The following is a 57671-nucleotide window of genomic DNA, read 5'->3' as shown; positions in this document are numbered from 1 at the left end:
TACGCCCAGGTAGTTCGCCAGCTCCTCTTCAAGTTGCTGGTGAAAAGCGCCACCGTTAGTCAGGATGCGATTTTGCCAAATCTTCTCCATGTAGGGCATGAACTCCTCAAGAGGAGGCAAAAGCGGACTCGTGACAAAGATGTTATCGCCCATATGCAGACCTGCACGTTAATCAATGAGTCATTGCATGATAACGAGGGGACGGATTTGCTTATCGGTAAAACAGACGGCATTTCAGGTGCCAATTGCGCCCACGACGACGCTATCCTCTAAAAAGAGGGGGAAAACACTGGATATTTGACGGCTGGAACGCACTGAAATTATGTCAAATTCTTATCACAATTCGGTGATGGCTTCCCGGAAAGGGAAATTCAATTGGAAAAACAATGAACCAACATGATCTGGTGAGTATCATCATCCCGGCTTATAAGCCCGATTTCTTTGAAACCGCCCTGAGCAGTGCACTCAATCAAAGCTGGCCGAATTGCGAAGTGATCATCTGCGATGACAGCCGGGATGATACGATTCGCTTGATCTGCGAACGTTACGCCCACAACACCTCTACGCCAGTAAAATACGTCAAAAATGAAAAACAGCTGGGTGAAGAGAACAACTGCCTGCGTTGCGTGCGTGAGGCGCAAGGCAAATACGTTAAATTCCTCTACGACGACGATATTCTGTTCGAACACTGTATCACCCGTCTTGTCGCTGCGCTGACCTCAGCCCCCAATAACCGACTCGCCACTTCACGCCGTCTGCGTGTGGACGAATATGACCAACCGCTGGCAGATATTGTCGCCACCGCCGCCCCGTTTGCCGACGATGTGATCATTAATGGCCGCGATGTCATCGCCTACTTTGCCGACAACCTGGTCAATTTTATCGGCGAACCCAGCGTGATGCTGTGCTACCGCGAGGATTTGGTGGCCTTTGCCGAGGGGTTATTTCTCCTGCAAGGCGAGGCGATGCCGTTCCTCGCCGATATGACCATTTCATTGAAGCTGCTGGCCCAGGGCGACCTGGCATTTGTCGCTGAAACCCTTTCCGCTTTCCGTATTTCCGGTAACCAGCAAAGCCAGTTAAACCAGACACGCCAGGCGCAGGTCACCCGCACCTACACCCGCATGCCTATCGTTATCCGTGAACTGGGTTGGTACAAAGGCACACCGGAGCAAAACCAGTGGGTGCGTGTGGCACCCATGGACACGCCAGAGCAGTTTCAACAAGTCAATATTCACCATGCGATGCTGACCTCCGCTCAGCAGTCGCTCACGCACTTTCGCAGTGGAAAGATCCGTGACTGGCTGGCGGCACGGACCCTACCCTCGCAATATCGCCCCCTGGTCGATGCCTTTCAGCAGGCCCGGGCCATTGCGCAGACACTCACGGTGTTCGTTTTCCAGCAAGGAGACAACACTACCGCCTGCGAGCACACCCTGCGCAGTATCGCGGCGTACCAGGGTTTCGGCCTGACCCTCAACCCGGTAGTGATTTGCGATGATCAGCAATCAGCGCCAGCAGGCGCGCCTGCGTTGGTCTGCCCACAGACTATGCGGGCCACGGCGGTCAATCAGTATCTCACTGCCCGCCCCGGAGACTGGATGCTCTGTCTGGAAGCTGGCGAAACCTTACAGAGCGGCGGGATGTTGATGTTCGACCTGGCGCTGGACGGTGCAGCGGGTTGCGATGCGGTATACGGCGATGAGTTTTATCAGTCTGCCGATGGTGAGCTGATTGGCTCCGCTTTTCGCCCCGACTTTAACCTCGATCTGCTGCTCAGCTACCCATCCGAGATGGCACGCCACTGGATATTTCGCAGCAGCACGGTGCTGGCGCTGGGCGGTTTCAATACCGGTTATCAGCAGGCGTGGCAATTTGATTACATCGTGCGCTTGATTGAACAAAAAGGCATTCAGTTCGCCGGTCATTTGCCGGAGATTTTTGTTATTGGTCATGATCCGATTCAGGTCACGCAGCCGGAAGAACTGGCGATCCTGACCCAGCATTTGCATCACCGGGGATACCCGCAAGGCCACGTCGAAGCCCCAAAACCGGGGTTGTATGCCCTGCGCTATCACCACACACAGCAGCCGCTGGTGTCGATCATTATCCCGACCAAAGATCAGCTCTCAATGTTGATCCCCTGCGTAACCAGCCTGCTGGAAAAGACTACCTACCGTAACTATGAACTGCTGATTGTTGATAACAACAGCGAAACGCCGGAAGCCTTACAGTGGCTGGAAGGCATCGCCACTATCGATCCGGAACGCATTCGTGTGCTGCGTTATCCTTACCCGTTTAACTACTCTGCCATCAACAACATGGCGGCGCGGGAAGCCCGTGGCGAGTACCTGGTGTTGCTCAATAACGATACCGCCATCATCAGCGGGGGCTGGCTGGACAGTTTACTGAACCACGGCCTGCGCCCGGAAGTGGGTATTACCGGCGCAAAACTGCTCTACCCGACCGGGAAAATCCAGCACGCGGGGGTGGTTCTGGGTCTGCGCGGCCCGGCGGATCACCCGTTTATCGGTAGCGATCTGGAACGTTCAGGGTATATGAACCGCTTACAGGTCGACCAAAACTACAACGTGGTGACCGCCGCCTGTTTACTGATCCGCAAATCGGTCTACGACCAGGTTGGTGGGTTGGATGAAGAGAAATTTAAAGTCTCCTATAACGATGTGGATTTGTGCCTGAAAGTTCGCGAAGCCGGTTATCTCACGGTCTGGACACCACACGCCATGGTGATGCACGAAGGCAGCGTCAGCCAGAACAAAGTGGATAAAACCGCGCAGGAGAAGAAACGCATTCGCTTTATGGGTGAACAGGATGCGATGTATGAAAAATGGATGCCGCTGATTGCCAATGACCCGGCGTATAACCCCAATTTGACGCTGGATGGCGAAGGCTTCCAGTTCACCTTGGGCGAGCACGATACCTGGCAACCGCTGCACTGGAAACCGTTGCCGCGTTTTATCACTTACCCGCTGAGCGAACACCCCACCACCCAATCGCGTCTGGTCTTACCGTTGGACCGACTGAAAGACGCTGCGCTGGCGGACGGGCAAAACGCGTATCGCGCCACCCCCTATGCCGAGATTGTGCGTTACGCACCGGATGCGCTGATATTGTCACGTCAGTGCTCACCGTTCCTGCAAGAGTGGCTGCAACGCCTGCGCAAAATTGCCCCGGTGTTTACCGTCTTCGATATCGATGAGTACCTCCCGGCGTTACCGGCCCAGTCACCGCTTCGGGAGAAGTTTCCGGCCGATCTTCAGCACGCGTTGCGTGCAACCGCAGCCAGCGTAGATCGCCTCGTGGTGGCCAGTGAAGTCCTGGCTGAAACCTGCGCGGGCTGGAATGCCGATATTCGTGTGGCGGAAACCCGTCTTGATCCGGTGGTGTGGGCCGGACTAAGCAGCCTGCGCGGCGTGGGACAAAAACCACGAGTCGGTTGGATCGGTAGCGCAGAACGCAGCGCCGACCTGGATGTCATTTACCCGTTGATAAGCCAGCTCGCCGATCGCGTTGACTGGATCTTTTTTGGCTATTGCCCGCCAGCGCTTCGCCCGCACGTGAAGGAGTATCACGCTGCCTGGGCCAGCGAAGTGTATGCGCACAAACTGGCTTCACTGAATCTCGACCTGGCACTGGCACCGCTGGCAGATAGTCTGTTTAACCGCAACCTCAGCACGGTTCGCCTGTTGGAGTATGGTGCCTGCGGTATCCCGGTGATTTGTAGCGACAACATTTGCTATCGCAATACGCTGCCGGTGACCCGCGTGGCTAACTCGCCGAAGAAATGGCGTGATGCCATCGAAATGCATCTGCACGATTTACCGGCGACGTGGAAACAGGGCGACGCACTGCAAGCCTGGGTACAGGAACATGGCATGTTGCGGGGAGAGAATTTGCTTCATCACGCACGCTGCTGGCTGCCTGGTAACTGACCACCAGGCGGTTTGAGCCGCGATACTTTCTGAAATAATGGCTACGTAAACAGGGTCTTTATGGATAAGCATGCATGCCTCATTTGTGGCACGGAAATGGCGTTGTATTTTGTGAAGGAGGAATATATTGCCCCTTCAACACGCAACTTCACACAACAATTGGTTCCCGTGCAGTTTTATGAATGTCCGGCGTGCCATTTTCTCAGTTCACGAACGCACCAGTCGTTACCGGCAAAGGCGTGGGAAAAACTGAATCACGACTTTCATCATTATGCTGAAACCGAAGGCCGCGAGACGCACGATTTTAACCAACCGCCTTACGCCGCTCAGGCAATGATGATTGAACTGTTGGCGCGCAATCATATTATCGATGACAGTGCGATTCTCGATTACGCCGCCGGTTACGGTTCGCTGAGTCATATCCAGCGTAAATACTTTGACCGCGAGATCACCTGCTACGATAAATACGTCAGAAACCCGCACCAGCGCTACATCGACAACCCGCCTGAAAAGGCATGGTCGCTGGTGATCAACTCCGCCATGTTTGAACATGTGCTGACGCGGGGCGACCTTGATGCGGTTAACGATCTGGTCTCCGATACCGGAGCGCTGATGATTCACACCGTGGTCGTGGAGCGCGTACCGAAGGATCCGAACTGGTTCTACATTGATACGCCAGTGCATACTGCCGTACATACCAACCAGAGCATGGAACGGTTAATGGCGCAATGGGGGTACAAATCCTCAATTTACAGCCCAATCAGTAAAGCCTGGGTACTGCTCCGCAAGCCCTACAGTGACGTGCAGGCGCAAGTGGAGAATATCAACGCGGAACTGCAAACAGCATGGTTGTTCGGTAAAGACGGTTTTGTTGATTACTGGAAAACCCGCTAACCCGGCGGATCAAAAAAGGCGCTTTGCAGCGCCTTTTCTTTTATGCACCTGCCGGGAGCCAGCCCTGACGCCAGTCGTCCAGCCCGGCATCGCGCAGATACCAGTGGTTCTGCACCGCCTCCCGTAAGGCCTCCCCATCGCGCTGACGCAGCAGCGGATCGTTGATGTAAGCCTGAACGGCGTTCATCCAGTCTTTGAAACGGTTCTCCACCAGCGTCACCGGCAGACCGCAGCGATAGGGCTCAATGTCAGTGGCGATAATTGGCACGCCGCACGTGCCAATTTCCAGCAGACGCAGGTTGCTCTTACACTCGTTGAACTGGTTAATTTGCAACGGCACCAGCGCCAGATCGAGATTCAGACTCGCCAGTTTTTCCGGGTACATCTCAAACGGTACACCTGGGTGAAACTCACACTGCACATTGCGCGGTTTCATGCCCATAAACACCCACTCAACCTGCCCTTCCAGCTCTTTGATCAACGGCAGCAGGATCTCAAGATCGCCAGCGTGCGAACTGCCGCCCGCCCAGCCGACGCGCACCTTTTTCCCGGTGTTGCGCTCGCTCAGCAAATGCCCCCACTGATGCGGCGCAAGACGGTTTTGCGCAATACGGATGTCCGAATGGAAACGACTGTAAGCCTCCGCCAGCGGCGCGGTGGAGACCACAACCCAATCCGCGCTCTCCATCACTTTACGGAAGCTTTTGATCATATGCTGCGGGAAGTGTTGACGGTTGCCATTTTTAATCGGCACATTCAGCAAATAGTCATCGTACTCCAGCACGATTTTCGCATCGCAGACTTCACGTAGCTGTTTAAAGATATCCGGGAAACGACTGCCGGTGATCAACTCCAGCAGGATGACATCCGGTTGCAGTTGCGCCACCTCCATCACACCCGGGATGGTGTTAATCAGACCGCCTTCAAGCATCAGGTGACGCTCCATGGCTTTAAACGGCTGCATCACCCGGTGATGACCGCCGCCAACCCAGTTAATATGATGTGCCAGCACCACCGGCAAAGGACGGCCCGGCAACGGCTGAAACAGCCGTGCACTGCTGTCACTCAGGGTGAAAGCTTTGCCCATTTTCTGCATTAAAGGATGGTAAGAAGGCTCTGCCAGTAACGCCTGCTTCCACTCCTGACGCAGAGAGGCATAATCATGCAGCAGCGGGCGCTCCTGAACCTGGAACTTGTCGCCCAGCAGACGTGTTGCACCCCCCATATGTCTGACACGAGAGTATGGCGTCCAGACGTTAAGGTAACCCAGCTTCTGCGCACGCAAACCGAGGTCCACATCGGCAAAATAGAGCGGATACCGCTCCTGCGTGAAACCATTCAGAGAGAAAAAGACCTCTTTACGCACCATCATGCAAGAGGCGCTCACCGCTGCCAGGTTGCGCGGTGTTTTCAGATAGTGCTGGAAGCCATTGCTCTGGCCATCCGCCCCTTCAAACGCCACGTCCACACCATGCTGAACACCCAGCAGGTAACCGCCATGCTGGATACGACCATCATGGTATTCCAGACGCGCGCCTACCAGCCCCACTTCCGGTCGCAGCGCCTGTTCCAGCAGGGCATCAAGCCACTCGCCATCAATAATTTCACAGTCATTGTTGAGGAAGACCAGCACATCGCCGCGCGCTTGTTGCGCCGCCGCGTTGTTGATTTCCGCAAAATTAAACGGCGCGTCATAACGCAGGATTCGCACCTGCTCAAGCCCCAACGCTGCTAAATCGTTCAGGAAGCGGCACGCATCGTCCTCCACGGACTGGTTATCCACAATCAGTAGTTCATAGTGCTGATAACGGGTCTTCTCCATCAGGCTTTCGATACAGCGCTTCAGTAACGCAAAACGATCGCGGGTAGGAATAATGATCGACACCAGCGGCGTGGCATCCCAGTGATAACGCACGCGCTTAATCGTGGGTATCAGCCCCGCTTCCAGTGTCGCGTTGATGCCAAGGCGTTGCAGATGCGCCAGCAGGATCTGTTGGCATTCACGGATAACGTCCGGTGTATCGCTCCACTGCCCCGCCGGGTGCGGGCTCTCTACCAGCACTTCCGCCACATGCCCGAGGGCTGCTGCACCCTGTCCTTCGACAAAGCGCCATAGCAGATCGATCATGGCTGCCTGCGGATAGTGACTGTTCAGGCCGCCCAGTTGCAGGGCAACATCACGGGAGAAGAGCAGCACGCGCCCAACATAAGGCACGCCGCGCAGCAGATCGATATTCACATCCGGGCGCAAAGTCAGCACCGGTTCGCCGTTCTCCGCCCGCGTCATTTCATCCGCGTAAAGCAGCCAGGCGTTTTGTTGTTGCAGGCGCTGTTCAACAAAGCGCAACAATGCATCGTCACGCAACGTGTAACCGGCTGGGATCAGCAACAGGGCGTCAGCGCTGCGCGTGTTCAGCAGCGCGTTAACCGCCGTAGGCCACGTGGCATCGCTGGCAATCACATCAATCGATACAGCCGCCAGCGACTGGCTCTCTACCGAAGCCCGGGTCTGCGCGCTGGCATCATCATCACCGAGAATGATAACGCCAATGCTGGCTTTCTCCGGGTAGGCGCCGGCAAACGTGCGTAATGCTTCGCGACGCGCATCGCTTATCTGGCGATCATCAAGCCAGCGGTTAAAGGAATAAGCCGTCGTTTGCTGCTGTGCCAACACCGCTTTGCTGTGGAAGTTAAGGGTGTAGCGGGATCGTGCATCCAGCGTGCGTGTTTTTTCCACCAGAGGTTGGGCGAAAAGCGCCGCCAGTGCACTGTCCAGATTCCATTTAGTGGCAAAATAGGCGCGTTGCGCCTGCGACCAGGCGCGTGCATTGGCGTAGCCATTTTTTAGCAGATCTACCCACTCGTCAGCATCCGGGCAGTTCCGCAGCGTTAACGCACAGAAGTGTTCCGCCTCGTGGCGCGCCATATTCTCGTCGGTCAGATACCCTTCGACATACCCTTCGTTGGCAAGGAACAGCGGGATCCCCAGCGACAGTGCTTTCGGCACGCTCTCTTCATTACCAATTACCACGTCATATTGCTCAAGCCACGCCGGTTCAATACGTTGCACCTGCTGACTGAGATCAAACCAGTCAATCTGAATCCCGGCCTCTCGCGCTTTCTGCTGCACTTCATACATTTCGGCAGACATTTTGGGCGCGATATAGAGCACGCGAGACAACGTCTGTGCATCGCGTGTGCGAACAAACTGACCAAAACGGGCCGGAACGGACCAGGGCAAGGTTTTAAGCTGGGCGCTATCCACACCGGTTTGCAGCAACAGCGCGGAGGTGCGTGGCGAGAGGTCGAGCGTGATCGCGGCAAATTGATTTTCCAGCGCCACGCCCCAGGGGATATAGAGATCGTTGTAATCGCTGTAATGGCGGAACACCATCGCGCCCGCCAGGCGGTTTTCGCTGACGGCGTTAAGCAGTTTTTCGCTGAAGAATCCCCGGTAGATCCAGATAATGTCGTAATGGGCATCCGGCTCACCGATTTTATCGGTGATCACCGCAAAGCGGCCTGTCGCCATCAGGCGTTCTATTTCGCCCGTCAGCGTCTGCCCTGCCGCGCAGCTAATAACATCCACGCGCCAGCCTGTTGCCAGCAAGGCGTCGGCGATATCAAGAAGTTCGGCACTATGGGGGGTATAGGCGTCAAATTTATCAACGCTGATTAATATGCTTCGCATCTGTCATCCTCACATCACCGGGCGTACAGCCGGGGCGATTTCAAAAGGCGTTCCTGTCGTTATGCAATATTGTGGGCGACGGAGGAAAGATCGAGAGGAAAAACAGCTTGCAGAAAAGGGGTTATATCCGGCGATTGACCAGGTAAAAGCCTCCCTTCTGAGAAAGTGACTTTTGAGAGTGATATCTGTAAGGGGGATATTGTTATCCTTCCGCTTACTATTCTAATAATTCCACCTGCTGTGCATGTGTTTGTTCGGTTTTCTCCTGATGACGCACATATCTTCTGATAATTTCTTCGTTCACACCGACCGTATCTACAAAGTAGCCCCGCAACCAAAAATGATTTCACCATACCTTCTTACTTGTACGTGAGGAACGGTTTTCGAGCTTGATTGCACTGCGACTTTCTGGACGACTCTTCAGAGTTGATATGGAAATGTTGGGCGGGATGATAACGACAAGATGCCCCTGATCTGACTGGATATTTAGTTCCAGAACCTCACAATCTTTTATTCCGCATAGAATGTAGATTGTCCTGTAACGTTCCTTGCCCAGATTATCTCTCAAAGATCCTGAAACGGTACTTTGTCGTCCACACTATGTGGTATTTGCCACGCCAGGATACAGATGATGAACGCCTGTAAAGCCTCATGTCGGTTTGTCTCCTTTTACTTGTGGTGAGTAAGCAGAGCTATTCCGGCATGGGCATTTCTTCAGGCTAGAGCCTTACAGGATCACTCACCACCGCCCAAGGAGGTGGTTTAGGGGTGACAATAAAAAAGGCATCCGAAGATGCCTTTTTAAAGCGTGCCGGATTAACGCAGCAGGGACAGCATGGTCTGCGGAACCTGGTTGGCCTGCGCCAGAACAGAGGAACCGGCCTGTTGCAGGATCTGCGCGCGCGACATGTTTGACACTTCCGTCGCGTAGTCGGAGTCCTGGATACGGCTGCGGGCGGCCGACAGGTTGTTCACGGTGTTGTTCAGGTTGGTGATGGTGGACTCGAAACGGTTCTGGGACGCACCCAGCAGGCTGCGCTGGTCGTCAACCGCTTTGATTGCCGCATCGATGTCTGCCAGCGGGCTGCCGTTGACTGTACCACCAGTGCTGACAGTACCGCTCAGTACGTCAAAGCCTTCAGCTGCGGTGCTACGTGCCGTACCGTTGATGGTCTGGCCAGTGGTCTGGAAGGTGTTGCCCGTTGCGCTGTACAGGTTGTACGAGTCAGATTTGCTCAGGCTGATGGAGATGGTTTCGCTGTCTTTTGCGCCAACCTGGAAGTTATAGCTGCTGGAGCCGGTACCGGTGTTCAGCACTTTGATGCCGTTGAAGTCGGTCTGGGTGGTCACACGGTTGATCTCTTCCATACGCTGGTTAACTTCAGCCTGGATGGAGTCGATGTCGGAAGCAGAGTTGGAGCTGTTCTGCGCCTGAACGGTCAGGTCACGGATACGCTGCAGGTTGTTGTTGACTTCGCTCAGCGCGCCTTCAGCGGTCTGCGCCAGAGAGATACCGTCGTTCGCGTTACGCGCAGCAACGGTCAGACCGTTGATGTTGGACGTAAAGCGGTTGGCAATTGCCTGACCTGCTGCGTCATCTTTCGCGCTGTTGATACGCAGACCGGAAGACAGACGCTCAATCGCGGTGCCCAGAGAAGACTGAGATTTAGTCAGGTTATTCTGGGTCATCAGCGACAGGGTGTTAGTATTAATAACAGCCATGATAGTTATCCTTTATTAATAAATGTAGGTTCCGGTATGCGCCAGCGGCTTCATCACCGTCATAATAGTTATCGACGTGATGATCAAACCCTTTAGCTTTTTTTATATTTTTTGAGCAAAAATTGTCGAAAAATCACCCTAATGCAAATATAAAAAAAGCGCCGACATGCGGCGCTTTTGGCATTAGATAAACTGCGATTATTAACGCAGCAGGGACAGCATGGTCTGCGGAACCTGGTTGGCCTGCGCCAGAACAGAGGAACCGGCCTGTTGCAGGATCTGCGCGCGCGACATGTTCGACACTTCCGTCGCGTAGTCGGAGTCCTGGATACGGCTGCGGGCGGCCGACAGGTTGTTCACGGTGTTGTTCAGGTTGGTGATGGTGGACTCGAAACGGTTCTGGGATGCACCCAGCAGGCTGCGCTGGTCGTCAACCGCTTTGATCGCCGCATCGATGTCTGCCAGCGGTGCACCGTCAGTACCGCCGGTGGAGTCAACGGTCCCTTTCAGAACGTCGAAGCCTTCAGCAGAGGTGGAACGTGCTGTACCGTTGATGGTCTGACCGGTCGTGGAAGCGGTAGCACCGGTCGCATTGTACAGGTTGTAAGAGTTAGATTTGCTCAGGCTGATGGAGATGGTTTCGCTGTCTTTTGCGCCAACCTGGAAGTTATAGCTGCTGGTGCCGGTACCGGTGTTCAGCACTTTCATACCGTTGAAGTCGGTCTGGGTGGTCACACGGTTGATCTCTTCCATACGCTGGTTAACTTCAGCCTGGATGGAGTCGATGTCGGAAGCAGAGTTGGAGCTGTTCTGCGCCTGAACGGTCAGGTCACGGATACGCTGCAGGTTGTTGTTGACTTCGCTCAGCGCGCCTTCAGCGGTCTGCGCCAGAGAAATACCGTCGTTCGCGTTACGCGCAGCAACGGTCAGACCGTTGATGTTGGACGTAAAGCGGTTGGCAATTGCCTGACCTGCTGCGTCATCTTTCGCACTGTTGATACGCAGACCGGAAGACAGGCGCTCAATCGCAGTGCCCAGGGAAGACTGAGATTTAGTCAGGTTATTCTGGGTCATCAGCGACAGGGTGTTAGTATTAATAACAGCCATAGTATTTATCCTTCAGTAATAAATGTAGGTTCCGGTATGCGCCAGCGGCTTCATCACCGTCATAATATTTATCGACGTGGGCAGGAAACTCTTTAGTTGTTTTTATATTTTTTGAACAATTTTTGCCGAAAATATAAGCATTACAAATACGCAGCAGAAAATAAAAAAGCGCCGACATGCGGCGCTTTTGGCATTAGATAAACTGCGATTATTAACGCAGCAGGGACAGCATGGTCTGCGGAACCTGGTTGGCCTGCGCCAGAACAGAGGAACCGGCCTGTTGCAGGATCTGCGCTCGCGACATGTTCGACACTTCCGTCGCGTAGTCGGAGTCCTGAATACGGCTGCGGGCGGCCGACAGGTTGTTCACCGTGTTGTTCAGGTTGGTGATGGTGGACTCGAAACGGTTCTGGGATGCACCCAGCAGGCTGCGCTGGTCGTCAACAGATTTGATTGCCGCATCGATGTCTGCCAGCGGAGTACCGTTGGTGCCACCTGTGGAGTCAACGGTCCCTTTCAGAACGTCGAAGCCTTCAGCAGAGGTGGAACGTGCCGTACCGTTGATGGTCTGGCCGGTCGTGGAAGCGGTAGCACCGGTCGCATTGTACAGGTTGTAAGAGTTAGATTTGCTCAGGCTGATGGAGATGCTTTCGCTGTCTTTTGCACCAACCTGGAAGCTGTAGCTGCTGGAGCCGGTACCGGTGTTCAGCACTTTGATGCCGTTGAAGTCGGTCTGGGTGGTCACACGGTTGATCTCTTCCATACGCTGGTTAACTTCAGCCTGGATGGAGTCGATATCGGAAGCAGAGTTGGAGCTGTTCTGCGCCTGAACGGTCAGGTCACGGATACGCTGCAGGTTGTTGTTGACTTCGCTCAGCGCGCCTTCAGCGGTCTGCGCCAGAGAAATACCGTCGTTCGCGTTACGCGCAGCAACGGTCAGGCCGTTGATGTTGGACGTAAAGCGGTTGGCAATTGCCTGACCCGCTGCGTCGTCTTTAGCGCTGTTGATACGCAGACCGGAAGAAAGACGCTCGATCGCAGTGCCCAGGGAAGACTGAGATTTAGTCAGGTTGTTCTGAGTCATCAGCGACAGGGTGTTAGTATTAATAACAGCCATGATATTTATCCTTTATAAATAATATGTAATTTCCGGTAAGCGCCAGCGGCTTCATCACCGTCATAATTGTTATCGACGCAGGTGAAAAACTCTTTAGCTGTTTTTTTTATTTTTCGAGGTTATTTATTTTTCGGAGAAATAAAAAAAGCGCCGACACGCGGCGCTTTTTCGCAGATGATGCTACGTAATCTATAATTAACGCAGCAGGGACAGCATGGTCTGCGGAACCTGGTTGGCCTGCGCCAGAACAGAGGAACCGGCCTGTTGCAGGATCTGCGCGCGCGACATGTTCGACACTTCCGTCGCGTAGTCGGAGTCCTGAATACGGCTGCGGGCGGCCGACAGGTTGTTCACGGTGTTGCTCAGGTTGGTGATGGTGGACTCGAAACGGTTCTGGGACGCACCCAGCAGGCTGCGCTGGTCGTCAACCGCTTTGATTGCCGCATCGATGTCTGCCAGCGGGTTGCCGTTGACCGTACCACCGGTGCTGACAGTACCGCTCAGTACGTCAAAGCCTTCAGCCGCAGTGCTACGTGCAGTACCGTTGATGGTCTGGCCAGTGGTCTGGAAGGTATTGCCCGTTGCGCTGTACAGGTTGTAAGAGTCAGATTTGCTCAGGCTGATGGAGATGGTTTCGCTGTCTTTTGCGCCAACCTGGAAGCTGTAGCTGCTGGAGCCGGTACCGGTGTTCAGCACTTTGATGCCGTTGAAGTCGGTCTGGGTGGTCACACGGTTGATCTCTTCCATACGCTGGTTAACTTCAGCCTGAATGGAGTCGATGTCGGAAGCAGAGTTGGAGCTGTTCTGCGCCTGAACGGTCAGGTCACGGATACGCTGCAGGTTGTTGTTGACTTCGCTCAGCGCGCCTTCGGCGGTCTGCGCCAGAGAAATACCGTCGTTCGCGTTACGCGCAGCAACGGTCAGACCGTTGATGTTAGAAGTAAAGCGGTTAGCGATCGCCTGACCCGCTGCGTCATCTTTAGCGCTGTTGATACGCAGACCAGAAGACAGGCGCTCAATCGCCGTTCCCAGAGAAGACTGAGATTTGGTCAGGTTGTTCTGAGTCATCAGCGACAGGGTGTTAGTATTAATAACAGCCATGATGTAATTCCTTCAAAAAAAGTTATCAGATTCAGGCATCTGCCTACGGTTTTCTCACCGTCACCCAGATTATCGACAGCTTGCTGGTAACCTTTAGGAAAAAACATCACTTTTTTAAAGCGGAAAAGAGCCCGCTATTATCTGGCTTTATTCCGCCATTGTTTTTTAAAAAACCCTCTAATCTTTTCGCAGTCGCTGCCGATAATCCCCTCAGTGATTGTCCAAAACTGGAAGGATGAAGATATGTCAAGTATTAGTTCGCTCGGCGCAGGCACCAGCCTGGATCTCAATACGCTGTACGCTAACTTGCAAACAGCGGAAGAGACCAAGCTTAAACCAATTACTACTCAACAGACTTCGTATAAAGCAAAGCTGACAGCATGGGGCGTGGTGCAAACGTCGCTGACGAAGCTGCAGACTGCTGCTAACGCGTTGAAAAATACGTCGAATATCGCAGCAACTAAGGTATCAAGTACCAACACAGCGTTTACCGCCACGCTGGCGAATACCGCCGCAGCGGGTACCTATTCTATCGACGTAACGTCACTGGCTGCGTCACAGTCTTTGCTGAGCCCGAAAGTCACCAGCAAAGATACTGATTTAGGTGACAGCAGCATGAGCTCGCGCACTATCACCATTACGCAGCCGGGTCAAACCAACCCGATGACGGTGACGCTGACGAGTGATAAAACCAGTCTTGCTGATATTCGCGATGCGATTAACAAACAGCAAGGCAGCGTCACCGCAAGCGTCATTAAAGCGGATGACAGCAGCTACTACCTGGCGCTGACATCGCGTGATAGCGGCACCAAAAACCAGATGACCATCACTACTGATGATGCGCAACTGGCGCAGTACATTAGCTACGATTCTACAAACCCCAGCAGCACCAGCAACAAGATGACCCAACAGGTCGCCGCTGCGGATGCGAAAGTGAAGATTAACGGGATTGAAATCACCCGTAGCAGCAACACGATCACCGATGCGCCAGAAGGCGTAACGTTGACGTTGAACAAACTGACAACCGCCGGCTCCCCGGAAACGCTGTCGGTAACAAAAGACAATGCGCCGATGGCCGCAGCCATTCAGGCTTATGTGGATGCGTATAACTCGCTGCAAACGACTATCGCTAACCAGACCAAATATACAGCGGTGGATAAAGGTAGCGACGCCCAGAGCACGTCAAACGGCGACTTATTAGGCGATGGTACACTGCGTAATATTCAGACGCGCCTGCGTTCAGTATTGTCCGCAAGTCAGAGCGCAACCGGCAGCAGTGTTTCTATACTGTCGCAACTGGGAATTACGCAGGATACTTCCGGCAAACTGACCGTAGATAGCACCAAGCTTGACAAGGCGCTGAATGAAAAATCGGCGGATGTGATCAGTTTCCTGTCCGGGGACGGTAAAACCACCGGTTTTGCAACCCAGGCCAGTAACCTGTTGGCAGACTTTTTAGGTACTTCCGGCTCTGTGCAGAACGCGACTGATGGCATCAACAAGACGCTGAAGCGTCTGTCCGATCAGTACGATCGCACAAATGAGCAGATTACAGCGACGATGGCGCGTTATAAAACGCAGTTCACCAGCTTAAGTACTTTGGTCTCGTCCCTGACATCCACCGGGAACTATTTGACTCAGCAATTTAACGCAATGAACGCATAAACCAGTTAGTTGAGGTTTGACATGTATACGAAATCGGGAACTCAGGCTTATGCACAGGTCGGCGTGGAAAGCGCCGTTCTGAGCGCCAGCCCACATCAACTCGTGGTATTACTTTTTGATGGTGCGTTAAGCGCCATGAAAAAGGCCGCGATCCTGATTGAGCAGGGAGATATTCCCGGTAAAGGACAGGCGCTTTCAAAGGCTATTAATATCATTACCAACGGCTTGCGGGCCGGGCTTGACCACGAAGTTGGTGGCGAGCTTTCCGCAAACCTGGATAGTCTTTATGACTATATGACAAGACGTCTTTTACAGGCAAACCTCCACAATGACATCTCAGCCATTGATGAAGTTTCAACGTTGCTGAACAACATCGCTGATGCCTGGAAAGAGATTGGCCCCAATAATCAATCCGCGCGGGACACTTACTAATGGAAGCAAATTTCGGGTTGCTCCACCACTATCAGCAGCTGTTGGTCGTCAGCCGTACCATGCTTAGCCTCGCGAAGGAAGGGCGTTGGGATGAACTCATTGAGCACGAGATAGGCTATGTCAAAGCTGTAGAACAATTGACTCAATTCCAGGATGCCAGTGAAATTGCGCCTCAGATGCAGGCGCAAATTCGCCCCCTGCTCCAGCAAATTCTGGATAATGAAGTCGTGCTGAAACTCCTGTTGAACCAACGGATGGACGAATTACGGACATTAGTTGGACAGACATCCCGACAACATAACCTGCATTCGACATATGGACGTCTCTCTGGAAACATACTCTTCCCTAATGAGATTTAATTCTCATCCCGGCGGGTGATACGTTTGTCGTCAATCACCCGCCTGGTTTGTTTTGTTCACTCCTCCCCCTCTTTTTTGACACGTAATACCACCTGGCTTTGCCTGCGCATCCTTCTTCCCCGGTTTTGCAAAAATGCGCTTTCTCATTCTGTTTTTAAAATCTCATCCATACTTCCAGAGTCTTACTCTGGAGCACCGAATATGAAAAACCCCACCCTGTTACAGACCTTTCATTGGTATTACCCCGATGGCGGCAAACTCTGGCCGGAACTGCGCGAACGCGCTGCGGGCTTTAACGATATTGGCATTAACATGGTCTGGCTTCCCCCGGCGTATAAAGGTGCATCCGGCGGCTACTCGGTGGGTTACGACAGTTATGACCTGTTTGACTTAGGCGAGTTTGACCAAAAAGGGTCTGTAGCCACCAAATACGGTGATAAAACACAGCTACTGGCCGCCATCAATGCATTGAAAGAGAACAATATCGCTGTGCTGTTGGATGTGGTGGTCAACCACAAAATGGGGGCTGACGAAAAAGAAGCCATTCGTGTTCAGCGGGTTAATGCGCAGGATCGCACACAGATTGATGATGAAATCATCGAATGTGAGGCCTGGACACGCTATACCTTTCCGACTCGCGCCGGGCAATACTCGCAATTTATCTGGGATTTCAAATGTTTCAGCGGTATCGACCATATTGAAAATCCGGATGAAGACGGGGTGTTCAAAATCGTCAACGATTACACCGGTGAGGGCTGGAACGATCAAGTGGACGACGAAATGGGCAACTTCGACTATCTGATGGGTGAAAATATTGATTTTCGCAACCATGCCGTAACCGAAGAGATCAAGTACTGGGCGCGGTGGGTAATGGATCAAACCGGATGCGATGGCTTTCGCCTGGACGCGGTAAAACATATTCCCGCCTGGTTCTACAAAGAGTGGATCGAACATGTGCAGGAAGTTGCGCCAAAGCCGTTGTTCATCGTTGCGGAATACTGGTCACACGAGGTAGGAAAGCTACAGCAATATATCGATCAGGTCGACGGTAAAACCATGCTGTTTGATGCCCCACTGCATATGAAATTTCATGAAGCGTCGAAACTGGGGCGCGATTATGACATGAGCCAGATTTTTATCGGCACCCTGGTTGAAGCTGACCCCTTTCATGCGGTGACGCTGGTCGCCAACCATGACACACAGCCGTTGCAGGCGCTGGAAGCACCGGTGGAAGCCTGGTTTAAACCCCTGGCCTATGCCCTGATCCTGCTGCGGGAAAATGGCGTGCCCTCGATCTTCTACCCTGACCTGTATGGTGCCCATTATGAGGATACCGGCGGTGATGGAGAAACGTACGCTGTGGATATGCCGGTTATCGACCAACTCGATCAGTTGATTCTCGCCCGCCAGCGCTTTGCACATGGGGTACAAACGCTGTGGTTTGATCACCCCAACTGTATTGCTTTCAGCCGCAGCGGCACCGACGACGATCCCGGCTGCGTGGTGGTACTATCCAACGGTGATGATGGCGAAAAGCACATGACGCTGGGCGAGAATTATGGCCATAAAACCTGGCGTGACTTTCTGGGCAACCGCGACGAATGGGTGACGACCGATGAGAGCGGCGCCGGGGTGTTTACCTGCAATGGCGGCAGCGTCAGCGTGTGGATAATCGAGGATGTGCTCTGACGCTGTGCCGGGTGAGCGTGTCACCCGGCCAGTAAACTTAGTGGGCGAGACTTAGCCCGGCATCAGCACGCGCCTTCTCACACTCCACGGTGAGTTTATCCACTTTCTTCAGCGTCATGCCATCGACCTCCAACAACGCACCATCGTGTTCAAGACGGTAGATGTCACGATTCTGCGTCACGTTGTACAGTTTGTCGTCATTGCGCATCAATTTACCCGGGACGGCAATCACTCGCTGCCACTGGCGGCAATCCAGTGTATCGCCACCGGGCGTAATAATCAGACTGGCCATCGCCTCCGGGCTAACCAGTTTGCTTTGCGGCCCCACCGACTGCCAGTAGCCCGCCAATCCAGCAGGCGCGGGTTGTTTGACCACCGCCTGATAATTTTCCACCTGCATGCAGCCGCTTAGCAGCATTACCGCACCGAGGATCACTCGCTTTTTCATCTTTTGCCCTGCTCGCGAAGAAAAAAATATTGTGGCATTAAAGCGTTATCGTCGCCACCCTTTCCCCACGGGTAACAAGTTTGATCTGCACCAGGTTTTCACATTATTTCGCATCAGATTTTGCGCAGCCCGTGTATCATCCGACTCTTTTCGCAAGACTATCCACACACTCCTTCTGAGTTCAGAGGTTTTTACTATGTCCTGGCAACAGTTTAAGGATCGGTTTTTAATTAAATTCTGGTCTCCTGTCCCGGCCGTTATCGCCGCCGGTATTCTCTCCACTTACTATTTTGGTCTTACCGGCACATTCTGGGCCGTTACCGGCGAATTTACCCGTTGGGGTGGGCAACTGCTGCAACTGGCGGGCGTGCACACGGAAACATGGGGCTATTTCAAATTGATCCATCTGGACGGCACGCCGCTGACGCGTATCGACGGGATGATGATCATCGGTATGTTTGGCGGCTGTTTTGCCGCCGCACTTTGGGCCAATAACGTTAAGTTACGTTTCCCGCACAGCCGGATCCGCATTGCGCAGGCGATCATCGGTGGGATGATTGCCGGTTTCGGCGCACGTCTGGCGATGGGCTGTAACCTCGCGGCGTTTTTCACCGGTATTCCACAGTTTTCCCTGCACGCCTGGTTTTTCGCTGTGGCGACGGCCATCGGCTCATGGTTTGGTGCACGCGTTACTCTGCTGCCGCTGTTCCGCATTCCGGTAAAAATACAAAAAGTCTCCGCCGCATCGCCGTTAACGCAAAAACCGGCTCAGGCGCAGCGTCGCTTCCGCCTCGGCATGCTTGTGTTCGCGGGAATGCTCGGCTGGGCGCTCCTCACCGCCATGAACCAGCCTAAACTTGGACTGGCTATGCTGTTCGGCGTCGGTTTTGGGTTACTGATTGAGCGCGCACAAATCTGCTTTACATCGGCGTTCCGCGATATGTGGATCACCGGGCGTACCATGATGACCAAAGCGATTATCTTCGGCATGGCGGCAAGCGCCATCGGTATCTTTAGTTACGTGCAACTTGGCGTGGAAGCCAAAATCATGTGGGCCGGGCCTAACGCCGTGATCGGCGGGTTACTGTTCGGTTTCGGCATCGTGCTGGCGGGCGGCTGTGAAACCGGCTGGATGTATCGCGCTGTTGAGGGGCAGGTGCACTACTGGTGGGTAGGGCTGGGCAACGTGATAGGCTCAACAATCCTCGCCTGGTTCTGGGATGACATCTCCCCAGCGCTGGCAACCCAGTGGGATAAAATCAATTTACTCAATACGTTTGGCCCGCTCGGCGGACTACTGGTGACTTACCTGCTGCTGCTGGCGGCGTTGCTGCTGGTGATTGGCTGGGAAAAACACTTTTTCCGCACCAAAGCGGTTACCCCTGCGAAGGAGGCTGTATGAACATCGTGCCTGATTACCGTCTGGATATGACCGGTGAACCCTGCCCTTACCCGGCTGTGGCCACGCTGGAAGCCATGCCGCAGTTGAAAAAAGGTGAAATACTGGAAGTGGTGAGCGACTGCCCGCAGTCGATTAATAACATTCCTCTTGATGCTCGTAACCACGGGTATACCGTACTGGACATTCAGCAGGATGGCCCCACTATTCGTTATCTGATCCAGAAGTAACCCGTACCCGCCCTCTCCGGACCCGGAGGGGGCGAGAATCCCGGCGTCTACCGCCTCCGGTCACGAAAACGTCAGGTTGAAGACCAGTCTCTATTCTGAATCACAACACGGTAACCGTCTCTGTCTGCGAAGGTTTTACCCTGCACGGCCCAGTAAGGATTAAAGGATTTAACCTCGCAAAATCCGGCTTTCATCATCATCTCGCAGCGAACGCCCGCTTCCTGCGTATCCGGATAATAGAGCACCAGTAAATCTTCAGCCGTGTGGGCAGGCTGCACCGCATGCGCGTGGCAATGGGTAAATTCGATGTGCCAGGGCAATGCAGGATCCCCCACCATTACGCCACTGAACCCGTCATGGTCATGGAAAGCGGCGATTTTCTGTAACCCAAGACCGTCGCAATACATGCGGCAAGTCAGTTCAAGATCCGTCACGGGTTTAGCGATGCGCATATGCGTAAAAGTCATCAGACACTCCTCGTCGTTCACAGGTGTTGTGATGACGGACTTTAGCCGCCCGGCGGAAAACCGATGTGATCATCCGTGCTCATGCACAAAGCGTGGGAGCGGCGCATAGTGTTAAGCACCGAAAAGAGGGATAAAGCGAGGAAAAGGAGGATAACCTGCAAATTATCCTCCCTCTTTGAAACGCGGTTCGACTAGATCTGCATGTTCATCACGTCCTGGTATGCCGAAACCAGTTTGTTACGCACCTGAATCCCCATCTGCAATGAGATAGAGGATTTTTGCAAATCGGTCATCACGTCATTCAGCGCCACGCCCGGCTCGCCGAGAGTGAACTTTTCCGCCTGCGTGCGGGCTGCGTTTTGCGTGTCGCTGATGCGATCCAGCGCGGCATGCAGTTGACCGGCGAAACTGATTGTCGGTTCGCTTTCCACGCTCTGATTGCGCGCAATCCCCGCAGTGGCCTGCAACTGACTGACGACGCTTTCAATGCCCTGTATAGCCATGGTTTTTCCCCGGATGGTTTGATACTCGACAAGGTTAACAGCTTGTCAATGAGATAATTGCGGTAAATAGCGATAAAAAACCAGGTTATTTGGGGCATAGAAAATTCGGATTCATCAAATAATGGCATTGCCATGTAAATGGACAATTGTCGAGTTTGCCGACCCGGGAGCCTGTTTTGTTTCTCAACTCAAATAACAATATCCGCCCAGAGTTACGAGGTGTGCAATGAGTGCAACTGCTACAACTGCACCGCAGAATAAATCTCTTGAGTGGATCAACCGCTTGCGCGCGAACCCCAAAGTTCCATTAATGGTGGCCGGCGCTGCAGCCGTTGCCATCATCGTTGCAATGGTTCTGTGGGCAAAAAGCCCGGACTATCGCACGCTTTATAGCAACCTGTCCGATCAGGACGGCGGCGCTATTGTTACCCAGTTAACACAGATGAACGTTCCTTACCGGTTTGCTGATGCCGGTGGTGCCATTGAAGTTCCGGCGGATAAAGTCCACGAGTTGCGTCTGCGTCTCGCCCAGCAAGGTCTGCCGAAAGGTGGCGCGGTCGGTTTCGAACTGCTGGATCAGGAAAAATTCGGCATCAGCCAGTTTAGCGAGCAGGTCAACTACCAGCGCGCTCTGGAAGGTGAACTGGCCCGTACTATTGAAACGCTGGGTCCGGTAAAAGGTGCCCGCGTACATCTGGCCATGCCAAAACCGTCGCTGTTCGTGCGTGAACAGAAATCACCGTCAGCCTCTGTCACCGTTAACCTTGAGCCAGGCCGCGCCCTGGACGATGGTCAGATCAGCGCCATGGTGCACCTGGTCTCCAGTGCCGTAGCAGGCTTGCCGCCGGGCAACGTAACCGTGGTTGACCAGAGCGGCCGTTTGCTGACGCAAGCCGGTACTGCGGGTCGTGACCTGAACGATGCTCAACTGAAATATACCGCCGACGTTGAAGGTCGTATTCAACGCCGCATCGAAGCGATTCTGGGTCCTATCGTGGGTAACAGCAATGTGCATGCACAGGTTACCGCGCAGCTTGATTTTTCGAACAAAGAACAAACCGAAGAGCAATACAGCCCGAACGGCGACCCTTCACAAGCGGTGCTGCGTTCACGTCAGGTCAACAGCAGCGAACAGATTGGTGGCCAGAATCCTGGCGGCGTTCCTGGCGCACTGTCTAACCAGCCTGCACCGGCGAATACTGCGCCGATCTCTACGCCGCCGGCCAATCAGCAGAACCAACAGAACCAACAGAACCAACAGAATCAGCAAGGTCAGACGACGTCCACCGCCAGCACTGCGACCGGTCCGCGTAATTCGACACACAACGAAACGTCGAACTATGAAGTAGACCGCACGATTCGCCACACCAAAATGAACGTGGGTGATGTGCAACGTCTGTCCGTGGCCGTGGTGGTAAACTACCGTACGCTGGCAGATGGCAAAACCGCCGCGTTGACAGCCGATCAGCTGAAACAGATTGAAGATTTGACCCGTGAAGCAATGGGCTACAGCGAAAAACGCGGTGACACCCTGAACGTGGTCAACTCGCCGTTTAACGCGAAAGACGATGTGGGTGGTCAACTCCCCTTCTGGCAGCAACAAGCGTTTATCGATCAGCTGATGTCTGCAGGTCGCTGGCTGCTGGTTCTGATTGTCGCGTTTATCCTGTGGCGTAAAGCGGTGCGTCCGCAACTGATACGCCGTCAGGAAGAAGCGAAAGCGATTCAGGAAGCCGCTCAGGCTCGCGCAGAGCTCGAAGAGTCGGTGGAAGTCCGTCTCAGCAAGGACGAGCAGCAGCAACAGCGTCGTACTAACCAGCGCCTGAACGCCGAGGTGATGAGCCAGCGTATCCGCGAAATGTCAGACAACGATCCGCGCGTCGTGGCGCTGGTCATTCGCCAGTGGATGAATAACGAACATGAGCAATAATCTTACCGGAACGGACAAAAGCGTCATCTTGCTGATGACCATTGGTGAAGACCGTGCGGCCGAGGTGTTCAAACACCTCTCCGCCCGGGAGGTTCAGCACCTGAGTACCGCGATGGCCAGCGTGCGTCAGATTTCCAACAAACAGCTGATGGATGTGTTGCAGGAGTTTGAAACGGAAGCGGAACAATTCGCGGCGCTGAACATCAACGCCAACGACTACCTGCGCACCGTACTGGTGAAAGCCCTTGGCGAAGAACGTGCATCCAGCCTGCTGGAAGACATTCTCGAAACCCGCGATACCACCAGCGGCATCGAAACGCTCAACTTTATGGAGCCGCAGAGCGCCGCAGACCTTATTCGCGACGAGCATCCGCAGATTATCGCCACCATTTTGGTGCACCTCAAACGTGCTCAGGCGGCGGATATCCTTGCACTGTTCGATGAGCGTATGCGTCACGACGTGATGCTGCGTATCGCCACTTTCGGCGGCGTACAGCCTGCCGCACTGGCGGAACTGACCGAAGTATTGAACAACCTGCTCGACGGCACCAACCTCAAACGCAGCAAAATGGGCGGCGTGAGAACAGCGGCGGAAATCATCAACCTGATGAAAACGCAGCAGGAAGAAGCCGTTATTACTGCTGTTCGCGAGTTCGACGGCGAACTGGCGCAGAAAATTATCGACGAGATGTTCCTGTTCGAAAACCTGGTGGACGTGGACGACCGCAGCATCCAGCGTCTTCTGCAGGAAGTGGACTCCGAATCCTTGTTGGTCGCCCTCAAAGGCGCCGAACCACCATTGCGCGACAAATTCCTGCGCAACATGTCGCAACGTGCGGCAGATATCCTGCGCGACGACCTTGCCAACCGTGGCCCGGTTCGTCTGTCTCAGGTGGAGAACGAGCAGAAAGCCATCCTGCTTATTGTTCGTCGTCTGGCGGAAACCGGCGAGATGGTAATTGGCAGCGGCGAGGATACCTATGTCTAACGAAATGCCGTGGAAGATCTGGAAGCCGGATGACCTGGCGCTTCCTCTCGCCGCCGAGTTCGCTCCCCTGCTGACGCAGGACGAGCCGATGATCGATGAGGAAGAAGACGCGTTATCTGCAGAACAGAAACAGCAGCAGCAACTGGCGCAAATCCAGATGCAAGCGCACGAGGCTGGCTATAACGCCGGTCTGGCGGAAGGCCGTAAGGCAGGTTATGACGTGGGCTATCAGGAAGGTCTGGCACAAGGACAGGAGCAGGGTCTGAATCAGGCCCGCCAGCAACAAGCCCCGTTGCATGCGCGTATGCAGCAACTGGTCAGCGAGTTTCAGTATACGCTGGATGCGCTGGACAGCGTTATCGCCTCCCGTCTGATGCAGATGGCGCTGGAAGCCGCGCGCCAAGTGCTCGGCCAGGTACCGATTGTGGATAACAGCGCACTGATTAAACAGATCCAACTGTTATTGCAGCAAGAACCGTTGTTTAGCGGCAAGCCGCAACTGCGTGTTCATCCGGATGATTTGCAGCGCGTCGAAGAGATGCTCGGCGCGACGCTCAGCCTGCACGGCTGGCGTCTGCGCGGCGATCCGACGCTGCATCCGGGCGGTTGCAAAGTCTCCGCCGATGAAGGCGATCTCGACGCCAGCGTGGCGACACGCTGGCAGGAACTGTGCCGTCTGGCGGCGCCAGGAGTTGTTTGATGACCGCGCGTTTGACCCGCTGGCTGACCACGCTGGATAACTTTGAAGTGAAGATGGCGCAACTGCCGTCTGTACGCCGTTATGGTCGACTGACCCGTGCGACTGGCCTGGTGCTCGAAGCCACCGGGCTGCAATTGCCGCTGGGGGCGACCTGTATCATCGAGCGTCAGGACGGACAGGAGATGTGCGAAGTCGAAAGCGAAGTGGTTGGCTTCAATGGTCAACGCCTGTTCCTGATGCCACTCGAAGAAGTGGAAGGCATTTTGCCTGGCGCTCGCGTCTATGCGCGTAGTGTGATGGGCGACAATTTACACAGCGGCAAACAGCTGCCGCTCGGCCCGGCCCTACTCGGCCGCGTTCTGGATGGCGGTGGCAAACCGCTGGACGGACTGCCATCGCCGGATACCGGCGAAACCGGGGCGCTGATCACGCAGCCGTTTAACCCGCTGCAACGTACCGCAATCGAGCATGTACTGGATACCGGGGTACGCGCCATCAATGCGCTGTTAACCGTAGGACGTGGGCAGCGTATGGGCCTGTTCGCCGGTTCCGGCGTCGGTAAGAGCGTATTGTTAGGCATGATGGCCCGTTATACCCAGGCAGATGTGATTGTTGTCGGGTTGATTGGCGAACGTGGCCGCGAAGTAAAAGATTTTATCGAGAACATCCTCGGCGCAGAAGGTCGCGCGCGTTCGGTGGTTATCGCCGCACCTGCGGATGTCTCTCCTTTGTTGCGTATGCAGGGCGCTGCGTATGCTACGCGCATAGCTGAAGATTTCCGCGATCGCGGTCAGCATGTGCTGCTGATTATGGATTCTCTGACGCGTTATGCCATGGCGCAGCGTGAAATCGCACTGGCTATCGGCGAACCGCCAGCTACCAAAGGTTATCCACCGTCTGTCTTCGCCAAATTACCGGCGTTGGTGGAACGTGCAGGCAACGGTATTCACGGTGGGGGTTCCATCACCGCGTTCTATACTGTTCTTACAGAAGGGGATGACCAACAGGATCCTATTGCTGACTCAGCGCGCGCGATCCTCGATGGACATATCGTTTTGTCACGCCGTCTGGCGGAAGCAGGACACTACCCGGCAATCGATATCGAAGCGTCTATCAGTCGTGCGATGACAGCATTGATTACTGAAAAACATTACGCAAGAGTTCGTAATTTCAAACAGTTGCTATCGAGTTTCCAGCGTAACCGCGATCTGGTTAGCGTTGGCGCTTATGCGCGAGGTAGCGACCCCATGCTGGATAAAGCCATCGCATTGTGGCCGCAACTTGAAGCTTTCTTGCAACAAGGTATTTTCGAGCGTGCCGGGTGGGAAGATTCGATGCAGGCACTAGAGCTAATCTTCCCGACAGCATAATGTAGTGGAGGCTGACTTCATGACGCAAAATAGCGCATTGACGACGCTTAAAGATTTGGCAGAGAAAGAAGTTGAAGACGCGGCGCTGCGGCTTGGTGAGATGCGTCGGGGCTGCCAGCAAGCAGAAGAACAATTAAAAATGCTGATCGACTATCAGCATGAGTATCGTAGCAGTCTGAATAACGATATGAGCCAGGGCATTGATAACCAGCGCTGGCAAAACTATCAGCAGTTTATTCAGACGCTGGAAAAAGCTATCGAGCAACACCGCCATCAACTGGCGCAGTGGACCCAGAAAGTCGATGTCGCGCTGGGTTGCTGGCGGGAGAAAAAGCAACGTCTGCAAGCCTGGCAAACATTGCAGGACAGGCAAAGTGCCGCAGCGTTACTGGCGGAAAACCGTCTCGATCAGAAGAAAATGGATGAGTTTGCACAGCGAGCGTCCCTGAGGAAAACAGAATGATCACCTTGCAAAAACTGCTAGTTACAGAATCCGATGCCACCACCGGCACGCAAACAGGCAAGGCTGGCGGTGATGCCGCTCAGGACTTCCTCGCCCTGCTCACTGGTGCAATGTCCGGCGCTGGCGCGCAAGGGCAAGAGGGCGATGCCCCCCTTACCCTTGCCGACCTGCAAGCGGCCGCGTTAAGCGGCAAGCTGGCGAAAGGTAAGCTGGCCGCCGCATCCGGTGAAGCGGCGCAAACCCCGGCACAAAAACTGGCCGATATGCTGGCGCGCCAAAGCGTGAAAATGGATGCCAAAACGGCCGCTGAAAGCAATGCCGATATGCAGAACCTGCTCTCCGGCTTGACCCCTTCCGCCCAAACGGATGTGCTGGCTGCGCTGACGAAAACGGCAAAAGCGGCCGATGAGAAAACCGACTTAAGCGACGAAGATCTCGCTAACCTCAGCGCGCTGATGGCCATGCTGCCACACCAGCAGACGCAGCAAATGACCGCGACACAGCCGGTTACCACGACCAGCACCGCCACCAGCGCAATAGATGTGGGGGCGGCGGCAAACCGCGCGCTGAACACCAACCCATTGACTACCGACACGGGCGCCGATCTGCCGCGTACCACCACGAAAGGCACGCATGACGCCACCGCCAGCACGCTTCAGGTTGCCGATGATTCACAGCAATCCACTACCTTTGCGGCCGCACTGGCATCACGTAAAGAAACGGATAATGCCGTGCAGCAAACCACCAATACCACCGCAAGCATTGCGCCGGTCACCACAACCACCAGCGCAGCGCAGGCCAGCACCCCGGTAGCCGCACCAGTTATCAGTGCGCCGCTGGGTAGCCATGAGTGGCAGCAGAACCTGAGCCAACACGTCACGCTGTTCACCCGCCAGGGCCAGCAGAGTGCGGAACTGCGCTTACACCCGGAAGAGTTGGGCCAGGTGCAAATTTCCATCAAGCTGGAAGACAACCAGGCGCAATTGCAAATGGTTTCAGCGCATAGCCACGTTCGCCAGGCGCTGGAAGCTGCGCTGCCGGTGCTGCGCACCTCGCTTGCAGAAAGTGGCATCCAGCTGGGTCAAAGCAATATCAGCAGCGAGAGCTTTGCAGGCCAGCAGCAACACTCTTCTCAGCAACAGCAGGCATCACGTTCAGGATCCGGCAACCTGTTTGGCAGCGATGATGATGAAGCGTTAGTCACTCCTGCAAGCCTGCAGTCCGCTGCTCGCGGTAACGGCGCTGTCGACATCTTTGCCTAAACGTCCGAGGTAGCATGATTATCCCCGTCTTTTCCGCGCTTTGGCGGAAGCAAGACACGGGATAATCAGCTCATAGGCAGTATTAACAGGAAGCTCGTAACAGATGACTGACTCCGCTATTAACAAAAAACGCAAGCGCAATATCTGGATCCCGCTGCTGGTGTTAATCACCCTCGCAGCATGCGCCATCGCTGGCTATAGTTATTGGCATATGCAGCAGAAACCTGCGGCCAGCGCCAAAGCGGAGCCACCTCCGCCGCCGCCGGCACCGGTCTTCTTCGCGCTGGACACCTTTACTGTGAATCTGGGTGATGCCGATCGTGTGCTGTATGTCGGTATTACGCTGCGTCTGAAAGATGACGCAACGCGTGCCCGACTGAGCGAATACCTGCCGGAAGTGCGCAGCCGTTTGCTGTTGCTGTTCTCACGTCAGGACGCCACACAGCTCGCCACCGATGAGGGTAAACAGAAACTCGCCACTGCGATTAAAGAAACACTCGCAACGCCGTTAGTGCAAGGACAACCGAAGCAGGAAGTCACTGACGTCCTTTATACAGCTTTCATTTTGCGGTAATAACATGGGCGATAGTATTCTTTCTCAGGCCGAAATCGATGCGCTGCTCAACGGAGACAGCGATAAGAGTGATGATCCGCAACCGGGTATGGCGGGCGACAATGAAATTCGCCCCTATGACCCGAATACGCAGCGTCGCGTGGTACGTGAACGTCTGCAGGCACTGGAGATCATCAACGAACGTTTCGCGCGTCAGTTCCGTATGGGTCTGTTTAACTTGCTGCGTCGTAGCCCGGATATTACCGTCGGCGCGATCCGCATTCAGCCCTACCATGAATTTGCGCGTAACTTGCCGGTTCCGACCAACCTTAACCTGATCCACCTGAAACCGCTGCGCGGTACCGGCTTGTTTGTGTTCTCGCCAAGCCTGGTATTTATCGCCGTGGATAACCTGTTCGGTGGCGACGGGCGTTTTCCAACCAAAGTGGAAGGTCGTGAATTCACGCACACTGAACAGCGCGTGATCAACCGTATGCTGAAACTGGCGCTTGAGGCCTACAGTGACGCGTGGAAAGCGATTAACCCGCTGGACGTGGAATACGTGCGTTCTGAGATGCAGGTTAAGTTTACGAACATTACCACATCGCCAAACGACATCGTTGTTAACACCCCGTTCCATGTGGAAATCGGTAACCTGACGGGTGAATTCAATATCTGTCTGCCGTTCAGCATGATTGAACCGCTGCGTGAAATGCTGGTTAACCCGCCGCTGGAAAACTCCCGCAGCGAAGACCAGAACTGGCGTGATAACCTAGTCCGCCAGGTGCAGCATTCAGAGCTGACTTTGATCGCTAATTTTGCGGATATTCCCCTGCGTCTGTCGCAGATACTTAAGCTCAAACCCGGTGATGTACTGCCGATTGATAAACCCGATCGCATTATCGCTCATGTGGACGGTGTACCGGTGCTTACCAGCCAGTACGGCACAGTCAACGGACAATATGCGTTACGCGTAGAGCATTTGATAAACCCGATTTTGAATTCGCTGAATGAGGAACAGCCCAAATGAGTGATATGAACAATCCGTCCGATGAGAACAGCGGAGCACTGGACGATCTGTGGGCTGACGCGTTGAACGAACAAAAAACCACGACGACGGGCGGTAAGAGCGCAGCTGACGCTGTGTTCCAGCAGCTCGGTGGTGGTGATGTTGGCGGCAATCTCCAGGATATCGACCTGATTATGGATATCCCGGTCAAACTGACCGTTGAACTGGGCCGTACCCGGATGACGATTAAAGAGCTGCTGCGTCTGACGCAGGGTTCCGTGGTTGCGCTGGACGGACTGGCGGGTGAACCGCTGGATATTCTGATTAACGGTTATCTGATTGCGCAGGGTGAGGTGGTGGTCGTTGCCGATAAATATGGCGTGCGTATCACCGATATCATCACGCCTTCCGAGCGTATGCGCCGTCTGAGCCGTTGAGGCACATATGAGAACACAGGCCACGGTTAGCCAACCTTCCGCCGTTCCCGGTTCGCCACTGCTGCAAGTCAGTGGCGCACTGTTCGGCATCATTGCCGTGATCCTGATTGCCGCGTGGCTGGCGAAACGGCTGGGTTTTGGTGGTCGAACCGCTGGTACCCGGGGGTTGAAAGTCAGCGCCAGTACAACCGTCGGTCCGCGCGAACGCGTGGTGATTGTCGATGTTGAAGACGCACGCCTGGTACTGGGCGTCACCCCAACCCAAATCAATCTGTTGCACAAGCTTCCTCCCGCGCCTGCCGAAAGTGAAGTCGTGAACGAGAAAAATGCGGACTTTCAGTCTGTGATGAAGAATTTGCTTAAGCGTTCCGGGAGATCCTGATGCGCCGTTTGTTATCCTTTGCGCTGGCCGGGCTGTTTCTGTTTGCGCCAGCCGCATTTGCTCAACTCCCCGGTCTGGTCAGCCAACCGCTGGCAAACGGAGGCCAGAGCTGGTCGCTGCCGGTGCAGACGCTGGTATTCATTACCTCCCTCACCTTCCTGCCTGCCGTTTTGCTGATGATGACCAGCTTTACCCGCATCATCATCGTCTTTGGCCTGCTGCGAAATGCGCTGGGGACGCCTTCAGCACCGCCCAACCAGGTGCTGCTCGGCCTGGCGTTGTTTTTGACTTTTTTCATTATGTCGCCGGTGATCGACAAGATTTACACCGACGCCTATCAGCCGTTCAGTGAAAACAAAATTTCTGTGGATGTGGCGCTGGAACGTGGCGCGCAACCCCTGCGTGAATTTATGCTGCGCCAGACGCGCCAGGCCGATCTGGCTCTGTTCGCCCGGCTTGCTAATACGCCGCCGATTGAAGGTCCGGAAGCCGTACCGATGCGCATTTTGCTGCCCGCCTATGTGACCAGCGAGCTGAAAACCGCCTTCCAGATCGGTTTTACCATTTTCATTCCGTTCCTGATTATCGACCTCGTGATCGCCAGTGTGCTAATGGCGCTGGGGATGATGATGGTGCCACCAGCAACCATTGCCCTACCGTTCAAACTGATGTTGTTTGTGCTGGTAGATGGCTGGCAACTGCTGGTCGGTTCGCTGGCGCAGAGTTTTTACAGTTAGGAGTGAAGCATGACACCTGAATCGGTCATGATGATGGGCACCGAGGCGATGAAAGTTGCACTCGCTCTTGCTGCCCCCCTGCTGCTGGTCGCCCTGGTTACCGGGCTTGTGATCAGTATTTTGCAGGCGGCGACGCAAATCAACGAAATGACGCTCTCCTTTATCCCGAAAATCATCGCTGTGTTTGTGGCGATTGTGGTTGCCGGGCCGTGGATGTTGAATTTGCTGCTCGATTATATGCGCGGTCTGTTCAATAACATTCCCTATATCATCGGGTAATCCCGCTTATGCTGAACATCACCAGCGATCAGTGGCTGCAATGGCTTAATATGTATTTCTGGCCGTTGATGCGTGTGCTGGCGCTGATAATGAGCGCACCTATCCTCAGCGAATCGCGCATTCCTCGCCGCGTAAAGCTGGGTTTGGGGATAGTGATTACCGTCGTGATTGCCCCGACGCTCCCGGCCGTGCCGAATGTGCCTATCTTTTCTGTCGAAGGGCTGTGGGTGGCGATGCAGCAAATGCTGATAGGCATTGCGCTCGGTTTTACCATGCAATTCGCCTTTGCCGCTATCCGCACTGCGGGTGAACTTATCGGCCTGCAAATGGGCCTCTCTTTCGCCACCTTTGTCGATCCCACCAGCCACCTGAACATGCCAGTGCTGGCGCGTATTCTGGACATGCTGGCGCTGTTGCTGTTCCTGACCTTCAATGGCCATCTGTGGCTAATCTCAATGCTGGTCGATACCTTCCACACACTCCCGATTGGCGGCGACCCGGTAAGTGGTAATGCGTTTCTGGCCTTGACGCGCTCGGCGGGACTCATTTTCGTCAATGGACTGATGCTGGCCTTACCCATCATTACCTTACTGCTGACCATTAACCTCTCCCTTGGCCTGTTGAATCGCATGGCGCCACAGCTATCGGTGTTTGTCATCGGTTTTCCCATTACGCTTAGCGTTGGGATTTTACTGATGGCAGCGATGATGCCGCTGGTCGCCCCCTTCTGCGAACGATTATTCAGCGAGATTTTCAATCTGTTAGCTGATATCGTGAGTGAACTGCCTCAAAATACAAAACCATGACGTTAGCATTGCCTTTTTGAGGATAATCCTAAAGTTAAATTTGCAAAACATCTTCCAGGATATAACTGGCGCGGCTTATTTGTTTTTAACGGTCTCACAGAACGCAACATTTACTTTACTTTAAGATGATTCCTGGCAAATTATACGTAACTTTACGGGATAGTGGGTTCGCCTGAAGTTTCGTGTCGCACTTCAGTAATATCAGTTTTTCCTGTATGGCTTCTGAAGCTTCCGGCGGTGGTGAATTATCGTTACGCATTGAGTGAGGGTATGCCATGTCAACGATTATTATGGATTTATGCAGTTATACCCGGTTGGGATTAACAGGGTATCTGACAAGTCGGGGGGTTAAAAAACGAGATATCAACGATATAAAAACCGTTGATGAACTCGAATCAGCTTGCGCCACATTCCAGCCATCCGTGGTGTTTATTAATGAGGACTGCTTTATCCATGACCCAAGCAGCAGTCAACACATTAAGCAAGTCATTAATCAGCATCCCCGTACACTGTTTATCGTATTTATGGCAATTGCCAACATCCACTTTGATGAATATCTATTGGTACGTAAAAATTTATTGATTAGCTCTAAATCAATCAAGCCTGAGTCGCTGGATAATATTCTGGGGGACTATCTCAACAAAGAGAAAAAAAGCGTTGGCACCATTAATTTACCCACGCTTTCATTGAGCCGGACTGAGTCCAGCATGTTAAAAATGTGGATGTCAGGACAGGATACGATTCAAATTTCCGATCAAATGAATATTAAAGCCAAGACGGTGTCATCACATAAGGGGAATATAAAAAGAAAGATTAAAACGCATAATAAACAAGTGATTTATCATGTTGTGCGTCTGACAGACAATGTCACGTCGGGTATATTTGTTAATATGCGTTGATACAATGGGTATGTATTCACCCTCCCTCGCAGGAGGGCGAAGAAATTAATCTGCTTTTTCGACGAAAACCCCGTCTGGGTGATCTTTTTCATTAAAGAACCAGATTCCGAGCGGGTAATCTTCCAGTGACACCAGGTACATTGTACCTTCATTGAACGCTTCAACAGCCAATACCACCCCCGGACGGCGTGGACCTCCGTCCGTTTTGACCGTAACCCGATCGTTAACCTTCATATTTACCCTCCTGTTGCATTTACGCCAGTGTAGAACAAAAGCCTCGGGCTGGCAGCGCCCCCGACGTTTAGCTGGCGATTTTTTCTACCGTCTATACTTAGCCGTGGGACTGCGAAAGAGGTGACGGCATGAAAACGGTGAAAGAGTACAGCGAAACCGCCAAACGCGACGTCAACGTTGACGTAGACGCCCTGCTGGCGGCAATTAACGAAATTAGCGAAAGTGAAATCCATCGGATTAACGACGAGGATGGTCAGCGCGTGAGCGTGGATGGCAGGGAATACCATACCTGGCGGGAACTGGCGGAAGCGTTCGAACTGGATGTGCATGACTTCAGCATCACCGAGGTGAACCGCTAAAGAAAACTCCCGGTTGCAGCAGCAACCGGGAGAAAACTTGCTTGCGCAAGAAGCACTTAAAAATTCGTACACCAGGGAATCTGATGTAAGTGAAACTCTAACGACAAACACCCATTAAGACAAGAACTATCGATAAAACAAATAATTAGATAAACAAGTGTATTCTATTGGATACAAAGCGCTACCGCCGAGGACGTTCAGTGCAGAGGACAAAATGACAAAAAAATCGCGCTGAATGTGCGAATGGCCTGCGCCAGGCAAGAAGATGCTTAACTCCCCCGTCTTTTGAAAAACGAAAGGAGCGAAATATGCCGGGTCTGGACTCACCACTGCTGGTTTTTACCGATGTCGATGGCACCCTGTGCGATAGCCATACCGGTGACTGGCACGCTGCTGCCGGGTGGCTTGAGCGACTTCGCCAGCACCATATCCCGGTTATTTTATGCAGCAGTAAAACCGCCGCCGAAATGATCGACCTGCAAAAAACACTCGGACTTCAGGGGTTACCGTTTATCGCCGAAAATGGCGCGGTGATCCAGCTTGATGAACGCTGGCAGGATCATGACAGCTTCCCGCGGATTATCACCGGCTCGCCCCATGAAGAAATCGCCAGAGTATTAAATCAGCTACGACAAAAACAGGGCTGGAAGTTTACCACTTTTGATGAGCTCGACGAGCGCGTACTGGCGGAAATTACCGGCTTGCCTCCGGCGCAGGCCAGCCTCGCGCGCCTGCAGGAAGCATCGGAAACGTTAATCTGGCGGGACAGCGATGAACACATGGCAGCGTTTGACACCGCCCTCGCGGGGCTGGGGTTATGTTTTGTCCAGGGCGCGCGTTTCTGGCATGTGCTTGATGAGCGCGGCGGTAAGGATCAGGCGGTTAACTGGTTAACCCGTCAATACCGCCATTACACCGGAAAACGCCCCTTCACGATTGGGCTGGGCGATGGTCCTAACGATGCCCCGTTGCTGGACAGCGTCGATCACGCGATCGTCGTGAAAGGCCTGAACCGCCAGGGCGTTCGACTGCGTAACGATACGCCAGACCGAGTGTATCATTCGCAATCCGAAGGAGCCGCTGGCTGGCGTGAAGGTCTGGATCACTTCTTTGGTTTTGGCGCAGCATCTTCCGAGCAAACCTGATTACGCCCGCTGTTTTTCGCCCGGTATAACCGGCTGTCAGCAATGGATTGCAAGGTTTCAAAATCATAACTGCCACTCTCCAGTGCGCCGCTGACACCGAGCGAAGCGCTGATGCGAATGGTCGTATGCTTGTGGACCAGTATCTCCTTACCACGAATGCGCGCACGGATACGTTCGGCCACGCGAACGGCTTGTTCAAGTGTACTGCACGGCAGTAAAACACAGAACTCCTCTCCCCCTACGCGCCCGGCCACATCCTCACTGCTTATCGTGCTGCTAATCAGTCCCGCTGCATGTGACAGCACCAAATCGCCCGCCTGATGGCCATAGCGGTCGTTAACGTTTTTAAAATGGTCGAGATCGATCTGAATGACGGCAAAAGGTTGCTGCGACACACGCGCTTCTTCCGTTAAGATTTTCGCCCGCTCAAACAGCGCACCGCGATTACACAGGCGGGTAAGCGGGTCATACCAGGCCTGCCATTGCAGGGTATTTTGCATGCTGTACATGTTGTTGACCATCCGGCGGATCACCGCCCAGGCAAACAGCAGCATGGCGGTAAAGAGCACCCACAACAGCGCCAGCGCAACGCTAATGCTGCCAAAATCCCCTTGCAAACCCTCGCGCAGGGTTTGAATGCGCAGCATGAAGCCATCAAAGTGCCGCAGTTTTTGCCAGCTCACATAACGTGTCCCGAAACGCAGTCCACCGCGGGTGTCTTGCGCCATTCCCTGTGCCAGTCGGGCATGTTGTTCCGCATTGAATACCGGTTCTGTGTGGCTGACGCCCGGTGCGAGGGTTAATAGCTGAAACTGGCTGTTATAAAGCTGGTATTCCCCCTTATTTTGCCCTTCCTGCGCATCTTTCAACTGTTGCGCAATTGCTTCCACAGGGAAACTCATCGCCAGCACACCGAACCAGTAATCCTCGTAGTCCAGAGGGACGCTGGCGATAACAAATCCCTTATCACTTTTTCCGCCATCGGCCTGATCGGTGAACCAGCGTACCGTGCGGGAGCGATTTTCATGTTCACTCTGACCGGTAAACCAGGGCCGCATCAGTAAGTGATAATAAGTCGGGATAATTTGCTGGTTATTTTCCAACGGATACGTAGCGACAAAAAAGCCAGCGCGGGAGACATAATAAGCACGGCGCGGCAGCATCCCTCCATTGGCGGAGAGACGGAACAGATAACCCAGTTCCATGGCGGCCGTCAGCTCATTATGCAGCAGTGGGTGGTCACGGTTGAGCAGTTCGCTCTGATCGACAAAAAACTCGGAAACACCATACAGCGGCAACGTCCGGCGGTTATCCAGTTTGATATCCCACTGGGGTAGCCGTCGTTGCTGCTCAAACCCATTTTGCACATTGCGCATAACGTCTAATGTGAGCGGCGTCTGTAGTGCGGACTGCATGCCATTGCGAAAAAAGAGCAAGCGATCCACACCGACCTGCATATGCCTGTCCAGCGCGTTGCTGACATTTTCCAGCATACTGCGCTGGCTGGCGACATACGCGCCTTCCAGGACGATAACTTCACGCCAGGTGAGAATGGTGGAACACACCACCACGATGACAAAGCACAGGTTAACCACCCGCGCCGGGTAGAAATACTTCTTTAGGTTTCCAAGCCGCCTTTTTTCTTTCACGACATTTTCCTGCCGCATACAGGAGCCCTGATATGCGCTGTTTCGCTGTGCTTTAGTCCCGCAACTCACGTCCTCACCCGGTCTGCGGGCAATAAAAACGCCCGGCATTGCCGGGCGTTTACAGGGATTACACCTCCTCGTGAATCCTTTGCCTGTCGCCAGGCATCAGCTCATCTTCACGAAAGGCTTCCCGTTTGACGCCGTAGCCGTCATACCACCGACACTCCACCATACCGCTGGCATAGCCGGTGACGATCATGCGCGGACCACCATTTTTGGGTATCACTTCATCACTGACCAAAAAGACCATTACTGCCTCCTGTATCAGGGCGAAACTTTTTCACCTTAGACGAAGTTTGTTTATTTTGCATAATGCCGGCCGTAAGATTTTATTCAGCAGCACCCCGCAAACGCGTTATCCCTTTCATGACGGCAACGACCAGCGCGCCAATCACAAAGCCCAGCACGAGGTTCGCCAGTACCGGCGTAAGCGCCTGCAATACGGCATTCTGCCCGGCGGCAAAATGTTCAACGGCATGGTGCAACGGCGCAATACCGTGCACCACAATGCCGCCGCCGACCAGGAACATGGCCAGCGTGCCAACCACCGACAACATTTTCATCAGCCAGGGCGCAGCAAACAGCAATCCTTTCCCCACGCCCTGCGCCAGTACGCCCTTTTTCTCCACCAGCCAGTAGCCCATATCGTCGAGCTTGACGATGATGCCTACCAGGCCATAAACGCCCACCGTTACCAGCACGGCGATGCCCGACAGAATCAGTACCTGGTTGAGCAAGGGCGCGTCTGCAACAATGCCCAACGTAATCGCGACAATTTCCGCCGACAGAATAAAGTCCGTGCGCACGGCACCTTTGATTTTGTCTTTCTCAAACTGTTGCGGATCCTGCGCCGCCAGGGCTTCCAACCGCTGTTGGCGCGCTTCAGGACTCTCTTTATGTTTCCTCGCCTCAAAGGTATGCAGCACTTTTTCCACACCCTCAAAACAGAGAAATGCGCCCCCCAGCATCAGCAGCGGCGTGATGGCCCACGGGATCACTGCGCTGATCAACAGCGCCAGCGGCACCAGAATAACCTTGTTCAGCAGTGACCCTCTCGCCACACTCCACACCACCGGCAACTCACGGTTCGCACGCACCCCGGCGACTTGTTGCGCATTGAGTGACAGATCGTCGCCGAGCACACCAGCGGTCTTTTTCGCCGCCAGTTTTCCCATCACCGAAATGTCATCCAGCAATGTGGCAATGTCGTCGAGTAAGGTCAATAAACTACTTCCTGCCAAAATATCCTTCCTTATTGATTATGTTGCACAAAAGCGCGCAGGTACTGTCGCGTTCCCTCAGTATGCGGTAAAAAACGATACGCGGAAACGCCCTGCAGGTGTCAACAAAAATTTAACACTTTCTTCGCAATTAACCACTCGCCAGCACGATAGTTTTGACGTTAACTATAAGCCTCTTATTTTTTCCTGGGTGGGTTATGCGTTTCAGGCATGTTTTACCGCTGATTGGCGCGCTTTTTGCGCTCTACATTATTTGGGGTTCCACATACTTTGTTATCCGCGTTGGCGTTGAAAGCTGGCCGCCATTGATGATGGCTGGCGTCCGTTTCTTCTCTGCTGGCGTCGTCCTGACAGCCTGTTTGTTATTGAGTGGGCATAAACTGCCCCCTCTGCGCCCGATGCTGAATGCCGCATTACTTGGCGTGCTGCTGCTGGCCGTCGGCAACGGATTCGTCACCGTCGCCGAACATCAAAATGTGCCTTCCGGTATCGCGGCGGTTGTGGTCGCCACCGTGCCGCTATTTACCTTGTGCTTTAGTCACTTTTTCGGCATTACTACGCGAAAACTTGAGTGGTTTGGTATCGCCATTGGTCTGGCGGGGATTATTTTGCTCAACAGCGGCGGAAACTTAAGCGGCAATCCGTGGGGGGCATTGATGATTCTGGTGGGGTCGATGAGTTGGGCCTTTGGATCGGTTTATGGCTCCCGAATCGCACTCCCCGTCGGGATGATGGCTGGCGCTATCGAAATGCTGGCGGCAGGCATCGTGCTGCTGGTGGCCTCGGCGCTAACCGGTGAGCAACTGACCCGGATGCCTTCGCTGCAGGGCTTTATGGCGGTAGGGTATCTGGCGCTGTTCGGTTCAATCATCGCGATTAACGCCTATATGTACCTGATTCGTAATGTCTCTCCGGCCGTGGCGACCAGCTATGCTTACGTCAATCCGGTGGTCGCCGTGCTGCTGGGCACCGGCTTTGGTGGCGAACACCTCTCGCCCATCGAGTGGCTGGCACTGGGAATTATTATTATGGCAGTGGTGCTGGTCACGCTGGGCAAATATTTGCTGCCGCAACGCCCTGTCGTCACCCCGTGTGAAGCGGAAAAGTAATAGGGAAATAGCTGCCTTCAAAGGGCAGCTATTCACCGATATCCACGACGGCATGGATCCCTTGCGTATCAATCTGCGCGAACGCACCGCCTTCGCAGACCCACTCTTCCAGGCGCTCGCTCAGCGCCGGGTCGCTCAACTTCAATTTTCCGCGCAGCGCACATTCCCAGACAATTAACACCCGCCATCCCTGCTCACGCAGCAAACCACAGTCGCGCTTATCGCGCGCCACGTTTTTGCCTATCTTCTCTAGCCAGAAATCGGTGCGCGTCGCCGGAACTTTAAACAGATGGCACCGGTGGCGATGCCAGAAGCAGCCGTGAGTAAAAATCACGCAACGGTAGTTATCCAGCACGAAATCAGGGCGCCCCGGTAAAGCGGCATCCTGTACACGAAAATCCAGTCCCAGTGATTGCAGGCAACCTGCAAGTCGCTTTTCGATGGCTGTATCCCGTGTAGCGATTGCGCGCATGTTCTTGCTACGGGTCGCTTTGTCGTGCACATCCGCCATTCTTTTACTCCGCTACAGGGCGTAAGAACCAAAGCGACGCAACACATCATCGTCAATGTGCTGAAAATCGCCCTGTAATTCGGCGCTCAACTTGGCCATGTAATGCACCAGAAAATCGGCGTTACTGCGGGCCAGTTCACGCCCCTTTTCCGTTTGCATCGTGGCGGGAAGCTTCAGCAGTTTGCAACGAAAGTGATCGAGGGCATACGCGCGGTCATCCAGTTCCCGCTGCGCCGCGAAAGGATCGTCGCCATCGAACAGTGCAACGCCCAACGAGCCAGAAACGGCAAACACCCGTGCCAGCCCAATAGCACCTAATGATTCCAGTCTGTCGGCATCTTGCACAATTTTCGCCTCCAGTGTCTGCGCCGCAATCCCGGCACTGAAACTGTGCGCTTCAATGGCGTGGCATACCGCTGGTATTGCATTTTGTGGGTAATCAGGAAAATCCTTGCCCAGCACATCAGCGGTTTTCTGCGCCGCCATCACTGAAGATAAGTGCCGCTGCGGGTGGTTCTTCGGCAGACTGACAATGTCGTGGAAGTAGCAGGCGGTCAGGATCACCAGCGCATCCACCTGTTGCCCCTGCATCAGGGTTTGCGCCGTTTTCCATACGCGGCGAAAATGCGAGACGTCGTGCGCAGCATCTGCATGATTAAAGTGGTGGCGGATCCATACGTCAAACCGGTGCTGCCAGTCATTGATAGTCATTGTTGCTCCTGGTTAAAACGATAACGATAGCATCGTACGGATTATAACGAGCAATTATCGCACAAAAATGACATTCGGATATTAAACTGTTTTATGGTTACAAGCAAAATATACCCCAAGGAAATATTAATATTAAAATAATACGTATATTTCCCCGGCAGCTATTTATTTATCAGGTTAATTGTGCCATGATGCTCTCGTCTTATTAATAACCTCTCTGAGTTTTAATTATTGTCACTATTTGACAAGGTATCCTGGCATTATCTGTCAGGATATTTTTATTTTCATTAAAAACAACAAATACAAACAACAAGATAAATAAATCCCTATATATTTACTAGTGCGATGTTATTATTTCACGGAATATTCCAGTCGATATCATATTCATCAGGTTCGAGATCCGTCAGCCGTTCCTCTTTCGCAAGCCCCCACTCTGAAGGACAAAAGCGGATAATGCGCTGCCATTTCTTTCTCTTTTAATCGACCGAACCATTGGATAAATCGATCCATTCTCGTATACCGGGTATCTCTCAGTGGAAAACTTTCCTGCGGCGCAGCCAGACTATATTTACCTGCAGGTTGCGACCCGGGTTTAAGAATACCGAATAACGTTTTCGCCTTGTTCCCTTCTTTCGCCTCATCATAGCGTTTGGCCCAATACGCCAGCCCGGCCGCAGACTGTTTTCTGCAGCAGGGCATGGATTACGGGTTAGTGACGTCGTCGGAAGGGGTGACCTGTGTGGGGGTGACCTGTGTGGGAGTGACCTGTGTGGTGCTGGCCAGTTCACTGATGACAAGGCCAAGCATTTTTATCTCCTCCTCGGTCAGGATATCATCGACCGTAAACTCACTGGCCTGGAAAAGCGCCACGTTAAGGAGATGCTCCGTATATTCCTGTACAACCAGCGCTTCCTGCTGCGATAACGCCGGGGTTTCCGGTGTTGCAGTCGTCGCTTCCGGCAGATCGACAGGCTCTGTTATATCGCGTTGATCCGGCACATCGCGTTTTGACCGAGCAACCGCGTCCTCAACAGGTTTAATACGCCAGAGGTACGTATCTGTTCCGGCAACAGGTACTTTCTCAAACTCAAAATTATTAAACAGCGCGAGAAACAGGATCACCTGCGAATCAGCGTTACCCATTTTCGCATTTGCCCTCTCCATCGGCAGAAATCTCACCCGCGCCTGTGCCAGGGCGCGATCGTACTCCGATACCGGCTTAAGGCGTTCAACCCCGGTGGTGCCATAAGACTGACCGGCACGCCCCAGCGGCACATGTGCGCTGTCCGGTTCAAACGGGTAGGTACCGAATGAGACGTGATGTGCAAGGAACGGCGTATATTTTTTGGGAATATCACTGATATAGACAAAATCCTCCGTGCCGGTCGCCTGATGGGAGATCTCGTGAATAATCGTGTCGACAACCGCTTTATCCTCGAAGATATCGGGTAACACGACCATGATACGGGCGGTGGGATCTTTTTGATAAACATACGCAAAAACAACCGGCTCTGAAGCATCGACCTTCTTCACGAGGACAACGCGTCCGAGTTTCGTCTCCTCGACATGATAGCGGGCAAACGTCTGGAGCCGTTCACCAAGAATACTCAGCCGCTCATAAGCCTCGCCGAGAATTTTGCTGTCGGCGGTATTGAGGAATTTCGCCAGTATCACCAGAATCCTTTCATGCAAGGCATTATTATTTTTGGCTTCAAGAAGGAGTGCCTGCACTTTATCCGCAATGTCATGTACCTGGTTAAATGCCTGCTCGATAATGTTTAACTGCGCCATCGATACTTTGCCGCCTCCGTTATTCGCCTTCAATCGCGGGAAATCCGACGAAATCACTTTAAAGTTCGGATCGGTATGCAGTGATTTTGTATAAAATGACTTAAGCGCCTCACTCAGTTGAGGATTATTCTGTCTGAAAGGCAGGTCCTTAATTAAAGGCCGGAAGTGGGTGATATCAGGGCCGAGATCTTTTATTTCCTGGATCCGTTTCATCAGTTGCGCATCTTCGGGGTCGGACGTTTTCCATGCTTTCGGTATGTCGTCTAACTGTGGGACCCGCCGTAATGTAGTCTGTAAGTCATCACTTTCTTCAATTGCATTTTTGATAATAGTCGACAGGCTATTTTCTCCGGCCGGGCTTTGCTCATGAAGATGTAACTGATCGAGGAATTTCTGTATCGCTTCGAAACTCACCCCCTGTTTGGCCACACTGTCTTTATAGGCCTGTGACGCGTAGATCAGGACCCCTTCCTGCGGGTAATCTTCCAGGGGGAGTTCACTGTTTAACTGCGTCAACGGTTTTAACTGCCCTTTACTCCCCCAGGATATGTCCGCTGTACTGTCCAGATCGTAATATGCCAGCAACCAGTCATCTGACTGCTGAGCCTTATTCGCCATGATTTGTAGCCACTCATCCTCATCAAAATAGATATAAGATAAATCACCTTTGTCAGAGAATAGCTGAACCACCACCCGGTCCTGCCTGCGCAGCCCGCGGATATAATAGCTGTTCGTAATTTCATGGGTTGTGCTGCCTTTTTTCCAGGCAGTCACAATGCGCACATTCGATTCGAAACGCATTTTATCCATTTCACTAATAACATCGGACATCGCCATCATTCTTCCCTGTAGAGCCTGTTCCTCCTGAACCCTGGCGGGAGGAGCGAGTCGGCCGGAGGGACCCGCAACAGGTTCAGACTCGACAGGCGGCACCACATCTGGCGCAGATTCAACAGGAATATCTTTTGGCACGGGTGGCGGCGCGGGCTTTTTGAGCGTCCTCACCATCTTGTCCAGATCCTCGAGCCCTTCCTGGCTTATCGACGTGGTCACGCCTTTTCGCAACCGTAAACGTCGTACCCCCGTTTTTTCGATCACCTGCAGCATTTTATTTTTTAGCAGCTTATACATGCCAGGCAGCGTGTCCGGTAGCGCGGTGACGGCAAGACGTGTAAGCCGTGAAACACCCCGGAGCGTCTGTTCCAGCATTACGCCCGCCAGATTGCCCCCCATCTCAAATGCCACGGCCATTAACAGGGAACGCATATACACTTTGCGCTCTTCATCGTCATCCGCCTGCGAATAGAGCACGATAGTTGGCACCACCTCCAGCAGCAGTGTGGTCGCCATTGAGGCCGCAATCCACGGCAAGGCCGGCCCGCCAATCACAATCCCTCCCACCATCAGCAGCAACCCGGACATCACGGCTAACGTATTCACCAGTTCGTGAACAACCGCCCGCAAATGTTCAGCGGGTGTATTAATCAGCTCATCATAAAGATCGGCAAGGTCGTTCTTCTGCCGCGCAATCAGCGTGTCGATCAGCGCCTTACGGCTTCTGGAGGTGGTGGTAAACGGCGGATTATAAAGGCTATAGCTGGTCTGAAAGTTAATATCCGTGTGCTGTTCCGGCGCATCATGGTGATAAGGCAAAAAATCGAATCTGTCAGGAATATTCTTCAGGGCTTTCCCGGTGCCGATTGTCCGGTATTTTTCGATAAAGGCCCTGAAGTCAGACCTGTTTTCAACGATGAGCAGCGGGGGATTTTTTCTGCCCGGCCCTTCTTTTTTTTGCTGCTCACCCAGACCCGGCCAGGGAACCTCATAGTAGTCGGTATCCCAGAGTGAGAGCATCACCCCGATTTTCTTATTACCCAGCACACCAGAGGACGGAACCGGAATGAACATCAGATTAGTGAGCGTGCTGCCGTGCCACTCCACGGTTTCGGCCTGCGTTTTCCCCTCCAGGAACTGTTTTACCGCATCAATATAGTGTTGATGGTATTCTCCCCCGGTTCCTCCGGGTGTCGTTTTTTTCTTGTTGAGATAGGCCAGCGCGGCCCGTGTGGTCATCACTCTGTAAACATTTTCGACCCGTGATTTACCCTCGCCAAACACCGTATTCAGTTTCCGGTCGACAGAGAGATCTATTTTCAGCAGCCTGTCGCGCAGCTGCTGGCTGAAAGCGTCAGGCCAGAGAATATTGCTGTCGGAATAGGCCGTGCCAAGTTCGTTGCGTGGTACCCCGCGCACAATGTCGCGAAGGGAATAGGTATGGGGAATCGTCTCGTGTATTTCTGCGGCCCGCCCGCCGGACAGATGATAGATAATTTCCTTGACGGTGATTTGGCTTTCCGGCGACCACTTCTGGTCCTGCTGATGAATACGCAACGATTCACGGGTAAACGCATCAATATAACTGTCGGGGTTTAAAATACCCTCATCAAGAAAGCCGGTCATGTCCATTAAAAAATCATCCAGCTTTCCTTTAAGCTCGCCCAGCATACGTTCACTGAGACTGAAATGCTCCGGTAACGGCGGCATGGCTTCCATTTGCCTGCTGATTTTTTCCCAGTCAACGCTGTTGTCAGCTTCCAGTGCCGTTGCTGTAGAGGCGGTTGTGGTGGTGTTGTCCGCCGTGGCAGACAACGCAGTGTCGGTTGTCATTGCGGTATTATCCGGTAAGCGCTTCCCAAGCAAGGCATCCAGTAGCGGCTTAATATCTCTCCTGGCAGTGTTGTATCTGCCCAGATATGACTTCAACATTGGGATATTCCAAATCCCGGCAATATTCTCCCGAATAATGCGACTCACTTGCTCATCCAGCACCGCATAGTTGTAGGCATCCTCTCCCTGTTTCTCCTCCAGAGCCGTTATCAGTCGCTCCAGGGTCAAGATACCCAGATTGGTATAAAAGCCAACGAGATCGAACGTATTTCCCCTGCCCTTTATAAAGTTAATAAGAGAAACCACGAAAGACCGCAGGATGGGATGAAATCGCGGCGTAAATTTTGCCAGGTCGATTTTATCGAGATAGGACAAACTGTAGTGTCCCCAAAAGACTTCCGTTGTAGGGATAATTGGACTGAATACCAGCGTTTCATTTTTCAACGTATCAGACAACGATTTATGTGCGTGGAATGTACGTAATTGCTCAGTCCGTTTCCTAAGCTGCTTATCCCTGTTGGAGAGCGTATCCAATGCGGTAGTATTTATCACTCTGTCATGAAATTCGCGATTAAGATCTGTCGTCAACTCCTGAAGCCGCCCTACCAGTACCTCGCTTTTTTCAGCATCGTCCACTGCCAGGTTAAGAATGAAATTCGTCCACAGCGACATCACCTTCTGGTAGAACAACAAATAGTATTTCCCCAGATGCAGCCATGAGTCATCAGGCAGGTTTGCGATACCCGCTTTAACCCCCGGAGCTTTGGCTGCATCGCGAGATGCCTCCTCAATTTTGTTACGGAATTCATGCGGAAATTTGTCTAATTTCAGTCTATCCATCCGGGTTATCCAGGTGTCCTGCAACGGAAAGCTCTCTCTCGGCGCCGCCAGAATATCCCAGTGGGATTTTTCCGGCTCGGTACGGAGCAAATCGAAAAAGAATTTTTCCGGGGAATCTTCCGCCACTTCTTCATAGCGGCGCGCCCAGTATGCCTGCCGGGTTTCCGACATGGCCGTCGTAGGCTCGGGTGGCGGAGTGGTGGTTGTGGTTGTCGTCGTGGTGGTAGTGGTGGTTGTTGTAGCTGGCTCTGCTCTGACTGGCGCTTTTGTGGTGGTGGTCGTTTTTTTTGGCGGGTTATACACACTCAACCCACCTATGCCCCACCGTTTCACCCGGACGTGAGGCGCAGATGTGACGGCAGCGCCTTCGAATTCAGCGTCCAGTTCCTCGGCTATCTGCTCCAGTTCTGCTATCTCGCTGGCATTAAAGGGATAGATAGCCTCTTCAGGTTTGCTCACCAGCGCGTTGTACAGGTGGGATAGCTCGTCAACCAGCGCACGCTCTTCGTCAGTCAGGGCACCGGTCAGCTCAGCCAGTTCCTCAAGACTGAGTGGGCTACCGCTCTGCTCACCGTTCTTTTCACCAAACAGCAAATACCCGGCATACGCAAGACTTCCCAGCAATGCCGAAGCACCCGCCGCAATCCCCGCGCCTTTTCGGGTCATCAAGGCTGAGGTTCCGGCCATTAGCAAACCGCCCGTACGGGCAATACCAGAAAGACGGTCGCTAATGCCCTGTGGCCCTGCCTGTGCGGCCGCTGCGCCGCCTCCTAACATCGTCAGGGCAATATAGTCATACTTTGGACGGTCTCCGGCCGAGGTGACTCCGGACGCCTGCCCGGTAGCGGCGTATTCCGGCAAAATCAGCTCACCGCCGGACGGCAGAGTCAACTCAGACACAGCAGTGCTTTCGGGCACATCTTTGTCTTCGGGCGTATGTTCGTATTCGTACGTATGTTTGTTTTCGTACGCATCTTTGTCTTCATATGCACGCCGGAACATCGCATAATTGCCTACCGCTGGCTGAAATTCCATCCCGAAGACATGAAGAGCATACAACATCAGCGTAACGCGCTCAGCCAGATTCCTCGCCCTGAAGACAGGCAGGGGAGGCAGCCTCTCTTCTGCGGGCCCGTGTGCCAGTCGGGTGTTCCGTGCATCAAATTCATAGCGAATCCACTCCTCCACCGAATCAAAGCCGGGGATGCCTACAGGCTCTTCCGCCCTCGCCCTTCTGCCACGTTTATGGCTCCGCTCACCGCGCTTCTTCTGATGGGCATATTTCGCTCTTCTGACTTTTTCATAGGGAGGTGCATGCCTGGGCATCATTTCACTCCTTCAGTGCCGCATGCACTGCGTTGAAGCAGGAACAGCGGCGGGTCATCTTGCCACGAAACTTGCCTCGCTCACCTTTCAACGTTGGACACGATTATGGGCCTGAGGCAACCGCATTGCTCACCAGCCAGGGATTAGCTCTCACTGGTTTCCGTCGCATCATCATTTGACATATGCGCGGACTGAACGCTGGTGGTGCTGACTGGCGTGTACGTCGTTTGCAGGTCAGTCAGTTTCAGCGGCACAGTGACCATATAACTGAGGCATAGCCGCGGCGTATTACCGACCGCCTGCCAGAAGTTTCCCAGACTATTGAGTTGCTCAGATGGACTGACCCCGCCCCGATAGACGATCCTGCCCTATAGTTTGGACTGACCCCGCCCCGATAGACGATCCTGCCCTATAGTTGGACTGACCCCGCCCCGATAGACGATCCTGCCCTATAGTTTGAGCATAGGAGGAGCGTATGGGCACACCACGATTTACACCTGAATTTAAGGAAGAAGCCGTCCGTCAGATAACGGAACGCGGTTATTCCGTCGCCGAAGTTTCTGACCGGCTGGGCGTTTCAGCACACAGTCTCTATAAGTGGTTACGGGCTATTAAACCCGATAACAGCGAGCAGCATGCCCGTGATTTACTGGAAGCGAAAAGCGAGATCCTGAAGCTCAGGGCCCAACTGAAGCGCACTGAGGAAGAACGAGACATACTGAAAAAGGCCGCGCGGTACTTTGCAAGGGAGCCCGACTGAAGTACCGCTTTATCAATGAGCACCGCACTGTATGGGGTGTCATGACGATGTGTCGGGTGTTGTGCGTTGCCCGGGCCGGGTTTTATGCGTGGCTGCATAACCCGGTCTCCGCGCGGGATAAAGATAACCAGCGTCTGCTGGCGCTTATCCGTGACTCCTATTCACTGAGCGGAGGCGTATACGGTTACCGCCGGGTTCATGGCGACCTGAACGAAATCGGGGAAATCTGCGGTAAAAACCGGGTGGGCCGTATTATGCAACTGAACCGGATTAAAGCCATGCGCGGCTATAAAGCTCCGCGTCGTATCGCTGGCAGACCTTCCGTTGTTGCCCCTAATCGCGTGCAGCGGCAGTTCACCGTTGTCCGGGCCAATCAGGTCTGGGTCACCGATATTACTTATATCCGCACCTGGCAGGGCTGGCTGTATCTGGCGGTGGTTATCGATCTCTTCGCCCGTAACGTGGTTGGCTGGTCGATGAAGCCCACTCTCTCTCGCGAACTCGCGCTGGACGCTCTGATGATGGCCGTGTGGCGTCGAAAACCGGACGGCGAGGTTATCGTACATAGCGATCAGGGCAGCCAGTACGGCAGTGACGACTGGCAGCGCTTCTGCCGGGCCAATAACCTGGCGCCGAGCATGAGCCGGCGTGGCAACTGCTGGGATAATGCGGTGGCCGAATCGTTCTTCAGTTCGCTGAAAAAAGAACGGATCAGAAAACGCATATATAAAACCCGGGATCTGGCCCGGGCGGATATCTTCGATTACATTGAAGTGTTCTACAACCGGGCCCGGCGTCACAGCCACCTCGGCGGCGTCAGTCCGGAGACCTTTGAACAGGCCTCGTCGTGAGGACAGGAAATGTCTACTGTTGTGGGGGCAGTCCAAGAAGGAGGAATGACGCGCAAATATGCACCAGGCAATGAGGAGAACGAACGGTGATTAACCAACGCGTTGAGTACATTATTAATGATGATCAACGACTGGCTATTGGCCTGGCTAGACGGTGAGTCACTGCTGCTGCTTTGTGCCACCTCAAAATACGTGACCAGATAACAACAGCGGATGTTGACATACCCCGGCACAAACTGCCCGGTGACAGAGACGTACTGCCTGCGCTCACCGACCCGCAACTGTAAATCTTCCTGGATGTCATAGAGAAACACGCACACGGTAGGAACATCGGGTGTTGAATCTTTCGGCGGCAGGTCGAAACGGATGGCGACATCCGGTGGCAAATACTGACGTAATGCCGCATCAATAGCGACATTGAGTTCAATCAGTGTAGTATCAGACGCAATGGCAGGCGCAGTTGCATCAGTATCAGTAATATCTGACATAGAAGTTCTCCGGTAGAGAGTGCGGGTTCAGACGACACGTCCCATCTTGGCGAGCTCACGTTGCAGCGCACGTTCGATATGTTTTTGTTCCACACATGTCGATTGATTGTCAGCAGCAAGCCAACTTGCCAGCAATGCAATATTACGAATGTTAGCGCCGGTGATTTCAGCCCGTCGGGCCAGCGCGGCAAAGTCCACATCCTCCGCCACGCGTATTTCGGCAGGCCAGATGCCTCGCCACATTCGTTCGCGTAGTGTGATATCGGGAAATGGAAAACGGATAATAAAACTCAGCCGACGGGTGAATGCCTCATCCAGGTGTGAGCGATTGTTGGTGGCAAGAATGACCAGTCCGGTATAACTTTCAAGACGCTGCAATAAATAGGAGATTTCAATATTCGCGTAGCGGTCGTGAGAATCCCGGGTTTCACTCCGTTTGCCGAATAACGCATCGGCTTCATCAAAGAACAGTAATCCGGAATCCGCTTCCGCAATATCAAAAATGCGCGCCAGATTCTTCTCGGTTTCACCGATGTATTTATTAACGACAGTGGCAAGGTCGATTTTGATCATATCAACACCCAGCGCACCAGCTAACACTTCCGCCACCAGTGTTTTCCCCGTTCCGGAATCACCATGGAATAACGCGCTAACACCGGTTCCATAGGCAATCTTGCGGGCAAACCCCTGAGCGAGCATCTCCTCACGAAACCGGACGGCGGCCAGCACCTCCTCCAGTTGCTTGTTGAGGCTATCTGCGACGATAAGATCGTCGAATGTACGCTGTGGCTCAACCCTTGTGGCCAACCCGCCAAAAGCCTGCTGAGAACGCTGCCGGAAAGCCCGGCAGAGGTCATCGACAGAGAGTGCATCCGCTCCCCGCAATTCCCGATAGGCATCCGCATCGCTGAGCGACTGGAGCAGCGTATCCGGAGGGGGTCTGAATCGGCGAACCAGCATCTGCGTGTCCACATCCGCTTCAACCCGATAGCGTTGCAGGAAACGGTCTAGCAGTCGTGCTTCATCCTGGGTCGAACTCTGCGGCATTTCAATGAGCACCTGGGCAACATCCGTCAACGGCACCAGAGGAATACCTGTTTCACTCAAACCAAACAGCGGGAAACGATGTTCACGAATGCGGTCACTCATCCAGTTGCGTAAATCAGCATGGTTTTGCCAGGCCTGGTGCAATCCATGAAGGACAAGACCTGCGGCATACAGCGTGGACTCCCGCAGCACATCCACAAAACAGCGGCAAAATTGCGTCTCGTCTGTGGGAGCTTGCTCCATATCAAACAACAGCAGTTTACGGCCTGCGATATCGGCTGCTCGCGACAACACCATCTGCCGAGAGCCCGCGCTTCCTTTTGCCAGAGAAATCAGCAATGCGGGGGCCGGATGATAAACATAGTGGAGGACTTGTTTCGTCACGCCGGGAAATAAATCCACCTCCGTTGGCGGTTCCAGCCAGCGACAACAAGCCTGCCCGAGCGGCGAGTCTCTGCCGGATAAATAGCGATAAATATGCATGCTTCCTTGTAAGAACGAGGCTTGATCGTTATTACTCTCCGGGTCACCGCTGAACACCAACGCATACCGTACCAGTGGGGAAAATGGGGATAAACAGGCCTGCATATCCAGACGCTCTATGGCGTCACGGCAGAGAAGATTAAGAATCAGTTCCGGACCAGGCCAGCTTTCGTGCGTGTCGTTCTGTAAACAAGCAAACAGGAAACCGGCATTTCCATTCGCCAGCGGCATCAGCGCCAGTAACAACGCATCCCGCTCAAATTGATTGAGTCCAAAACGCGCTATGAGTAACGCCAGCCTGCTCTCAGACGGGATCACCGCGCGTTCCGCTTCGCGAAAACTTTGCTGGCACACCGGGATATCACAAGCGGGAATTTTTGTTTGAAACCGCACGAACATATCCATTTGCAGCGTGGAGAGCATCGTCTCTTGCGTTTTATGTGAATACTCCTCCACTCGCTGATGCACAGCGCGTAGATAACGTTGGAGTGAATTTTCGATACGTTCAAACTGTTCGCGCAGTACGGAGTAATTCCACTCCTGTGTCGTATTCTCATCGACACCGTCGCAGGATATTTCTTGCGTCATATCGTTTGTCGCTCCTGAATTATTTATTACACCAACGCTTACCTGCCGTTAATTAAATCAATTGATTATAGGGTTGTTATTACGAAAGGCAGGCTACCGCACTTCCCTGATTTAACGCGATTAACAGAGAATGTGGTGAGTATCGTGACATCACTCTATTGACAATAAAAAGCTAGGCAGTCACCCTGCGAAATGCAAATTATCCCGATAACCTGTAGCGGCGCCTACCTGACGATTAAATGCATTAATCCACTTGAGGTAACAAATGAATATCTTGCTGTTTTTATTAATATTAAATACACAAAAACAATAACAAATGGTTAATTCAAAAAATATCTAACAGTGTCAAAAACAAATAGCACTGGCGCAGGAACGCGGATATTACAATCGATTCAAATGCCTGCAAAAAGCCGCATGAAAAATCTTATTCAGAAATACCTGGCGTTATTTCATTACGTTGTTATGAATAAGGGCCCCGCGTTCATCCGCCCCCAGTAAAAATCCATCTGCTCAATGTAACGGAGGAAAACAGTCTAGACGTGTATGAAACGGAGTCAGCCGTGATGCATCCAGGGTTACGACCTGGTTCACAAAATGAATGACATCGTCGCAAAGCGCTACCCGGAATGGCAAACGGGGTGATAACGTATCCGCGTTGTGCTGCCTTAGCCTTAAACACCACAAAAAAGTCAGGTGGTTACGGTATGCTCAGACGTTCAGAGGCGGATGAAAAAGGGCGATAACGCGAGGGGTAAAGGAAGTGGCGGAGAGAGGGGGATTTGAACCCCCGGTAGAGTTGCCCCTACTCCGGTTTTCGAGACCGGTCCATTCAGCCGCTCTGGCATCTCTCCGTACAGACAGTTGCCATGATGCCAGGTAATTTGGCATTTTAACAGACCCTGTCCCGTTAATTTGGTTCAAGTGGCGAGTTTGCGAGCAAAGCGATGATAAAGTGGCCCTGGAAAACGAAAGGATCCGCCGACGAGGCGGAGTTCCCGTGGGAAGAAGCGTTAAACGCCCCTGTGCTGGCGAATTTATTACCGGATGAACAGATCAAACTGGTTCAACTGGCGGACCGCTTTTTACAACAAAAAAGGCTGGTTCCTTTGCAGGGATTTGAACTGGATGCGCTAAAAAGCGCACGCATCAGTCTGCTGTTTTGTCTTCCGGTCCTCGAACTGGGTCTGGAGTGGCTGGACGGTTTCCATGAAGTGCTGATCTACCCTGCCCCGTTTGTGGTTGATGATGAGTGGGAAGACGATATCGGGCTGGTGCATAACCAGCGCGTGGTGCAGTCCGGGCAGAGCTGGCAACAAGGCCCAATCATTCTCAACTGGCTGGATATTCAGGACTCGTTTGACGCTTCCGGTTTTAACCTGATCATTCACGAGGTCGCGCACAAGCTTGATACGCGCAATGGCGATCGCGCCAGCGGTATTCCACTCATTCCGCTGCGCGAAGTTGCAGGCTGGGAACACGACCTGCACGCGGCAATGGACAATATTCAGGATGAGATCGATCTGGTGGGGGAAAGCGCGGCCAGTATTGATGCCTATGCAGCAACCGACCCGGCGGAGTGTTTTGCGGTCCTCTCCGAGTATTTCTTCAGCGCGCCGGAACTGTTCGCCCCGCGTTTCCCGGCGCTGTGGCAACGTTTTTGCCAGTTTTACGGCCAGGATCCGCTCAGTCGTCTGCGCGGTCAGTCTGGCTACGGCGAGAACCTGAACAGAGTGCATTAAAACGGCAGTCTGCGCTTTAATTAGCCAATTGAATCAGTAGGTTAAATTTAGTGTTGACACAGCAGATCGGGGCCAGTAGTATGCGCCCCGTTCAGACAATTCCTCTGTAGTTCAGTCGGTAGAACGGCGGACTGTTAATCCGTATGTCACTGGTTCGAGTCCAGTCAGAGGAGCCAAATTTAAAAAGCCTGCTTTCGAGCAGGCTTTTTGCTTTTCAGATTTGATAATCAATCACCGTTTCGTCCGGCTCCATCACCTGCCGCTTGATATCTTCCACCGACAGCCCGGCATTACACAGTTCGATAAATCGCCAGACATAATTGCGCTGTAACTGACCGCGTTTCAGCCCTAGCCAGACGGTATTGGCATCAAACAGATGTTGCGTATCCAGGCGCACCAGCTTCCCTTCTTCATTCTCGCCGCTTGACTGCTCCGCCACCAGCCCGACACCTAACCCCAGCTCGACATAGGTTTTAATCACATCGGAGTCCTGCGCACTCAGCACCACGTCGGGAATTAATCCTTTGCGTCCAAACGCTTCATCAATGCGAGAGCGCCCGGTGATCCCCTGACGATAAGTGATCAGCGGCCAGCGGCTGATCTCCTCCAGCGTCAGCGGAGAGCTCTGCGCCAACGGGTGATCGCTGGGTACCAGTAAGCTGTGATGCCAGCGGAACCACGGAAACGCCGCCAGCGTACTGTCGTTGCTCAGGCGCTCACTGGCGATACCGATATCCGCCCCGCCGTTATGCAACAGTGATTCGATCTCCTGTGGCGTGCCCTGGATCAATTCGAGACGCACTTCCGGAAACAGCGCACGGAAAGCTTTGATCACCGAAGGCAGGCTGTATCGCGCCTGCGTATGGGTGGTCGCAATGGTTAATACGCCGGAGGTATCGTTAGTAAAGAGATCGGCAAGCCTGCGCACGTTGCTTGCTTCATTAAGGATACGCTCGGCAATGACCAGCAGGGCTTTACCTGGCTCAGTCATGCCGAGCAGTCGCTTGCCACGACGGATGAAAATTTCTATCCCCAGCTCTTCCTCAAGCTCACGGATATGACGACTCACACCGGATTGTGAGGTGTAAAGCATATTGGCAACTTCAGTCAGGTTGTAATCCCGCCGCGCCGCCTCGCGGATAATTTTTAATTGCTGGAAATTCACCCTTTCCTCCAGGCTCATCAGACATGACGCTATTGTTAAAGTCTGTGGCCTGGCAGAACAAATAATAAAAACCAGCATCTTATTCCATTAAGGAATAATAATTAGCTCACCAACTGAAGCTCGTGGCTTTCCATTGCCGGGCGGCTAACCAATGACATCAAAATATCTTTTACCGCCTGTGCCTGCGGCGACAATGCCCCCCGTGCCGACACATTCAGCGACAGCGGTAAATTCATTGACGGTGTGGTGATGCGCGACATCCAGCCGTTTGTTGCGCCGCACAGCGAACGCGCCGCCGACTCAGGTAACACCGTCACGCCCATTCCGCTGGCAATCGCGGCTGTCAACGTGGCGATGGATTCGATCTCACCGATAATTTTTGCCGTCAGACGGCGCAGTGAAAAGGCTTCATCCACACGTAAACGCACTGCACTGTAGTCACGCGGCAGGAACAAATTCATTTCAGCGACCGCCGTCAAATCCACACTCTGCCCCGGACAGTCGCGCGTACCAACCAGGTAAAGATCTTCTTTCAGCAACGGCAGGCTGTTAATGCCTGCGCCCGGCGCGCGCTCATACAGCACCGCCATATCCAGTTGCCCGCTCAGCAATTTATCATTCAGCACTGCACCGCTGTTTTCATGCAGATAAACGGTGACGTCCGGCAGCTCCGTGCGCACCGCCTGCAATAACGGCATGGTGATGGACGATGCCGCCGTGCCCGGCGCAAGGCCGATAGACACCTGACCACGCAAGCTTTGCCCCACACTGTTCACTGCTAACTGCGCCTGTTCGCACTGGCGCAAAATGGTTCGCGCATGGGTATAGAGAATTTTCCCTGCTTCCGTCGGTGTCACTCCCCGTTTGGTGCGAATCAATAACTGCTGATCCAACTCACCTTCCAGAGTGGCAACCTGCTGGCTCAGCGCCGGCTGTGCAATATGCAATACTTCGGCGGCCTGCGTCAGGCTTCCAATATCGACGATTTTTACGAAGTATTTCAGTCGTCTTAAGTTCATTTTGCCTCCTGTTACGGATTACCGGGCCAACACCGGATGTTATGTCGTCGGAGGAGTTGCAATATGCTTGCCAGTTTTAGTCAGGGAAGAGATCGCAGCCTAACAGGCTGGATAATAAGTGTTTCTAATTACCCCTTGGGTAATTATTACTAAAACAGTGGTTTGACATCTGCCCCATAAGGGGTAATTTGCACCAAATCAGTGCAAATGCACCGGTAAGTGCTTATCCCGCCATCAGATTGCCGAAATTGTCAGCAAACGATCGGCTTAAGGCCATCCAGCCTTTGACAAGCCCGATGGCCGCCGTTAATATGCGCCCCGTTCACACGATTCCTCTGTAGTTCAGTCGGTAGAACGGCGGACTGTTAATCCGTATGTCACTGGTTCGAGTCCAGTCAGAGGAGCCAAATTTAGAAAAGCCTGCTTACGAGCAGGCTTTTTGCTTTTCTGCGTCAACGTAAATTCTCATCGCTCTATTTCCCGTCTCGGGAAAAACTCAGGCACATCTTATCCTGTTTCAGCACTTCCTTTTCACCACGCTAAAGAGACATCAGACCGCACGCCGGATCTGCGTTAAAGCATGAAGCAAATTGTCGATATCCGCCTTACTGAGATTAGGGGCGTTGAGCTGGCTTCCCAGCCAGGTGAGGTCATCGCGGCTAAATGAACCGGTGAGTAAATACTGGCTTAATGTAGTCATTAATTGCTGATCCAGTTGCTGGATTTGCTCACGTGAGGAGGCTAACGTCTGCGCAGATGCGCCCTGTTGTGGCGTCGCCAGCCAATCAGCCAGATAACGATACTGGATAGCTTTGCTCGCATTCATTAACGCGTGGACAAAAGGTTCAACGGTTTGTGGATCGAGCCCGGCCTCTGCGGCCTCGTTCCTGGCAGCGGAAATCACATTGTCTTCCCGTGCCAGATCCTCAACCGGCAGATGATGAACGGCTTTAAATTCGGCTACATCCCGCATGAGCACCATGCGCTGATTCAGCGTAGAGGACAACGTGCTGAGTGAAACATTGCTCACTGAACCGGCGTAAACAGCGCTGCACATAAAGAGTGACGACAAGAAAACGGCCACATAATGAATCATGACTAACCCTCACCTCGGTTGGAAAATATCATGATTACCTTACTTTGTTATAATTAACCTAATGTTACTATTGTGTTTTCAGGATATTTCTAATGTTAACAAAAAGACCAGCCTGACGGCTGGCCTCTCTGTTTACGACATCAACAATCTTCAATGATTACATAGGCTGCGTTGACCGGGCCGTGAACACCCACCACTTTTATTAGCTCAATATCGGCCGTGGAGCTGGGACCGCCAATAATATTAATGCAGGAAGGCATGCGTTTACCCTGCTGCGACAGGGCGTGTAATTGCGTCGCCAACTGTGCAACACGCGGCAGGATCGTGCTTTTACGCAACACAAAAATGGAGGATTCCGGAAGCAGGCTGATGGCGCGACCGCGTTCCGCCGCAGAAAAGAGCACCACTCCCCCCGATTCCGTCAACCCGTAATCGGCAAACACCACCCCTACTTTTGCCTGCTCCGCCAGGCGGATATTTTGCTCACCTGCCTGCGGATCCCACACGGTCGCGCGGCAAGCTTCCTGTAAACGGGCCGTAATGCCCGTCGCTGCCAAACGTGCATCGCCACTCACCACCACCGGCTGTTGACCATATTGTTCACATAGCCGCAGCACGGCAGCCGGCGCGTCTTCTTCGCGAGTCAGTTCGCACTGAACCAACATGACCGTCGAAGCCACGTCGATAAACGCATCACAACGCTGCTGCTGGCTGAGCTCAGTCAGTCGGCTCTGCGCATAATTATGGGCTGGTGCAGGCCGGGCGTCCGGGGTATTACGGGGCCCGCGCCCCAAAGCCTGCGCAATTGTCGCCAGAAACGCGGTTCGGTTATCCATTATTTTTTCCCCTGCGCCTGATGTTTTTTAAACCAGCTACGGAAGCTTTCGCCGTCGGCATCCGGGAGATCCCGCGCCTGCGTCCAGCTGCTGATGGCGCCAATATTTATCGGCGCTTTGCCCTCTTTAATCAACCAACTGGCCGCACGGGCACCGGCGATCATGCCAACTTTCCATATCCCCGGATGGCTGTTGGCGTAAGCAAACATTTTAATCACCCGTTGCTCTGCTTTTGGCGTGATCCCCTCTTCCGCCATCACTCTGCGGTGGCGCAAAATCAGTTTGGACAGCGGGATTTTCACCGGGCAGACCGTGTCGCAGGCCGAGCAGAGCGAGCAGGCGTAAGGCAGATCTTTAAAATCCTTATAGCCTCCCAGTAACGGCGAAATGACCGCGCCGATGGGGCCGGGATAAATAGAGCCGTAACCGTGCCCGCCAATGTGCCGATACGCCGGGCAGGTGTTAATACAGGCACCGCAACGGATGCAGCGCAGCACGTCACGAAATTGCGAGCCAAGTACCGCTGAACGACCATTATCGACTATCACCAGGTGGAACTCCTCCGGACCGTCAACATTGTCCGCCTCCCGGGGCCCCGTCAGCCAGGTGTTGTAGCCAGTCAGTCGGGCGCCAACGGCGCTTCGCGCCAGCATGGTGATGAGCACGTCCACCTCTTCAAACGTCGGTGCAATGCGCTCCATCCCCATTACGGCAATATGCGTTTTGGGCAACGTGGTGCACATTCGCGCGTTCCCTTCATTGGTCACCAGGCAGACAGACCCGGTTTCGGCCACAGCGAAATTGCAGCCGGTAATGCCCACTTCCGCACTGAGGAAATCCTGGCGGATTTTCTGGCGGATAAAGCGTGTCATCGCTTCGGGGGTTTCCGGGCCGCTATAGCCCAGATGATCAGCAAGCACCCGGCGGATCTGGTGGCGATCTTTATGAATGGCCGGTACCACAACATGCGAAGGCGGGTCCTGATCCAGTTGCAGGATATACTCACCCAAATCGGTTTCGATGACCTCAATCCCGGCCTGCTGTAAAACCGGATTCATGCCAATCTCTTCCGTTACCATGGATTTGGACTTGACCACTTTTTTGGCATTTTTTGCCTGCGCAACCTTCAGGATGTAGCCCGTGGCCTCTTCTTTCGTTTTCGCGAAATAAACATGGCCGCCGTTTTCGGTCACCTTCTCCGACAATTGATACAGGTAAGCGTCCAGATTTTGCAGCACATGGTCGCGGATCTGGCTGGCATGATCGCGCCAGGCTTCCCAGTTCCCCAACTCGTCCACCATTTTCTGACGGTTGCCGCCAATTCGCTCCTGCGCATTCGCCACCGCTTTACGCATGATGGGATC

The 57671-nt window shown here is 53.4% G+C and carries 50 protein-coding genes, 3 tRNA genes and 1 pseudogene (2 of these 54 only partly in view); 29 read left to right on the top strand and 25 right to left on the bottom strand.

Features of this window, described 5'->3' with window-relative positions; all coding sequences use genetic code 11:
- On the bottom strand, positions 1–153 hold the start of the coding sequence (locus tag O9K67_RS09705; RefSeq protein WP_061494310.1) for a DegT/DnrJ/EryC1/StrS family aminotransferase. Its footprint begins 999 nt before the window's first position; only the first 153 of its 1152 coding nucleotides appear in the window; its start codon is at positions 151–153; its stop codon lies beyond the left edge, outside the window.
- A gap of 233 nt (positions 154–386) precedes the next feature.
- On the opposite strand from O9K67_RS09705, the gene O9K67_RS09700 reads away from it, so the two are divergent.
- Together O9K67_RS09700 and O9K67_RS09695 are read left to right on the top strand one after the other, a co-directional pair.
- On the top strand, positions 387–3953 hold the full coding sequence (locus O9K67_RS09700; protein WP_061494309.1) for a glycosyltransferase: 3567 nt from the start codon (positions 387–389) through the stop codon (positions 3951–3953).
- 96 nt (positions 3954–4049) lie between these two features.
- The gene (locus O9K67_RS09695) at positions 4050–4847 is read left to right on the top strand and encodes a class I SAM-dependent methyltransferase (protein ID WP_271044653.1); all 798 of its coding nucleotides are present in this window, start codon (positions 4050–4052) and stop codon (positions 4845–4847) included.
- A 40-nt stretch (positions 4848–4887) separates the two neighbouring features.
- Here O9K67_RS09695 and O9K67_RS09690 read toward each other — a convergent pair whose 3' ends face one another.
- From O9K67_RS09690 to O9K67_RS09665, 6 genes and pseudogenes are all read right to left on the bottom strand, one after another.
- Positions 4888–8538 carry a glycosyltransferase gene (locus O9K67_RS09690; RefSeq protein ID WP_061494308.1) on the bottom strand — a complete coding sequence of 1217 codons (3651 nt, stop codon included), beginning with the start codon at positions 8536–8538 and terminating at the stop codon, positions 4888–4890.
- Between the two features lie 217 nt (positions 8539–8755).
- Positions 8756–9191, bottom strand: a pseudogene (gene tnpA / locus O9K67_RS09685) (IS200/IS605 family transposase).
- A gap of 163 nt (positions 9192–9354) precedes the next feature.
- Entirely contained in the window at positions 9355–10260 is a 906-nt protein-coding gene (locus O9K67_RS09680; RefSeq protein WP_061494307.1) for a flagellin N-terminal helical domain-containing protein, read from the bottom strand.
- A 201-nt stretch (positions 10261–10461) separates the two neighbouring features.
- Complete coding sequence (locus O9K67_RS09675; protein ID WP_061494306.1) at positions 10462–11367, bottom strand: flagellin N-terminal helical domain-containing protein; 906 nt, start codon at positions 11365–11367, stop codon at positions 10462–10464.
- 211 nt (positions 11368–11578) lie between these two features.
- Complete coding sequence (locus O9K67_RS09670) at positions 11579–12484, bottom strand: flagellin N-terminal helical domain-containing protein (RefSeq protein ID WP_061494304.1); 906 nt, start codon at positions 12482–12484, stop codon at positions 11579–11581.
- A gap of 195 nt (positions 12485–12679) precedes the next feature.
- A complete protein-coding gene (locus O9K67_RS09665) occupies positions 12680–13585 on the bottom strand; it encodes a flagellin N-terminal helical domain-containing protein (protein ID WP_061494303.1) in 906 nt (301 codons plus the stop codon).
- A gap of 243 nt (positions 13586–13828) precedes the next feature.
- Here O9K67_RS09665 and fliD point away from each other — a divergent pair, with 243 nt between their 5' ends.
- From fliD to amyA, 4 genes are all read left to right on the top strand, one after another.
- Positions 13829–15250, top strand: coding sequence for a flagellar filament capping protein FliD (fliD, locus tag O9K67_RS09660; RefSeq protein ID WP_061494302.1), 1422 nt, complete (start codon positions 13829–13831; stop codon positions 15248–15250).
- A gap of 21 nt (positions 15251–15271) precedes the next feature.
- Positions 15272–15682: a flagellar export chaperone FliS gene (fliS, locus tag O9K67_RS09655; RefSeq protein WP_061494301.1), complete on the top strand. Its 411-nt coding sequence runs from the start codon at positions 15272–15274 to the stop codon at positions 15680–15682.
- A complete protein-coding gene (fliT, locus tag O9K67_RS09650) occupies positions 15682–16041 on the top strand; it encodes a flagella biosynthesis regulatory protein FliT (RefSeq protein WP_061494300.1) in 360 nt (119 codons plus the stop codon). The genes fliS and fliT overlap by 1 nt, the downstream gene beginning before the upstream one ends.
- A gap of 201 nt (positions 16042–16242) precedes the next feature.
- Entirely contained in the window at positions 16243–17730 is a 1488-nt protein-coding gene (gene amyA / locus O9K67_RS09645) for an alpha-amylase (protein ID WP_061494299.1), read from the top strand.
- A gap of 37 nt (positions 17731–17767) precedes the next feature.
- On the opposite strand, the gene yedD is transcribed toward amyA, so the two are convergent.
- Positions 17768–18178 carry a lipoprotein YedD gene (gene yedD, locus O9K67_RS09640; RefSeq protein WP_061494298.1) on the bottom strand — a complete coding sequence of 137 codons (411 nt, stop codon included), beginning with the start codon at positions 18176–18178 and terminating at the stop codon, positions 17768–17770.
- Positions 18179–18374: 196 nt separating this feature from the next.
- On the opposite strand from yedD, the gene yedE reads away from it, so the two are divergent.
- Both yedE and yedF read left to right on the top strand, forming a co-directional pair.
- Positions 18375–19580 carry a selenium metabolism membrane protein YedE/FdhT gene (gene yedE, locus O9K67_RS09635; RefSeq protein WP_061494297.1) on the top strand — a complete coding sequence of 402 codons (1206 nt, stop codon included), beginning with the start codon at positions 18375–18377 and terminating at the stop codon, positions 19578–19580.
- The gene (gene yedF / locus O9K67_RS09630; protein ID WP_061494296.1) at positions 19577–19807 is read left to right on the top strand and encodes a sulfurtransferase-like selenium metabolism protein YedF; all 231 of its coding nucleotides are present in this window, start codon (positions 19577–19579) and stop codon (positions 19805–19807) included. The genes yedE and yedF overlap by 4 nt, the downstream gene beginning before the upstream one ends.
- Before the next feature lie 71 nt (positions 19808–19878).
- Here the strand turns inward: yedF and O9K67_RS09625 are convergent, their stop codons facing one another.
- Together O9K67_RS09625 and fliE are read right to left on the bottom strand one after the other, a co-directional pair.
- Positions 19879–20274, bottom strand: a complete 396-nt coding sequence (locus tag O9K67_RS09625; protein WP_061494295.1) for a VOC family protein — start codon at positions 20272–20274, stop codon at positions 19879–19881.
- A gap of 191 nt (positions 20275–20465) precedes the next feature.
- A complete protein-coding gene (fliE, locus tag O9K67_RS09620; protein WP_061494294.1) occupies positions 20466–20777 on the bottom strand; it encodes a flagellar hook-basal body complex protein FliE in 312 nt (103 codons plus the stop codon).
- Between the two features lie 226 nt (positions 20778–21003).
- Between fliE and fliF the strand changes: the two genes are divergently transcribed.
- From fliF to rcsA, 14 genes are all read left to right on the top strand, one after another.
- On the top strand, positions 21004–22707 hold the full coding sequence (fliF, locus tag O9K67_RS09615) for a flagellar basal-body MS-ring/collar protein FliF (RefSeq protein WP_061494293.1): 1704 nt from the start codon (positions 21004–21006) through the stop codon (positions 22705–22707).
- Positions 22697–23695, top strand: a complete 999-nt coding sequence (gene fliG / locus O9K67_RS09610; protein WP_061494292.1) for a flagellar motor switch protein FliG — start codon at positions 22697–22699, stop codon at positions 23693–23695. Before fliF ends, fliG begins: the two co-directional genes overlap by 11 nt.
- Positions 23688–24395: a flagellar assembly protein FliH gene (fliH, locus tag O9K67_RS09605; RefSeq protein ID WP_061494291.1), complete on the top strand. Its 708-nt coding sequence runs from the start codon at positions 23688–23690 to the stop codon at positions 24393–24395. Before fliG ends, fliH begins: the two co-directional genes overlap by 8 nt.
- A complete protein-coding gene (gene fliI, locus O9K67_RS09600) occupies positions 24395–25765 on the top strand; it encodes a flagellar protein export ATPase FliI (RefSeq protein WP_061494290.1) in 1371 nt (456 codons plus the stop codon). Before fliH ends, fliI begins: the two co-directional genes overlap by 1 nt.
- 19 nt (positions 25766–25784) lie before the next feature.
- A complete protein-coding gene (gene fliJ / locus O9K67_RS09595; protein ID WP_061494289.1) occupies positions 25785–26228 on the top strand; it encodes a flagellar export protein FliJ in 444 nt (147 codons plus the stop codon).
- Complete coding sequence (gene fliK / locus O9K67_RS09590; protein ID WP_061494288.1) at positions 26225–27490, top strand: flagellar hook length control protein FliK; 1266 nt, start codon at positions 26225–26227, stop codon at positions 27488–27490. Before fliJ ends, fliK begins: the two co-directional genes overlap by 4 nt.
- A 103-nt stretch (positions 27491–27593) precedes the next feature.
- Positions 27594–28064 carry a flagellar basal body-associated protein FliL gene (gene fliL / locus O9K67_RS09585; RefSeq protein ID WP_061494287.1) on the top strand — a complete coding sequence of 157 codons (471 nt, stop codon included), beginning with the start codon at positions 27594–27596 and terminating at the stop codon, positions 28062–28064.
- A 4-nt stretch (positions 28065–28068) separates the two neighbouring features.
- Positions 28069–29073, top strand: a complete 1005-nt coding sequence (gene fliM / locus O9K67_RS09580; RefSeq protein ID WP_061494286.1) for a flagellar motor switch protein FliM — start codon at positions 28069–28071, stop codon at positions 29071–29073.
- Entirely contained in the window at positions 29070–29489 is a 420-nt protein-coding gene (gene fliN / locus O9K67_RS09575; protein WP_061494285.1) for a flagellar motor switch protein FliN, read from the top strand. The genes fliM and fliN overlap by 4 nt, the downstream gene beginning before the upstream one ends.
- A 7-nt stretch (positions 29490–29496) precedes the next feature.
- Positions 29497–29871 (top strand): flagellar biosynthetic protein FliO, encoded by a 375-nt coding sequence (gene fliO / locus O9K67_RS09570; RefSeq protein WP_061494284.1) that lies wholly within the window; start codon positions 29497–29499, stop codon positions 29869–29871.
- Positions 29871–30608, top strand: a complete 738-nt coding sequence (fliP, locus tag O9K67_RS09565) for a flagellar type III secretion system pore protein FliP (protein ID WP_061494283.1) — start codon at positions 29871–29873, stop codon at positions 30606–30608. The genes fliO and fliP overlap by 1 nt, the downstream gene beginning before the upstream one ends.
- 9 nt (positions 30609–30617) lie before the next feature.
- Positions 30618–30887 (top strand): flagellar biosynthesis protein FliQ, encoded by a 270-nt coding sequence (fliQ, locus tag O9K67_RS09560; RefSeq protein WP_061494282.1) that lies wholly within the window; start codon positions 30618–30620, stop codon positions 30885–30887.
- Positions 30888–30895: 8 nt separating this feature from the next.
- Positions 30896–31693 carry a flagellar biosynthetic protein FliR gene (gene fliR, locus O9K67_RS09555; RefSeq protein ID WP_061494281.1) on the top strand — a complete coding sequence of 266 codons (798 nt, stop codon included), beginning with the start codon at positions 30896–30898 and terminating at the stop codon, positions 31691–31693.
- Between the two features lie 275 nt (positions 31694–31968).
- The gene (rcsA, locus tag O9K67_RS09550; RefSeq protein WP_061494280.1) at positions 31969–32592 is read left to right on the top strand and encodes a transcriptional regulator RcsA; all 624 of its coding nucleotides are present in this window, start codon (positions 31969–31971) and stop codon (positions 32590–32592) included.
- Positions 32593–32637: 45 nt separating this feature from the next.
- Here rcsA and dsrB read toward each other — a convergent pair whose 3' ends face one another.
- Positions 32638–32826, bottom strand: a complete 189-nt coding sequence (gene dsrB, locus O9K67_RS09545; protein ID WP_061494279.1) for a protein DsrB — start codon at positions 32824–32826, stop codon at positions 32638–32640.
- A 128-nt stretch (positions 32827–32954) separates the two neighbouring features.
- On the opposite strand from dsrB, the gene yodD reads away from it, so the two are divergent.
- Together yodD and O9K67_RS09535 are read left to right on the top strand one after the other, a co-directional pair.
- Positions 32955–33185: a YodD family peroxide/acid resistance protein gene (yodD, locus tag O9K67_RS09540; RefSeq protein ID WP_061494278.1), complete on the top strand. Its 231-nt coding sequence runs from the start codon at positions 32955–32957 to the stop codon at positions 33183–33185.
- Positions 33186–33493: 308 nt separating this feature from the next.
- The gene (locus tag O9K67_RS09535) at positions 33494–34330 is read left to right on the top strand and encodes a mannosyl-3-phosphoglycerate phosphatase-related protein (protein WP_061494277.1); all 837 of its coding nucleotides are present in this window, start codon (positions 33494–33496) and stop codon (positions 34328–34330) included.
- On the opposite strand, the gene dgcQ is transcribed toward O9K67_RS09535, so the two are convergent.
- The 3 genes from dgcQ to O9K67_RS09520 all read right to left on the bottom strand — a co-directional run bounded on the left by dgcQ (position 34288) and on the right by O9K67_RS09520 (position 37280).
- Positions 34288–35997: a cellulose biosynthesis regulator diguanylate cyclase DgcQ gene (dgcQ, locus tag O9K67_RS09530; RefSeq protein ID WP_061499875.1), complete on the bottom strand. Its 1710-nt coding sequence runs from the start codon at positions 35995–35997 to the stop codon at positions 34288–34290. The two genes, O9K67_RS09535 and dgcQ, sit on opposite strands and share 43 nt — an antisense overlap.
- 109 nt (positions 35998–36106) lie before the next feature.
- The gene (locus O9K67_RS09525; RefSeq protein ID WP_061494276.1) at positions 36107–36289 is read right to left on the bottom strand and encodes a YodC family protein; all 183 of its coding nucleotides are present in this window, start codon (positions 36287–36289) and stop codon (positions 36107–36109) included.
- A 79-nt stretch (positions 36290–36368) separates the two neighbouring features.
- Positions 36369–37280 (bottom strand): DUF808 domain-containing protein, encoded by a 912-nt coding sequence (locus O9K67_RS09520; protein WP_061494275.1) that lies wholly within the window; start codon positions 37278–37280, stop codon positions 36369–36371.
- Positions 37281–37477: 197 nt separating this feature from the next.
- Here O9K67_RS09520 and yedA point away from each other — a divergent pair, with 197 nt between their 5' ends.
- Entirely contained in the window at positions 37478–38389 is a 912-nt protein-coding gene (yedA, locus tag O9K67_RS09515; protein WP_061494274.1) for a drug/metabolite exporter YedA, read from the top strand.
- Between the two features lie 28 nt (positions 38390–38417).
- On the opposite strand, the gene O9K67_RS09510 is transcribed toward yedA, so the two are convergent.
- The 3 genes from O9K67_RS09510 to O9K67_RS09500 all read right to left on the bottom strand — a co-directional run bounded on the left by O9K67_RS09510 (position 38418) and on the right by O9K67_RS09500 (position 45944).
- Positions 38418–38900, bottom strand: coding sequence for a very short patch repair endonuclease (locus O9K67_RS09510; protein WP_061494273.1), 483 nt, complete (start codon positions 38898–38900; stop codon positions 38418–38420).
- A gap of 12 nt (positions 38901–38912) precedes the next feature.
- Positions 38913–39611: a phosphohydrolase gene (locus O9K67_RS09505; RefSeq protein WP_061494272.1), complete on the bottom strand. Its 699-nt coding sequence runs from the start codon at positions 39609–39611 to the stop codon at positions 38913–38915.
- A gap of 702 nt (positions 39612–40313) precedes the next feature.
- Positions 40314–45944, bottom strand: a complete 5631-nt coding sequence (locus O9K67_RS09500; protein WP_148654701.1) for a hypothetical protein — start codon at positions 45942–45944, stop codon at positions 40314–40316.
- A 766-nt stretch (positions 45945–46710) separates the two neighbouring features.
- On the opposite strand from O9K67_RS09500, the gene O9K67_RS09490 reads away from it, so the two are divergent.
- Positions 46711–47846 (top strand): IS3 family transposase gene (locus tag O9K67_RS09490; RefSeq protein ID WP_271044621.1). Its coding sequence is split into 2 segments (ribosomal slippage): positions 46711–46957 and positions 46957–47846, totalling 1137 coding nucleotides; the frame shifts between segments, so codons are not numbered across the junction.
- Here O9K67_RS09490 and O9K67_RS09485 read toward each other — a convergent pair.
- The 3 genes from O9K67_RS09485 to O9K67_RS09475 form a co-directional block, all read right to left on the bottom strand.
- On the bottom strand, positions 47792–48334 hold the full coding sequence (locus O9K67_RS09485) for a Pvc16 family protein (protein WP_061494269.1): 543 nt from the start codon (positions 48332–48334) through the stop codon (positions 47792–47794). The two genes, O9K67_RS09490 and O9K67_RS09485, sit on opposite strands and share 55 nt — an antisense overlap.
- A 27-nt stretch (positions 48335–48361) precedes the next feature.
- A complete protein-coding gene (locus O9K67_RS09480; protein WP_061494268.1) occupies positions 48362–50452 on the bottom strand; it encodes an ATP-binding protein in 2091 nt (696 codons plus the stop codon).
- Between the two features lie 761 nt (positions 50453–51213).
- Positions 51214–51303: transfer RNA gene (locus tag O9K67_RS09475), tRNA-Ser, on the bottom strand.
- Between the two features lie 93 nt (positions 51304–51396).
- Between O9K67_RS09475 and mtfA the strand changes: the two genes are divergently transcribed.
- Together mtfA and O9K67_RS09465 are read left to right on the top strand one after the other, a co-directional pair.
- Positions 51397–52191 (top strand): DgsA anti-repressor MtfA, encoded by a 795-nt coding sequence (mtfA, locus tag O9K67_RS09470; RefSeq protein ID WP_061494267.1) that lies wholly within the window; start codon positions 51397–51399, stop codon positions 52189–52191.
- Positions 52192–52291: 100 nt separating this feature from the next.
- Positions 52292–52367: transfer RNA gene (locus tag O9K67_RS09465), tRNA-Asn, on the top strand.
- A 38-nt stretch (positions 52368–52405) separates the two neighbouring features.
- On the opposite strand, the gene cbl is transcribed toward O9K67_RS09465, so the two are convergent.
- Positions 52406–53356, bottom strand: coding sequence for an HTH-type transcriptional regulator Cbl (gene cbl / locus O9K67_RS09460; protein WP_061494266.1), 951 nt, complete (start codon positions 53354–53356; stop codon positions 52406–52408).
- Between the two features lie 101 nt (positions 53357–53457).
- On the bottom strand, positions 53458–54375 hold the full coding sequence (nac, locus tag O9K67_RS09455) for a nitrogen assimilation transcriptional regulator NAC (RefSeq protein ID WP_061494265.1): 918 nt from the start codon (positions 54373–54375) through the stop codon (positions 53458–53460).
- Positions 54376–54706: 331 nt separating this feature from the next.
- On the opposite strand from nac, the gene O9K67_RS09450 reads away from it, so the two are divergent.
- Positions 54707–54782 (top strand) — tRNA-Asn (locus O9K67_RS09450).
- Positions 54783–54925: 143 nt separating this feature from the next.
- Here the strand turns inward: O9K67_RS09450 and O9K67_RS09445 are convergent.
- The 3 genes from O9K67_RS09445 to O9K67_RS09435 all read right to left on the bottom strand — a co-directional run.
- Positions 54926–55471, bottom strand: a complete 546-nt coding sequence (locus tag O9K67_RS09445) for a chorismate mutase (RefSeq protein WP_061494264.1) — start codon at positions 55469–55471, stop codon at positions 54926–54928.
- A 140-nt stretch (positions 55472–55611) separates the two neighbouring features.
- Positions 55612–56307 (bottom strand): LutC/YkgG family protein, encoded by a 696-nt coding sequence (locus O9K67_RS09440; RefSeq protein WP_061494263.1) that lies wholly within the window; start codon positions 56305–56307, stop codon positions 55612–55614.
- A protein-coding gene (locus O9K67_RS09435; protein WP_061494262.1) for a LutB/LldF family L-lactate oxidation iron-sulfur protein crosses the window boundary here: on the bottom strand, positions 56307–57671 show its 3' portion. The gene runs 57 nt beyond the window's last position; only the last 1365 of its 1422 coding nucleotides appear in the window; its start codon lies beyond the right edge, outside the window; the stop codon is at positions 56307–56309. The genes O9K67_RS09440 and O9K67_RS09435 overlap by 1 nt, the downstream gene beginning before the upstream one ends.

The sequence above is a fragment of the Kosakonia oryzendophytica genome (assembly GCF_027886705.1).
In the GTDB taxonomy this organism is placed as follows: Bacteria; Pseudomonadota; Gammaproteobacteria; order Enterobacterales; family Enterobacteriaceae; genus Kosakonia; species Kosakonia oryzendophytica.
The sequence above is the reverse complement of the archived record's forward strand: the minus strand, read 5'-3'. Positions and strand labels throughout refer to the sequence as shown.

Bases quoted from the DNA above. Each gene is read 5' to 3' on its own strand.
- O9K67_RS09700 (WP_061494309.1), top strand. From the start codon at position 387: ATGAACCAACATGATCTGGTGAGTATCATCATCCCGGCTTATAAGCCC.
- O9K67_RS09695 (WP_271044653.1), top strand. From the start codon at position 4,050: ATGGCGTTGTATTTTGTGAAGGAGGAATATATTGCCCCTTCAACACGC.
- O9K67_RS09690 (WP_061494308.1), bottom strand. From the start codon at position 8,538: ATGCGAAGCATATTAATCAGCGTTGATAAATTTGACGCCTATACCCCC.
- O9K67_RS09680 (WP_061494307.1), bottom strand. From the start codon at position 10,260: ATGGCTGTTATTAATACTAACACCCTGTCGCTGATGACCCAGAATAAC.
- O9K67_RS09675 (WP_061494306.1), bottom strand. From the start codon at position 11,367: ATGGCTGTTATTAATACTAACACCCTGTCGCTGATGACCCAGAATAAC.
- O9K67_RS09670 (WP_061494304.1), bottom strand. From the start codon at position 12,484: ATGGCTGTTATTAATACTAACACCCTGTCGCTGATGACTCAGAACAAC.
- O9K67_RS09665 (WP_061494303.1), bottom strand. From the start codon at position 13,585: ATGGCTGTTATTAATACTAACACCCTGTCGCTGATGACTCAGAACAAC.
- fliD (WP_061494302.1), top strand. From the start codon at position 13,829: ATGTCAAGTATTAGTTCGCTCGGCGCAGGCACCAGCCTGGATCTCAAT.
- fliS (WP_061494301.1), top strand. From the start codon at position 15,272: ATGTATACGAAATCGGGAACTCAGGCTTATGCACAGGTCGGCGTGGAA.
- fliT (WP_061494300.1), top strand. From the start codon at position 15,682: ATGGAAGCAAATTTCGGGTTGCTCCACCACTATCAGCAGCTGTTGGTC.
- amyA (WP_061494299.1), top strand. From the start codon at position 16,243: ATGAAAAACCCCACCCTGTTACAGACCTTTCATTGGTATTACCCCGAT.
- yedD (WP_061494298.1), bottom strand. From the start codon at position 18,178: ATGAAAAAGCGAGTGATCCTCGGTGCGGTAATGCTGCTAAGCGGCTGC.
- yedE (WP_061494297.1), top strand. From the start codon at position 18,375: ATGTCCTGGCAACAGTTTAAGGATCGGTTTTTAATTAAATTCTGGTCT.
- yedF (WP_061494296.1), top strand. From the start codon at position 19,577: ATGAACATCGTGCCTGATTACCGTCTGGATATGACCGGTGAACCCTGC.
- O9K67_RS09625 (WP_061494295.1), bottom strand. From the start codon at position 20,274: ATGACTTTTACGCATATGCGCATCGCTAAACCCGTGACGGATCTTGAA.
- fliE (WP_061494294.1), bottom strand. From the start codon at position 20,777: ATGGCTATACAGGGCATTGAAAGCGTCGTCAGTCAGTTGCAGGCCACT.
- fliF (WP_061494293.1), top strand. From the start codon at position 21,004: ATGAGTGCAACTGCTACAACTGCACCGCAGAATAAATCTCTTGAGTGG.
- fliG (WP_061494292.1), top strand. From the start codon at position 22,697: ATGAGCAATAATCTTACCGGAACGGACAAAAGCGTCATCTTGCTGATG.
- fliH (WP_061494291.1), top strand. From the start codon at position 23,688: ATGTCTAACGAAATGCCGTGGAAGATCTGGAAGCCGGATGACCTGGCG.
- fliI (WP_061494290.1), top strand. From the start codon at position 24,395: ATGACCGCGCGTTTGACCCGCTGGCTGACCACGCTGGATAACTTTGAA.
- fliJ (WP_061494289.1), top strand. From the start codon at position 25,785: ATGACGCAAAATAGCGCATTGACGACGCTTAAAGATTTGGCAGAGAAA.
- fliK (WP_061494288.1), top strand. From the start codon at position 26,225: ATGATCACCTTGCAAAAACTGCTAGTTACAGAATCCGATGCCACCACC.
- fliL (WP_061494287.1), top strand. From the start codon at position 27,594: ATGACTGACTCCGCTATTAACAAAAAACGCAAGCGCAATATCTGGATC.
- fliM (WP_061494286.1), top strand. From the start codon at position 28,069: ATGGGCGATAGTATTCTTTCTCAGGCCGAAATCGATGCGCTGCTCAAC.
- fliN (WP_061494285.1), top strand. From the start codon at position 29,070: ATGAGTGATATGAACAATCCGTCCGATGAGAACAGCGGAGCACTGGAC.
- fliO (WP_061494284.1), top strand. From the start codon at position 29,497: ATGAGAACACAGGCCACGGTTAGCCAACCTTCCGCCGTTCCCGGTTCG.
- fliP (WP_061494283.1), top strand. From the start codon at position 29,871: ATGCGCCGTTTGTTATCCTTTGCGCTGGCCGGGCTGTTTCTGTTTGCG.
- fliQ (WP_061494282.1), top strand. From the start codon at position 30,618: ATGACACCTGAATCGGTCATGATGATGGGCACCGAGGCGATGAAAGTT.
- fliR (WP_061494281.1), top strand. From the start codon at position 30,896: ATGCTGAACATCACCAGCGATCAGTGGCTGCAATGGCTTAATATGTAT.
- rcsA (WP_061494280.1), top strand. From the start codon at position 31,969: ATGTCAACGATTATTATGGATTTATGCAGTTATACCCGGTTGGGATTA.
- dsrB (WP_061494279.1), bottom strand. From the start codon at position 32,826: ATGAAGGTTAACGATCGGGTTACGGTCAAAACGGACGGAGGTCCACGC.
- yodD (WP_061494278.1), top strand. From the start codon at position 32,955: ATGAAAACGGTGAAAGAGTACAGCGAAACCGCCAAACGCGACGTCAAC.
- O9K67_RS09535 (WP_061494277.1), top strand. From the start codon at position 33,494: ATGCCGGGTCTGGACTCACCACTGCTGGTTTTTACCGATGTCGATGGC.
- dgcQ (WP_061499875.1), bottom strand. From the start codon at position 35,997: ATGCGGCAGGAAAATGTCGTGAAAGAAAAAAGGCGGCTTGGAAACCTA.
- O9K67_RS09525 (WP_061494276.1), bottom strand. From the start codon at position 36,289: ATGGTCTTTTTGGTCAGTGATGAAGTGATACCCAAAAATGGTGGTCCG.
- yedA (WP_061494274.1), top strand. From the start codon at position 37,478: ATGCGTTTCAGGCATGTTTTACCGCTGATTGGCGCGCTTTTTGCGCTC.
- O9K67_RS09510 (WP_061494273.1), bottom strand. From the start codon at position 38,900: ATGGCGGATGTGCACGACAAAGCGACCCGTAGCAAGAACATGCGCGCA.
- O9K67_RS09505 (WP_061494272.1), bottom strand. From the start codon at position 39,611: ATGACTATCAATGACTGGCAGCACCGGTTTGACGTATGGATCCGCCAC.
- O9K67_RS09500 (WP_148654701.1), bottom strand. From the start codon at position 45,944: ATGGAATTTCAGCCAGCGGTAGGCAATTATGCGATGTTCCGGCGTGCA.
- O9K67_RS09485 (WP_061494269.1), bottom strand. From the start codon at position 48,334: ATGTCAGATATTACTGATACTGATGCAACTGCGCCTGCCATTGCGTCT.
- O9K67_RS09480 (WP_061494268.1), bottom strand. From the start codon at position 50,452: ATGACGCAAGAAATATCCTGCGACGGTGTCGATGAGAATACGACACAG.
- mtfA (WP_061494267.1), top strand. From the start codon at position 51,397: ATGATAAAGTGGCCCTGGAAAACGAAAGGATCCGCCGACGAGGCGGAG.
- nac (WP_061494265.1), bottom strand. From the start codon at position 54,375: ATGAACTTAAGACGACTGAAATACTTCGTAAAAATCGTCGATATTGGA.
- O9K67_RS09445 (WP_061494264.1), bottom strand. From the start codon at position 55,471: ATGATTCATTATGTGGCCGTTTTCTTGTCGTCACTCTTTATGTGCAGC.
- O9K67_RS09440 (WP_061494263.1), bottom strand. From the start codon at position 56,307: ATGGATAACCGAACCGCGTTTCTGGCGACAATTGCGCAGGCTTTGGGG.